Genomic DNA, 40,559 nt, shown 5'->3' with positions numbered 1-40,559 from the left:
AAGTACTCCCCGACAGAGATTCAACAGTAGAGGGTGGGTCCCGGTATACCGGGACCCACCCTCTACTGTTGAATCTCTGTCGGGGAGTACTTCTACCCGAGGACTGAGGGGCGGAGCGCCGTGATCTGGTCCAGCAGCTCCTGCTCGTCATTCTGGTTCTGTCTCAGGTTCTTCCCGGTCAAAATGCGTTGCCGGATAGCGGCGAGGGTGGTGGAGGACCGGATGAAGTTCTTCATACTATGGCCGCGCCCTACACTGCGAGCCCAGGACATGGCGCTGCGGCGGCCCTGAGGAGTGGCGAGCATGGTGACTTCTTCCGGGGTGAACCAGCCTTGTTCCGCATACTCGGCCAGGCGACGATGCGTCAGCTTGGCCTCGGAACGGATCAGGAAGACCAGACCGACCACCCAGAGGATGATCAGCGGCATCTGGTACATCACGCATTGCAGGAAGAGCACACCCAGCTGGGCGGTGATGTCCGAGGTCGTGCTGAGCAGCCAGTCCAGATTGGCGCTGTTCCAGACCATGTGCAGGTACATGGCGGGAATCATGCCCAGGAAGAATGAACCGATGATGTAGCCGTTGCGACCACGTCTGGCAGCGAAGCCGATCATCAAACCGGTACAGGCGGTATAAAGTGCGTGACCGAAGGGGCTCAGAACGCCGCGGATCAGAAACAGGATGCCCACCAACATCGCGCCCTGGCCTTGTTCCTGCGATGCGGCAAATGCCTTGCCGAAGTACTGAATGTTTTCCGTGAAAGCGAAACCTGCGGCGATCACCGTCGCGTACACCACACCGTCCAGCGGCCCGTCCAGGTACTTCTTGGCGAACAGAGCGATCAGGAGTACACCCAGCCCCTTGGAGAACTCTTCGACCGGCGGTGCCTCAAAGGTGGCCAACCACTGACTGGCCTGGGCGCTGGTCAGCGTCTTGGGCATAAAGATGAAGATGTACACCGGCTGGATGAGCAAGGTGGTGCCAATGGAGCCCGCGATGCCCCAGAAGAGGGCAAAGCCCAGCATCCACTTGGGTTTCGGGTCCCATCGATCGATGATCCAGACCGAGGTCAGCACGGCGCAGAGCGGGAAGAGCGAGAGAATGAACCCGACCGTAATGCCGCCGACGCCGCCCGCCCGGTAGAGGTTCGGAAGGATGTAGAAGACGCCCAGCAGCGCAGCGACTGTTCCGGCGATACTCAGGAGCAGCACGATGTTGAGGCTGACCTTGGTCCGCTTGGCTTGTTGCTGCTGAGTCCAGATCGGTTGAATCGGCTGCTGGGCGTAACCATAGTTCGGGGCTGGCGTATAGCTCGTGGGGTCTACCCGGCCAAACATTGAGGGCGTGTGGGGATCCAGATACGGCTGTTCCGAGTACGCCCGAGCGTAGGGATCCTGAGCGTAGGGATTCTGAGCGTAGGGATTCTGTGCTGGATAAGTCTCCGCTGGCGCGTAACCGGGTGACGTTGCAAACTGTGCTCCTGGAGCTGGCTGCTGATAACCCTGGGTTGTGTAACCGTCATGCTGCCATTGGCCGTTCTGCCCCTGATTGTTCTGCCATTGGCCCTGCTGATCAGGAGCCGGCTCGTAGGCCTGCCCGGCGTAGTGCCCCGGGGAGGCCGCGTGGCTGCCGTAAGGCTGCGGATTCTGCCCAGGGGGATTCTGATCGGGGGCCGCCGAGGGGTTCTGCCAGTTCGGGGTACTCATGGCCCATACTTTACGCGAGAATGGCCCCGAAGGAAGAGTGTTGAGCCATGCTGTGGATAAACTGCTGTGGTAGTTTTGAACCCGGCATTGATCCGCTTTAATTCCGTCCTGTGAGGCGGGGAAGGGGGCAGGGCTGATGACTGACAACACAGCTGGGCTCACGCCTGTTGGTTCGGGTCGGGAAGTACTCTCGGCTGCGGATATCGATCGTGCGCTCACTCGCATCGCCCATGAAATTCTTGAGTCCGCTAAGGGCTCCACCGAGCTGCTTCTTCTGGGCATTCCTCGGAGAGGTTATCCGCTCGCGCAACGTCTGGCGCGCAAACTCGCTCAGGCTGAACCAGCCTTCGACCCGGCAAGCATGGTCGGGCAACTCGATGTCACGATGTTCCGGGACGACCTGTCCCGACAACCCACCCGGGCGCCACAACCCACGTACCTGCCGACGTCCGGCATCGACGGAAAAATCGTGGTGCTGGTGGATGACGTGCTGTATTCCGGTCGCACCATCCGGGCTGCGCTGGATGCCCTGGTGGATCTGGGCAGGCCCCGCGCCGTCCGACTGGCGGTACTGGTGGACCGGGGCCACCGTGAACTGCCCATTCGCGCAGACCACGTGGGGAAAAACCTTCCGACCTCCTCCAGTGAGCGGGTTCGCGTCCGGCTGAGTGAAACCGATCAGGTGGCCGATCAGGTCGTCATCGACAGTGAGCCCAGCGCCAGCAACACCATCGACGGCACTGGCCGGGGGCAGGCATGAGACACCTTCTCTCTACCGCGGATCTGAGCCTTGCCGATGCGCTGCAGATCCTGGATACCACCGAAGAGATGTCCAGCGTCGGCCAACGGGAGGTTAAAAAACTTCCCGCACTGCGCGGGCGGACCGTGGTCAATCTGTTCTTCGAGGACTCCACCCGCACCCGGATCTCTTTTGAGGCTGCCGCCAAGCGGTTGAGCGCCGACGTGATCAACTTCGCTGCTAGAGGTTCCTCGGTGTCCAAGGGCGAGTCGCTCAAGGACACCGCGCAGACCCTCGAAGCGATGGGCGCCGATGCCGTGGTCATCCGGCACCCGGCCTCTGGCGCACCCAAACGGCTGGCCTCCTCAGACTGGATCAACGCCGGTGTGGTGAATGCGGGGGACGGCACCCACGAGCATCCCACCCAGGCGCTGCTGGACGCCTTCACGATGCGGCGGCATCGGGCGCATAGTCTGGGAATCGAACCCGCCGGTACCTCTCTTGAGGGTTTCCGGGTCGTTATCGTCGGGGACATTCTGCATTCACGGGTTGCCCGCTCCAATGTCTGGCTGCTGCGCACCCTGGGTGCCCAGGTGACCCTGGTGGCGCCGCCCACGCTGTTGCCCGTCGGCGTCGAGCACTGGCCCTGCGAGATTGACTACGATCTGGACCGGGCGCTGGCCACCGAGCCAGATGCCGTCATGATGCTGCGGGTTCAGGCCGAGCGGATGCATGCCTCGTTCTTCCCCTCGGTGCGGGAGTATTCACGTCGCTGGGGGTTTGATGATCGTCGCCTGGCCACCCTCGACGCCCTGGGCGGCCCGGGTGCCATCGTGATGCACCCCGGCCCGATGAACCGCGGCCTGGAAATTTCCGCCGCCGCCGCTGATTCGGCCCGCTCCACAGTGCTGGATCAGGTGCGCAACGGGGTGTCAGTGCGCATGGCTGTGCTCTATCTGCTGCTCAGCGGCGGGGCGAAAACCGCAGAAACCTCATCCATCCCAGCAGCAATGCAGGCCAACCGAGCGGAGAACCAATCATGAGCACGACGGCGACCTATCTGATCCGCGGCGCACGGGTTCTGGGCGGCCCGGCACGGGACCTGCTGGTCCATGATGGGTATCTGGTGGCTCCCGACGAAGACCTTCTGAGCCGCGCCGAGGTCATCGAGGCCGAGGGACTCGTGGCCCTGCCAGGCATGGTGGACCTGCACACCCATCTGCGTGAGCCTGGCCGTGAAGACTCGGAGACGGTGCTGACCGGTTCGCAGGCTGCGGCACTGGGTGGCTTCACCGCTGTACACGCGATGGCCAACAGCTCGCCGGTAGCGGACACCGCCGGTGTGGTGGAGCAGGTGTACAGCCTGGGCCAGGAGGCTGGCTGGACCGAGGTTCGTCCGGTGGGAGCTGTGACTGTGGGGCTGGCGGGCGAGCGGCTGGCCGAGCTGGGCGCGATGGCGGATTCGCGGGCCCGGGTGCGCGTCTTCTCCGATGACGGCGTGTGCGTCAGCGACCCGGAACTGATGCGTCGCGCCCTGGAATACGTCAAGGCCTTCGACGGGGTGATTGCCCAGCACGCCCAGGAGCCCCGACTGACCGTTGGTGCCCAGATGAACGAGGGCGTGGTGTCGTCCGAGCTGGGGCTGGCCGGCTGGCCGGCTGTTGCGGAGGAAAGCATCATTGCCCGCGACATCCTGCTCGCCGATCACGTGGGCTCCCGGCTGCATATCTGCCACCTGTCCACCGCTGGCAGCGTCGAGATTCTGCGCTGGGCCAAATCCCGGGGCATCCAGGTCACCGCTGAAGTGACCCCGCATCACCTTCTGCTCACCGACGAACTGGTTCGCAGCTACGATCCGGTCTACAAGGTCAACCCGCCATTGCGTACGGCGGAGGACGTCCATGCCCTGCGCCAGGCTCTGGCCGACGGGACCATCGACGTCGTCGGCACCGACCATGCACCGCACCCGCGGGAGGCCAAGGAGTGTGAGTGGGCCCAGGCCGCCATGGGCATGACGGGCCTGGAAACGGCGCTCTCCGTGGTCCAGCACACCATGGTGGACACCGGGCTGCTCGACTGGGCAGGCTTTGCCCGGGTCACCTCACAGACCCCGGCACGCATCGGCCAGCTGCCTTGGCAAGGGGGCAACCTCGAGGTGGGCGAGAGCGCCAACCTGATCCTGGTCGACCCGCAGGCCCGCCGCACGGTCAATCCGGAGGCGATGGCCACCAAGGGACGCAATTCGCCGTTCGCCGGGCTGGAACTGCCCGGAGCGGTCGTGGCGACCTTCCTGGGCGGTCACCCGGTGGTGCTCGATGGCGCTCTGGCCACCGCGCGGGTCCCATCCTCAGGGCAGGTGTGATGGATCGGCTGGGAGGCATCCTCCTTGCGGTGGCGATCATCGTGGTCCTCTGTGGCCTGATGGCGCTGGGCTGGCGGCATCGGCGATCACGTCAGGGTGCCGCGCCGGAACTGCCGGCCGTCCCCGAGCTGGGTGAGGCTGAGCTCGGCGCCGCCGGGCAGTACATCTGCACCACGACGGCGGGGGACTGGCTCGACCGGATCGTCGCGCACCGGCTGGGCTTCCGTGGCCCGGTTCAGGCTGAAATCCATCCCGAGGGACTGCTCCTGCTCCGAGGGTCCGCCCCGACGCTGTTCATCAATACCACCTCGATCACCGAGGTACGCTCCGAGCCCGGAATGGCGGGCAAGTTCGTCGGTCAGGAGGGGATTCTGGTGGTGAGCTGGCTCTGGGGAGAACGAGCAGTGGATACGGGGCTGAGGCTGAGGTACGCCGCAGAACGCGAACCTTTCCTGCAGGCCCTGGCCGCCGCGATCCCGGAACCTCCGGAAACTCCGACCCCCCATCGTTTTGTTGTCTCCACCAAAGATCAGAAGTAGCAGAGGACACGCCATGATCCACGAATTGACTCCAGCCGTCCTGATACTGGAGGACGGAACAGTCTTCCATGGCTCCGCCTACGGCGCTGTGGGAAGCACCCTGGGTGAAGCGGTCTTCGCCACCGGCATGACCGGGTACCAGGAAACCATCACCGACCCTTCCTACGCCCGGCAGCTGGTCGTCCAGACCGCCCCGCATATCGGCAATACCGGGGTCAATGACGAGGATGCCGAGTCCCGGAAGATCTGGGTCGCCGGGTACATTGTGCGCGATGCCGCCCGACGCCCCTCTAACTGGCGCTCCCAGCGGAGCCTGGACGAGGAGCTGGAAACCCAGGGCATTGTCGGCATCCAGGGCGTGGACACTCGCGCCATCACCCGTCACCTGCGCGAGCGAGGCGCGATGAAGGCCGGAATCTTCTCCGGCGAGGCGATCACCAGCCCCCCCGAGATGCTCGAGGTGGTGCGCCAGAGTGCGTCCATGGAAGGATCGGCGCTGGCCGAGGAAGTCAGCGTGGATCAGGCATATGTGGTGGAGCCCGCCGACCACGGCTGGGCGGGCCCGGTCCGGCACACCATCGCCGCCATCGACCTGGGCATCAAAGCCATGACACCGACCCGTTTTGCCGAGCGCGGGGTCCGGGTGCATGTACTGCCGGCCACCGCCACCCTGGAGGACGTCAAAGCCGTCAGCCCGGACGGCTTCTTCATGTCCAACGGCCCGGGGGACCCGGCCACTGCGGATGCGCAGGTCGCCCTGCTGCGGTCGGTGCTGGATGAGCGGCTGCCCTACTTCGGCATCTGCTTCGGCAACCAGATCCTGGGCCGCGCCCTGGGTTTTGGTACCTACAAGCTCAAATACGGCCATCGTGGCATCAACCAGCCGGTGATGGACCGGAAGACCGGCAAGGTGGAAATCACCTCGCAGAACCACGGGTTCGCCGTGGATGCCCCCATGGATGGCGCCAGCCAGGCACCGGAGCAGCGCTTCGGCCGGGTGGAGGTCAGCCATGTGAGCCTCAACGACCAGGTGGTCGAGGGACTGGCATGTCTGGATATTCCGGCCTTCTCCGTCCAGTACCACCCGGAGGCGGCAGCCGGCCCGCACGATGCAGCCTACCTCTTTGACCGCTTCATCGAGCTGATGGATCAGCAGAGTTCGATCGAACAGAACACCGCACAGAATCAGGACGCCAAGTAATGCCCAAACGTACCGATCTCACCAGTGTCCTCGTCATCGGTTCCGGCCCGATCGTCATCGGTCAGGCTGCGGAGTTCGACTACTCCGGCACCCAGGCCCTGCGCGTTCTGAAGGAGGAGGGGCTGCGCGTCATCCTGGTCAATTCAAACCCTGCGACCATCATGACCGATCCCGAATTCGCCGATGCCACCTATGTGGAGCCGATCACCCCTGAGGTGGTCGAGAAAATCATCGCCAAGGAGCGCCCGGACGCGATTCTGCCGACACTGGGTGGCCAGACCGCGCTGAACACCGCGATCGCGCTGGACAAGAACGGCGTGCTGGCGAAGTACGACGTCGAGCTGATCGGAGCGAATATCGCCGCCATCGAGCTCGGTGAGGACCGCGAGAAGTTCAAGGGCGTGGTGGAGCGCTGCGGTGCCGAATCCGCCCGCTCGCATATCATCCACACCCTGGATGAGGCCTTCGTTGCGGCGGAGGATCTTGGCTATCCGATGGTCGTCCGCCCCTCCTTCACCATGGGAGGGCTCGGATCTGGTCTGGCCTACAACGAGGACGATCTGCGCCGCATCGTCGGCCAGGGTCTCCAGTACAGCCCCACCACCGAGGTGCTGCTCGAAGAGAGCATTCTGGGCTGGAAAGAGTACGAACTCGAAATGATGCGGGACAAGAACGACAACGTCGTGGTGGTCTGTTCGATCGAGAACTTCGACCCGGTCGGCGTTCACACCGGCGATTCGATCACGGTGGCGCCCGCACTGACGCTGACCGACCGTGAGTTCCAGAAGCTGCGCGACGTCGCCATCGCTGTGATCCGTGAAGTCGGTGTGGACACCGGTGGCTGTAACATCCAGTTCGCCATCGACCCGAAGACCGGCCGGGTGGTGGTGATCGAGATGAACCCCCGGGTCTCCCGGTCCTCAGCGCTGGCGTCCAAGGCCACCGGCTTCGCCATCGCCAAAATCGCCACCAAACTCTCCCTCGGCTACACCCTGGATGAGATCCCCAACGACATCACCCAGAAGACACCGGCCTCCTTCGAGCCGACTCTGGACTATGTGGTGGTCAAGGTTCCACGGTTCGCCTTCGAGAAGTTCCCGGCTGCGGACCCGACGCTGACCACCACCATGAAGAGCGTGGGCGAGGCCATGGCAATGGGCCGTAACTTCACCGAGGCGCTCCAGAAGGCCCTGCGCTCCCTGGAGCAGAAGGGCTCACAGCTGGACTTCAGCCCGGTCCCGGAATGGGAAGTAGCGGAGCTGGTGGAGAAGGCCAAGCGCCCGACGACGGAACGACTCCACCAGGTGCAGCGGGGACTGTTGGGTGGGGCGACCGTGGAGGATCTGTACGAGGCCACGAAGATCGACCCGTGGTTCCTGGACCAGCTGCAGCTCTTGAACGAGATCTCGGCCGCCATCCGCACGAGCGCCAATCTGACTCCGGAGATCCTGCAGCTGGCCAAGCGCCATGGCTTCTCCGATGAGCAGATCGGAGCCCTGACCCACCACAGCGAGGCCGTGGTGCGCGGGGTGCGGCATGCCCTGGGGATCCGTCCGGTCTACAAAACGGTGGACACCTGCGCTGCTGAGTTTGCCGCGTACACGCCCTACCACTACTCCAGCTACGACCTGGAGGACGAGGTCGGCCTGCACGCCAAGCCCTCTGTCATCATCCTCGGCTCGGGACCGAATCGCATCGGACAGGGCATTGAGTTCGACTACTCCTGCGTGCACGCCTCGATGGCGCTCCGCAAGGCCGGCTACGAGACCGTGATGGTCAACTGCAACCCCGAAACCGTCTCCACCGACTACGACGTCTCCACGCGGCTCTACTTTGAGCCGCTGACTCTGGAGGACGTGCTGGAAGTCATCGCGGCGGAGGAGCGCACCGGTGGTGTGATGGGCGTGTTCGTCCAGCTTGGTGGTCAGACCCCGCTCAAATTGGCGCAGCAGCTGGCCGATGCCGGCGTGCCGATCCTCGGCACCTCACCTGAAGCGATCGATCTGGCTGAGCACCGGGGTGCTTTTGCCCGGGTACTGGACCAGGCTGGCCTGATCTCCCCGAAGAATGGCACCGCCGTCTCCTTTGAGGATGCCAAGAAGATCGCCGACGAGATCGGCTACCCCGTGCTGGTGCGGCCCTCCTACGTTCTGGGCGGGCGGGGGATGGAGATCGTCTATGACGAGCCCAATCTGTCCCGCTACATTGCCAATGCGACCGAAATCACCCCGGATCACCCGGTGCTGATCGACCGCTTCCTGGAGGATGCGGTGGAGATCGACGTCGATGCGCTCTTCGACGGCACCGACATGTACCTGGGTGGAATCATGGAGCACATCGAGGAGGCCGGCATTCACTCCGGTGACTCGGCGTGTGTGCTGCCGCCGGTGACCCTGGGCTCCACCGTGATTGAGCGGGTCCGGACCGCAACCCGGGCCATCGCCGAAGGTGTGGGGGTGCGCGGGCTGATCAACATCCAGTTCGCTCTGGCCTCAGATGTGCTGTACGTTCTGGAGGCGAACCCACGAGCCTCGCGGACCGTGCCCTTCGTCTCCAAGGCGACCGGCGTGCAGATGGCCAAGGCCGCGGCGCTGATCGGCACCGGCGTCACCATCCATCAGCTGCGCACTGCCTACAAGATGCTGCCGGAAACCGGCGATGGCGCCAGCCTGCCTCCCGAGGCACCGTTCGCCGTCAAGGAGGCCGTGCTGCCCTTCAGCCGGTTCCGGACCCCGGAAGGAGCGGTCGTGGACTCGCTTCTGGGCCCGGAAATGCGCTCCACGGGCGAGGTCATGGGCATCGACAAGCACTTCGACACCGCTTTCGCCAAGAGCCAGGCTGCGGCCAATAACGCTTTGCCCACCGGCGGGAAGATCTTCATCTCGGTCGCCAATCGGGACAAGCGCGCCGTCATCATGGGGGTCAAACGGCTCTCCGATCTGGGCTTTGAGATCGTCTCCACGGGCGGTACGGCGGAGGTGCTGCGCCGTAACGGCATTGCGGCCACCCCGGTGCGGAAGGTCGCCCAAGGCAGCAGCGCCGAGGGGGAGGGCACCATCGTCGACCTGATCGTCGCGGGGGAGATCGACATGGTCTTCAACACTCCCTCCGGCGGTGAGGCGCGCGGCGACGGCTACGAGATCCGCGCCGCCGCCACCTCGATCGGCATTCCGTGCATCACCACGGTGGCCGAATTCAACGTCGCGGTGCTCGCCATCGAGGCCCTGCGAAGCTTCGACTGGTCGGTGACCAGTCTGCAGGAACACGAATCAGCCCTGCGTGCTGCCATGGACGCCCGGAATGTCTGAGCAGCTCAGTTTCGGGGCGCGCCTGGCGGCCGTGATGGCCTCCCGTGGCCAGCTGTGTGTGGGTATCGACCCCCATCCGGGCACGTTGGCCATTTGGGGACTGGAGGACTCGGTCACCGGGCTGAAGGAGTTCTCGTTACGGATGCTGGAGGCTGCCGCCGATCGGGCTGCCGCCATCAAGCCTCAGGTGGCCCTGTATGAGCGGCACGGCTCGGCCGGCATCGCCGTTCTGGAAGGTTTGCTGGCCGATGCCGCCTCGGCAGGTGTGCTGACGATTGCCGACGCCAAGCGCGGTGACATCGGCTCCACGATGGCGGCCTATGCGGACGCCTGGCTCTCACCGGATTCAGCGCTGGCGGCTGATGCCGTGACCCTGAGCCCCTACCTCGGTTTCGAATCGCTCCGGCCGGCCCTCGATCTGGCGCAGGCGCAGGCACGCGGCGTCTTTGTGCTGGCCCTGACCTCCAACCCGGAAGGGGCCAGCGTCCAGCATGTGGGTGCCGATGAGGATGAGGGCGCGGTGGCGCGGAGGATCACCGAGGCTGCGGCCGCGGAGAATGCTGTCGAAAGGGCACGTACGTTGGCGCAGCTGGGGTCCACCGGCCTGGTGATCGGCGCCACGGTCGGCGCAGCGGTGGAGCGCCTGGGACTGGATCTGCGCGGCATGGGCGGGCCTATCCTGGCACCGGGACTGGGAGCCCAGGGGGCCAGCGGGGCGGATCTGCGGAGCGTCTTCGGTGCCGCCTACCCCCAGGTTCTGGCCACCTCCAGCCGTGGCATTGCCGATGCCGGTCCAGACCATGAGGCGCTGGCCGGGGCCGTCGAGGCAACCCTGGCTGATTTGACGAGCGACTGAGCGCCAGCTGAATCAGCCGTGACAGGTGCCCACCGAGCTTGGTCTCAGGGGGCACCTGTTGCTGTTTGACGGCAAGTGCTCGGCGGTCAGTGTCCGCCCGCCGGGGCGCCATCGGGGGATCCTTCAGGAGCCGCTGGTTTGTGAATGAAGAAGGCCACTCCGATGGTCAGGGTGAAGAGGATCGCCCCGAGCAGGAAGGCCGTGTGCACCCCGTTGGCGGTGGCTACTTCGCTGCTGGCACCCAGATCACGCTGGGATACTGCCTGGGCACTCATGACGGCCACGAAGAGGGACGTTCCGGCAGCACCGGCCACCTGCTGCACCGTTCCGACGATAGCCGAGGCGTGGGAGTACAGCTGGGGGCTGACCGAGCCCATACCGGCCGTGAACAGCGGGGTGAACGTCAGGCCGAGACCCAGGCTCAGCAGGATATGCATGGCCATCACGAAATACGGTGAGGTGTCCACCGAGACCAGGGTCAGCAGCCAGAGCACCACGGTGACCAGGGTGGTTCCGGGAACGAGCAGCCAGCGGGGCCCGTAGCGGTCGTAGATTCGCCCGACCAGCGGTGCGCTCAGACCCATGAGGAGCCCGCCCGGCAGAAGCATCAGCCCGATGGTCACGCCCTCGAGGTGGAGTGCCTTCTGCAGGTAGATCGGCAGGAGAATGACGGTGCCGAACAGTGCCATCATGGCCAGCGCCATCATGATCACGGTGGCAGTGAAGTTTGCGCTACGGAAGGTTCGCAGGTCGAGCAGGGCATCATTGACCTTCTGCAGGAAGCGTTGCCGCACCACGAAGACGGTCAGCGCCACGACACCTACCGCAAGAGCAATGATCATGATCCCGGTCTCGGCGCCCAGATGGCTCAGCTGACTGAGTCCGTAGACCAGCGAACTGAATCCGATGGCCGAGAGAATCACCGACACCAGATCCAGCGGGGCCCTGCCGGGCTCATTGACATTACGCACATAGCGGGCTCCGATGAGCAGCATCAGCAGGGCAATCGGCAGCACCGCCCCAAACATCCAGCGCCAGGATCCCAGGGAAAGCAGCAGACCGGCGACGGTCGGGCCGATCGCGGGAGCCACTGCGATGACAATGCTGATATTGCCCATGGTGGTGCCGCGGGATTCCTCCGGAACCAGCTGCATGATGGTGGTCATCAGCAGCGGCATCATGATGGCGGTTCCGGTGGCCTGGATGACGCGCGCGAGGAGAAGCACAGGGAATCCCGGCGCCAGAAGCGCCAACAGTGTGCCGAGACAGAACAGGGTCATAGCCAGAAGGAAGACCTGACGGGTGGTCAGTCGCTGCAGAAGGAATCCGGTCATCGGAATCACCACGGCCATGGTCAGCATGAACGCGGTAGAGAGCCACTGGATGGTGGGTTCATCCACGCCGAGGTCGTTCATCAGGGGAACGAGGGCGACACTCATGATGGTTTCATTGAGGAACACCACGAAGGTGGCCGCAAGCAGCAGGCTGATCACCACAAAGTTCCGTCGCCTGAGGTTCTCTGCGACCGATGGCACGGGGGCTCCTACGGCAGAGGCCATGCTGGGCTCGGACATGATTCTCCAGTCCTGTGGACGAGGTGCGGCGGATGATGCGATGAAGAGTTGTGGTGAAGATAAGTGCAGTGTGAGGGAGCTTATTCCAGGGCGCCGACACTTTGCGAAGGCCGGACGGAACGGACGATGGGTGGCGCAGCAGAACTTCTGCCTCTGGCTCGGGAACTGCGGATACCCCTGATGAGCGGCCAAGGATTGATTTTGCCGTGTGTAAACCGATAAGTTCGATCTTATTCTCTGACTACATGTCCGCGCCCCCGGACATCCCTTTGGACATCATCGAGTGAGGTTCTGTGAGTTTGCGACCGCTGACCAGCGAAGAAAGATCCTCGGCGCTTGCTAAAGCGGCTCAGGCGCGCACCATACGAGCCGAAGCAAAGGGCCGGGTCAAATCGGGTCTGGTGACGCTCAGCGAGCTTTTCGATCAGGCGGACACTGTGGAAGCCCTGAGTCGGCTGCGAGTGACCGAGCTGCTGGAGGCCCTGCCCGGCATCGGACCGGTCCGTGCAGAATCCATCATGGCCCGGGTCGGTATTTCCGCGACCCGGCGCATACGCGGACTCGGCATTCACCAACGCCGAGCACTGATCGACCTCCTCGAGAACGTTCCGAGCAATTGAGCGGTTTGCGTTCTGCTGCCGAGCAGCTCTCCGTGCCCGCCTTCCCGGTGCCCAGGGCACGGACGACAGCTGCGAAAACAGGACACGGGCTGACCGTTTTGGCTGGCCCGACGGCGGTCGGCAAGGGCACAGTGTCGACCTTTGTGCGGGACAACTATCCCGAGGTATGGCTCTCCGTCTCCGCCACGACCCGTGTGCCCAGGCCCGGGGAACGGGAGGGTGTTCACTATTTCTTCAAAACCCCCGAGGAGTTCGATCAGTTGATCGAGGACGGGGCATTTCTCGAATGGGCTGTGGTCCATGGACAGAACCGCTACGGCACCCTGCGTTCCACCGTGGAGACCGCGGTCGCCGAGGGGCGCTCCGTGCTGTTGGAGATTGATCTTCAGGGGGCACGCCAGGTCAAGGAGGCGATGCCGGAAGCAACTTTCGTCTTTTTGAGCCCGCCGAGCTGGGAGGAGCTGGTGCGTCGACTGATCGGACGCGGCACCGAATCCGCCCAGGAACAGCAGAGACGCCTCGATACCGCTAAAATAGAACTTGCTGCCGAGCCTGAGTTCGATCACACCATCGTCAATGACCGTGTGGACCGGGCGGCGGCCGAACTTGTTTCCCTGATGGGAATCGCTGGAACGACCGTCTCAGCGCAAGCCTGAACCTTGATGGAGCCGGTGGTGCACCGCCGATTCCTGACGAAAATTTGGAGTATTTGTGTCACATCCCGAAGGCATCATCAACCCGCCGATCGATTCCCTGCTGGAGGCAGCGGACTCGAAGTATGGCCTGGTCATCTTTGGTGCCAAGCGGGCCCGGCAGATCAACGCGTACTACGCACAGCTGCACGAGGGCCTCTTTGAGTACGTCGGGCCGCTGGTTGACACCACGCTGAACGAGAAGTCGCTCTCGATCGCTCTGCGCGAGATCAACGAAGGGCTGCTCGTTGCCAAGCCCATCGCCGAGACTGAGGTGCTGAGCGAGTCCATCTCCGGGCAGATCGGACTGGACAGCGATCTGGGCGATATCGCTGACCTGGCCGACGACGCCGACTGACCAGCGGCAGAAGCGGCTTCCTGAGCCATGCGGATCGTCCTCGGCGTGACCGGAGGGATCGCTGCCTATAAGGCGGCGACCCTGCTACGGCTGTTTACGGAGCACGGCCATGAGGTGACGGTGGTTCCCACCGATAATGCGCTGAACTTTGTGGGCGCTGCCACTTGGGAGGCCCTGTCCGGCCGCCCGGTGAACACCTCGGTCTTCGAGAGGGTTGACCAGGTCAATCACGTCCGACTGGGCCATCAGGCCGAGCTGGTCGTGGTGGCGCCGGCCACCGCGGATTTGCTTGCGAAGGCCGCCCATGGTCTGGCGGACGACCTGCTCACCACGACCTTGCTCACGGCGACCTGCCCGGTGCTCTTTGCCCCGGCGATGCACACCCAGATGTGGGAGCATCCGGCAACAGTGAGCAATGTTGCATTGTTGCGGTCGCGGGGCAGCCAGGTGCTGGATCCGGCGAGTGGCCGACTGACGGGCAGCGATTCTGGGCCAGGACGGCTGCCCGAGGCGGAAGATATATACGCCGCGGCTATGAACCTGATGGATCCTGCACCGACGGAGAGGCCCTTATCCGGTAAGCGCCTGGTGGTGACGGCCGGAGGCACCCTGGAACCACTGGACCCGGTGCGCTATCTGGGGAACCGTTCATCCGGTAAACAGGGCTTGGCCGTGGCGCAAGCAGCCCTGACCGCTGGCGCAGAGGTTGAACTCCTGGCAGCTCATGTAGAGGTTTCCCTGGCGGAGTTCGCCAGCCACCCGCGGGCCACGCTGAGGCGAGTCGAAACTGCGGCGGAGCTTCAGGAGGCCCTCGGCACGGCCCTTGACCGTGCGGACGCGATTGTGATGGCCGCAGCGGTCGCGGATTTTCGACCTGCCGTCATCGCGGGTTCCAAGATCAAGAAGCGCGATGACGGAAGTTCGCCCAGTCTTGAACTGGTCCGCAACCCGGACATCCTGGCGGAACTGGCCCGGGACCGTGCGCGTCGCGGGACCGAGCGTCCGCTGATCATCGGATTTGCCGCAGAGACGGGCGATGACCAAGGTAGTGTGCTGGACTATGCCCGCGCCAAGCTGGAGCGCAAGGGGTGCGATCTCCTAGTGGTCAACCCGGTGGGTCACGGTCGGGTCTTCGGGCAGGAGACGACTGAGGTGACCATCCTGCGTCGCGAAGGACTGCGGGGGGCCCATAGCGAGCAGGGCGCACCACAGGCACTGCTGGGTACGAAGACCGAGGTTGCCAAGGCACTCACGGCGGAGATTGCGCGGCTTTTGGCCGTGACGACTACTGGATGAACCTTGCGTTCTGCGGTCTGAGAGACGGGTCGATCGGATCAGTCTCCCGCCGGACAAACTGAGTATGACCATGAATAACTGTGACAGTGCGCATCTGGGGGCTCCGGCCCACGGAAGCGAGGGAAGTAGAGTAACCACGTGAAATCAACACCGGATGAGCAGCAGTCGCTGAGGCTTTTCACCTCGGAATCGGTCACCGAGGGGCATCCGGACAAGATTTGTGACCAGATCAGTGATGCGATTCTGGATGCCCTGCTCGCTGAGGACCCCAATTCCCGCGTCGCAGTGGAGACGATGGCCACCACCGGACTGGTGCACGTGGCGGGCGAGGTCACCACCGAGGCCTATGTGGAGATCCCGCAGATCGTCCGCAACACCATCCTGAACATCGGCTACGACTCCTCGGCCAATGGCTTCGATGGCGCCCGGTGCGGGGTATCGGTCTCGATCGGGCAGCAGTCCCCGGACATCTTTGAGGGCGTCTTCCATTCGCTGGAGGCCCGCGAGGGAAGCACCGATCTCTACGATCTACAGGGCGCCGGAGACCAGGGTCTGATGTTCGGCTATGCCTCGGATGAGACTGCCACCCTGATGCCGACGCCTATTTTCCTGGCGCACCGCCTCTCCGAGCGGCTGTCCGAGGTGCGCAAGAGCGGCGAACTGGCCTATCTTCGCCCCGATGGCAAGACCCAGGTCACCATCGGCTACGATGGCGACCGGCCGGTCAGCGTTGAGACGGTCGTCATCTCCAGCCAGCACGCCGAAGGTGCCTCGCTCGATCAGCTGCGAGCCGATCTGGCCGAGGTGGTGATTGCCCCGGTACTCGCCGAATCCGGTCTGGACCTGTCCAGCACCCGCAACATCCTCAACCCGGCCGGCCCGTTCGTCGTGGGCGGACCGGTGGGCGATGCCGGGCTGACCGGACGCAAGATCATCGTGGACACCTATGGTGGAATGGCCCGGCACGGTGGCGGAGCCTTCTCCGGCAAGGATCCGTCGAAGGTTGACCGCTCGGCAGCCTACGCGATGCGCTGGGTGGCCAAGAACGTGGTCGCCGCGGGTCTGGCCAAACGAGCGGAGATCCAGGTGGCCTACGCCATCGGCCAAGCACGCCCGGTGGGGACCTACGTGGAAACCTTCGGCACCGAAACCGTGGATCCACAACAGATCAGCAATGCCATCCGCGAGATCTTCGATCTGCGTCCCCAGGCGATCATTCGCGACCTCGATCTGCTACGGCCGATCTATGCCAAAACGGCAGCCCACGGCCACTTCGGCCGCGAAGAGCCTGACTTCACCTGGGAGCGTCTGGACCGGGTAGAAGCACTCCGCAGCTACTTCGGGGCCTGAGCGCCCAGCTGCTGACGCCTGTGGACGAGCGCCGGTGAGGCGCTCCGGGAAAACTGTCGGTGCCCGGATCTACGCTGGAGGCCCTCAGGATGAGCGCAGAAGGAGGCGATGATGAGCAGGATCGCCGAGCAGGATGCCCTGATTGACCTCGGTCCGTCTCCATCGGCTGCCGGGCCTGAGAAGCCTGAGATCGCCAACAGCGTCGCCCAGGTGCTGATCGAATCTCCCCTGCCTCATCTTGACCGACTGTTCGACTATCGGGTCACCGCTGATCTGGATGCCGAGGCACAACCCGGTGTGCGGGTCAAGGTGTGGTTTGCCGGGCGCGAACTTCCTGGTTTTCTGGTGTCCCGTTCGGAGAGGTCCAGTACGAGCCGCACCTTGAGTCCGTTGCGCAAGGTGGTCAGTGCGGTGCCTGTGCTTCAGCCGGAGATTCTGGCTTTGGTGCAGGCGGTGGCGGAACGTTATGCCGGTGTGCGAGCCGACATCCTGCGCAGTGCCATACCGCCGAGAGTGGCCAAGCTGGACAAGGATTTTCTCTCCCGGGATGAAGCGCCGGACGCCGCTGAGACCCCCGTGGCCCTGGAGCCTGCAGTTTTTGAAGGATACGAACGGGCCGGAGCCTTCCTGGACCATCTGGCGGGCGGCGGCTCTCCTCGTGCGGCGCTGAGCTCCCTGCAGGGATACGGCGCACGCTCCTGGGCACACCAGCTGACTCAGGCGGTGGCGGCCACCGCTCTGAGTGGGCGGGGCGCCATCGTGGTCCTGCCGAACCAGCGCGACCTCGATCAGCTCTCGACCGTGATGGCGGAGGCGTTGGGGCCGGAGAGCTTCGCGGTCCTCAGCGCCGATGACGGACCCACCGCCCGCTACCGGAGCTTTCTGAGCCTGCTGTCCGGGCGGCGGAGAATCGCTCTGGGCACCCGGTCAGCAGCGTTTGCGCCGGTACGGGATCTGGGACTGGTCTGCTGCTGGGATGATGGCGACGACGTCCTGATTGAACGCCGCGCCCCCTACCAGCATGCCCGGGAGGTCCTGCTGCTCCGGGCCAGGTTGCAAGGCACAGCGGTACTACTGGCTGGCTTCACCCGCAGCACGGAGACTCAGCGGCTGGTGGAATCGGGGTGGCTGCAGGCGTTGACTCCGGCCCGGAGTATCGCGCGGATCGTGACCCCGCGAGTGGTCAGCAGCCGGGACAGCTTTGAACTCTCCAGGGACCCTCTGGCGGCCAGCGCACGGCTGCCTGAACGCGCCTGGCGTGCTGCCCAGGACGGCTTGCGTGAAGGGCCGGTGCTGGTTCAGGTGGCTAGGGGCGGCTATCTGGCCAGCTTGCTCTGCCAACAGTGTCGAGAACCGGCCAGGTGCAGAGCCTGCCAGGGGCCGCTGTACCAGCCGGGACGCCATGATGCGCTGCGATGCCGGTGGTGCGCGCGGGTGGAGCCATCGTTCTGCTGCCCCCACTGCGGTGGCACGGTATTGCGCCGGGGGGTGCCCGGCGTCGCACGCACAGCCGAGGAGATCGGCCGCGCCTTCCCGCAGGTCCCGGTGGTTTCCTCAGCGGGTGACCACGTGAAAGCGACTGTTCCTGCCTCACCAGCACTGGTGGTGGCGACAGTGGGTGCCGAACCGGTGGCCGAGGGCGGTTACGCGGCGGCTCTGCTGCTGGACGGGGATTCGCTGCTGCGGCGGGAGAACCTGCGTGCTGGCGAGGAGACACTGCGCCGCTGGTTTGGTGCCGCTGCCCTGGTGCGTCCCGCCCGCGATGGCGGAGTGGTCGTCTTGACGGCAAGCCCCTCGCCGGCGGTAACAGCACTGGTGGGTTGGCAGCCTGAAGCCTGGGCAGAACGGGAACTGGCCCAGCGGGCCGAGGTGGGATTGCCCCCTGCCGTGCGTCTGGTGGCGCTGAGCGGAAGCCGTGAGGCTGTGAAGGCGTTCAGCACTCGTCTGGAGCTGCCCGCGGGCATCCGGCGGACCGGTCCGGTTCCGGTCGAATCATCCTGGCGCACGGAACAACAGCAGGGTGGCCAGCCGGAAGCCAGCAGCCGGATGCAGGAGAGTGAAGCGGCGGAATCCCTTATTGGCGAGCATTACCGTGATTTGCTCTTCGTTCCCTACGCCCAGGCTCAGCAGGTTCTGGAGCATATCCGGGCGCTGAAGGCGTCAATTTCGGCGGGAGGCCAGGGAGCTCCGGTGCAGGTGCGCTGCGATGGTGTGGATCTTCTGTAGCAGGAGGGCTCCGGTCGATCTGTCGAGGTGCTCAGCGACCGGATGTCTGAGCCAGCTCAGCGGCCTCCTGCGCAGCGGCCACCAGCTCCCGCGCTGAGGACTCCCAGCTGTACGTGGCAGCCTGCTCCAACGAGGCGGCCGAACGTTTACGCCAGACACCCGGCTCGCTGAGCGTACGTACGGCGGCAGCAAAGGCCTGTGGACTGTCCGGGTCAGCGTAGAGCGCGGCCTCGCCGCCCACTTCCCGGAAGATCTCGGTATCCGCCACCACGACCGGGGTGCCGAGCGTCATCGATTCGACCAGTGGCAGCCCGTACCCTTCGGCCTTGGACAGCGTGACCAGAGCCGTCGCCCGGCGGACCAGATTGTCGTATTCGTCATCGGTGACGCCGTTATGGAACACCACCGTGGCCCCGGCAGGTATGAGCGGCTCCAGTTCTGCGCGGCGCTCCGGTGTGATGCGGGAGAGCAGATGCAGGCTCAGACCCGGCAACTCTGCCATCGCGCGGATCATGGTCTCGACATTTTTGTAGGGCATGAAGGAACCCATGTAGACCAGCATCGGCTCCGGGGCACGCTCAGGTTCCCGCGGCTGTTTGCCCGGCTGCGGTGCGTTTCCCACTATCCGCAGCGGACGGCGGGTCAGCCGGAATTCTTCGATCAGACGCTTGGAGGTGCGGGAGATCGTCGCCACGATGTCCGCGCGGTTGAGCAGCACCCGCTGCGGCCAGTAGGCGCGGTGGTAGAGCCGCCAGAGGATCCGAACCGGCAGCGGCAGGAATCCCGGCGGTTGCGGGTGCTGGTAGTAGATCAGGTCCTGCAGGGTCAGGATCAGCCCGTACTTCCGACCCCAGGACCCCATGGTCTGCAGGGGAGTGAAGACGGCATCGGGGGCCAGGGGATTGATTTTGCGAGCCACAAAGATTTCGAGTGGGGACAGCGGCGAATTGACCTTGACCCAGGGGAGGTCCGGTAACAGCGCAAGTTGCCGCTCATCGTTGATCAGCATGGTGACGTCGGCGAGCTTGGCGGTCGCCTCGATGAGGCTGGAGCCGTAGCGACTGATCCCGTCGTGGAAGTCGGTGCGAGTGAATCTGGCATCCATCACGATCTTCATGCGGCAGGCCCTTTCTGAACCAGCACCTCGCGCAGGAATCCACTGATCGCTGCGGCGGCGACTTCTGGCGTCTCGTAGTGGATCAGATGCCCGACGCCGTCAATGACCTCCAGCCGGGCGTCCGGCAGCTGAGGGAGCATCCTGCGCTGTGCGGAGGGCGGAGCGATTTCATCGCGCGAACCCGCGATCAGGAGCGTCGGCAGCTCCAGCTGGCTGGCCACCTGAGCGACGGTGCCGGCAATGGAGGCTCGGAAGGATTCCAGCAGCATGTCCCGGCTGGCGAAATCGCTGAAGTAGGCCTGATGCTGGCCGTGGATAAAGCGCAGGAGTTCAGGGTCCCGGGTCTTGGCCATGCTGACACTCATGATCTGGACGATGGCGGGACTGCGCAGCAGAGCCTGACCCGCTCGTTCCGGGAGCCTGGCACAGGCCCAGTAGTAGAACTGGGCCAGTTTGGTCAGCACGCCTTTAGGCCCTTCCAGCGCCGGGACTGCGATCGGGTTGACCAGGATCAGCGCGGCGAAGCGGTCCGGCAGCCCGGCTGCCAGGTGGCTGGCCACAATCGAGCCGAAAGAATGGCCCAGCAACACCTGGTGGTGATCCAGGCCCATCGCATCGCAGAAGGCTGCAATGGTCTGGGCGTAGGCTGCCACGGTGTGCTCGCGGTCCGGGTAGGCGGGGCTCGACCCAAACCCGGGAAGATCGGGGGCCAGGAACCGGTACTGTGGCATGGCCTCCACCACCCGGGCCAGGCCGTGGTGTTCACCCCGGAAACCATGAACCAGCACGATGGTGGTGGGCTCGACCCGATCGGCCCCAGCGGCTCCGGCGGATGCCGAGTACTCCCAGTAGTGCAGCGTTGTTCCGTCCACGTCCAGGGCATGGGTGCTTTCCCGCGTGCCGAACTGCGGCAGATACTGGTGAGGCCCCGGTGTTTTCTGTGCTGTGCTCATGCGACGTTCCGGGGGTCGGAGCCGACGCGCTTGCCTTGGTCCAGGGATGCCATCGCCTCCATGATTTCGGCGCTGAGCGATGCCGGTGGCAGATCAAAGTTTTCTCTCATCCGGGCTGTGCTGGAGGCCTTGGGAACGGCTGATATACCGCTGTCCCGCAGCCAGCAGAGCACGAGTTGCGCCGGGGTCAGCGCGCAGCTTTCGGCCAGAGCCATGACGGCCGGGTCCTGGAGTACCTGGCCGCGTGCCAGCGGGCTCCAGGCCTGGCTGGTCACGCCGTGTTCCTGATGGTAAGCACGCAATTCCTGCTGCTGCAGCCAGGGGTGGACCTCCACCTGGTTTACCGCAGGGAAGACCCCGGTAGCGTCGGCAAGTCGGTCCAGATGCTCAGGCAGAAAGTTACTGACACCGACCTGACGAACCTGGCCGGTCTCCGGCAGTGTCAGAAGAGCTTCCCAGGTCTGTACGTACTCATCGCGACCGGGGCACGGCCAGTGGATGAGGTAGAGGTCCAGGTAGTCCAGGCCCAGCTTCTCCCGGCTCTCCTGAAAGGCCCGGAGGGCGGAGTCATACCCCTGCCGGTCATTCCACAGCTTGCTGGTGATGAACAGATCCTCTCTGCGCACCAGGCCGTCCGTGACCGCGCGGCGGACGGCGGCACCTACGCCTTCCTCGTTGCCGTACATAGCCGCAGTGTCCAGCAGCCTGTATCCCGTGACGATCGCTTGATACGCCAGTTCCTCGGCATCCTGGGGCGGAACTTTGTACAGGCCAAAACCCTGCAGTGGCAACTGGGGAGAGGGAGGGGTGACACTCATGCCTTCGACTTTACCGACTCAGGCGTCCAGTTCCACCAGACGCCGCGCTGTCGCCTGGTCCACGATCAGTTCGGTGACCAGACCGGCGGCCAGCGCACCCAGCAGGCCCTTGATTTTGGACGGACCGGAGACCACACAGATCCGTCGCCGGACTCGGCGCAGGAGGTCGAGTGGCGGGCCAGAGGTTCTACGGTTGAGCGGAATATCAGCGTCCGTCCCATCGGCGCGGAAAAACACGGTGGCGACATCGCCGGCCACCTGGTGTTCCTCAAGGCTCCGCAGATCGTCCTCGTCGAGATAGCCTCCGGCGTAGACATGACTGGGCACCTCGGCGTTGACCGAGCCGACGCTGAAGATGGCGATCGTCATTTTTGCCTGAAGCTCCAAGATGCGTCGGACGCTCCGCTCCTCCCACATGGCCTCCCGCGTCGTCTCCCGGTCAAAGAAGGTCGGTACCGGAAACTGCACGACCCGGGCTCCGTACGCATGACCGAAGCGGGAGAGGATCTCAGAGGCGTAGGCGATGCCGCTGGTACGGGTATTGCCGGCACCGTTGAGTTGCACAATGGTGCAGTCGTGGGTGGGTTTGGGCTGCAGATGCCGGCTCACCGCACTCAGGGTGGATCCCCAGGCGACGCCGACGACGGCATCGGAGTCGATCACCGGGCCGATGGTGCGCGCGGCCTGAAGGGCGACCCGGTCCAGGACCTCGCCCTCATTGAGAATGTCAGGGACCGGTACCACGTGGACTTCCACCCGGTAGCGGCTGCGGATGGCGCGCTCCAGCCCGGCCGCTCCCTCATGAGGGGTACGGATCTGAATCTGAACCAGGCCGGTGTCCCGGGCGGTGGCGAGCAGTCGGGAGACGGTCGAACGGGAGGTGTTCAACTCGCGGGCGATGGCGTCCATCGTCAGGTCCTGCAGGTAATACATTTGTGCAGCGCGGAGGGCTTCCGCAGCGGCAAACGAGCTGGTTCGCATAGAAGTTCCACTCCATTCTGCACGTATGTGCATTTATCTTGACTGTATTTTCATTTTCTTCCCAGAATAGTCCTAACGGTTGCCCTGAGAGACGGGCCGCCTGTTTTTCATGTTTTGTGAAGACCACCCCATCAACGGCGCAGGAAGGTTCTTTTCATGTCCAGCCACTCGGAGCACACCACCACTTCTGACTCTGCAGCCTCATCAGCTGTTCCGGTTCAGGGAGAGGTTCGGACAAGCGTTGAAGCGTTGAAGGACCGGCCCCGGGCTCAGGTGTTGATCATCGGAGGCGGGATCAATGGTGTGGGTACTTTCCGTGACCTGGCGCTGCAGGGAATCGACGTGGCGCTGGTGGAACGCGGCGACTACTGCCAGGGTGCCTCAGGCGCCTCCTCGCATATGATCCACGGCGGTATCCGGTACCTGGAGAATGGCGAGTTCCGTCTGGTGAAGGAATCCGTTGAGGAGCGCAATCGCCTGCTGAAGATCGCGCCGCACTATGTCAAGCCGCTGAAGACCACCATCCCGATCTTTTCCACCGTTTCCGGCGTGCTCTCGGCACCGATGCGCTTCCTGACCCACAAACAGGGCAAGCCGCAGGAGCGCGGTGCCCTCCTGATCAAACTGGGCCTGAGCCTCTATGACTCCTTCTCCCGTGATGGCGGTACTGTGCCCCGTCACCAGTTCGTCGGCCACAAGAAGGCGCTCGAGGAGCTGCCCCGGCTGCGCTCCGATGTGAAGTACGCGGCCACGTACTTTGATGCCTCGGTGCACAACCCGGAACGGCTGACCCTGGACGTGCTGCGCGATGGTGTGGCAGCAGGCACTGGCGAGGGTGCCGACCACACGGCCCGCCCCGCTAACTATGTTGCCGCCACGGCGTTCACCGATCACGGAGTGGAGCTGACCGACCAGCTCTCCGGTGAGACCTTCACCTTCGATGCCGAGGTGGTGGTCAACACCAGCGGCGCCTGGGTGGACCTGACCAATGAGGCGCTGGGCGCACCGACCTCCTTCATGGGCGGGACCAAGGGATCGCACATTGTGCTTGATTCCCCGGAGCTGTTGGCAGCCTGCGCGGGCCGTGAGATCTTCTTTGAGCACACCGACGGCCGGATCGTGCTGATCTACCCACTGGCCGACCGGGTCCTGGTGGGTACCACAGACATCAACGCGGATCCGCGTGTCTCCCCGGTCTGCACCGAAGAGGAAATCGAGTACTTCTTCGAGCTGGTCAACCATGTCTTCCCGGACGTATCCCTTGATCGTGAGCAGATCATCTACACCTTCTCCGGCATCCGGCCGCTGCCCAAGCACGATGACACCCAGCCTGGCTTCGTCTCCCGCGACTACCGGATCGAGCAGGCACAGCACCGCCAGGGGGAGCGGGATGTTCCCGTTCTGAGTCTGGTGGGCGGAAAGTGGACTACCTTCCGTGCGCTGAGCGAGCATCTCAGCAATGAGGTTTTGGCGTTGTTGGGTGCCTCACGCACCATTTCGACAGCAGAGCTGGCCATTGGCGGCGGCGTCGGATTCCCCCGGACCGATGCCGGGGTGGAGGAATGGATTACAGCGCACCAGACCAGCACGGTCGATGCCGCCCGGGCAGCAACTCTGCTGACTCGCTACGGAACCCGTGCCGACGACGTCATCGCTTTCCTGCAGACCGGCCCCGACGCGGTGCTGCATTCCACGCACGAGCTGAGCAGCCGGGAACTTCTTTACCTGGCGGAGCAGGAACAGATCGGCCACCTGATCGATGTCTTCATCCGGAGGACGTCCCTGGCGTTCCGCGGCCTGGTCAGTCGCGAACTGCTTGCGGAGACGGCGGAGATCCTTGCTGAGCCCCTGGGCTGGGATGCCGAGCGGGTTCGGTTCGAGCTCGAACACGCACAAAACGTCCTGGAACGGGATCACCTGGTCCAGGTACAGAACTTGATCGCCTGAACGGTCACGACCGCACGGGCCTGAGGGGAAGTCCCCTCATCAAGACACCGGGCCCACACCTGAGCCCGGTTCTCACTACATACTGAGGAGTCAATGACGATGAATCTTTGGGAGATTTTCCTCTCGGAGCTATTCGGCACTGCCATGCTGATCCTTCTGGGCACCGGCGTCGTCGCCAATGTTGCGCTCAAGGGCACTAAGGGCAATAACGGCGGTTTCCTGATGGTGACCTTCGGCTGGGGTATCGCCGTGTTTGCCGGCGTCTACGTTGCGTTCAAATCGGGTGCACACCTGAACCCTGCCGTCACGATCGGCGTGGCCATCAGCAATTCCATCAAGGGCAGCCATGAGTTCGTCAAGGGTGTTGACATCAACGCCGGAACCATCGCCCTGTACATTGGCGCACAGCTGCTAGGCGCGATCATCGGTGCGGTGCTGACCTGGCTCGCCTACAAGCAACACTTCGACGCGGAGCCGGTCGCCGCCAATAAGCTGGGCGTATTCTCCACCGGTCCGGCCATTCGCAGCTACGGCTGGAACCTCGTCACCGAGATCATCGGCACCTTCGTGCTGGTGTTCGTCATCATCATGTTCGGCAACACACCCAGTGGACTGGGCCCGCTGGCCGTCGCTCTGTTGGTCGTCGGCATCGGCGCTTCCCTGGGTGGACCTACCGGCTACGCCATCAACCCGGCCCGTGACCTCGGGCCGCGCATCGCCCATGCCCTGCTGCCCATCAAGGGCAAGGGCTCCAGTGACTGGGGCTACTCCTGGGTTCCCGTGGTGGGCCCGATCGTCGGTGGCGTTCTCGCTGCCGTCATCGCACCCGCAGTGAGCCTCTGGACCAAGTAGCAGCGACAGCATCACGTTCAGGCACCGACAATTCAGGCACAGACAAGGGAGTTTTTCATGCCGCAGTACATCATCGCCATTGACCAGGGGACCACGAGCAGCCGTGCGATCGTTTTCGACCACAGCGGCAACATCGTCTCCACCGGTCAGAAGGAACACGAGCAGATCTTTCCGAAGGCCGGCTGGGTTGAGCACAATCCGGTGGAGATCTGGGACAACACGCGTGAGGTCATCGGCGCGGCGCTGTCCAAGGCGAATCTGACCCGTCACGACATCGCCGCGGTCGGCATCACCAACCAGCGCGAAACCGCGGTGGTCTGGGACAAGACGACCGGCGAGCCGGTGTACAACGCCATTGTCTGGCAGGACACCCGCACGCAGGACATCGTGGACCAGCTCGCTGCCGATGGTGGCGTGGAGCGTTTCAAGGAGGTGGTTGGCCTGCCGCTGGCCACCTACTTCTCCGGCACCAAGATCAAGTGGATCCTGGACAATGTCGAGGGCGCACGCGCCAAAGCCGAGGCTGGCGACCTGATCTTCGGCAACACCGATTCCTGGATCACCTGGAACCTGACCGGCGGCGTCGACGGCGGCGTGCACATCACCGATGTCACGAATGCTTCCCGCACCCTGTTCATGGATCTGAAGACCCTCAGCTGGGACCAGTCGATCCTGGATGCCTTTGGTGTTCCAGCCTCGATGCTGCCCGAGATCAAGTCCTCCTCCGAGGTCTACGGCACAGTGCACACCTCGCAGTTGCTCCGTGAAGTTCCGGTGGCCGGCATCCTGGGCGACCAGCAGGCGGCCACCTTCGGTCAGGCGGCGTTCGAGGCTGGCGAGGCGAAGAACACCTACGGCACCGGTTGCTTCCTGATCTTCAATACCGGGGAGGAGATGGTTCATTCGCAGAATGGCCTGCTCACCACGGTGGGCTACAAACTGGGCACCGCACCGGCCCACTACGCGCTGGAAGGTTCCATCGCTGTAGCCGGTTCGCTGATTCAGTGGCTCCGCGACAACCTGGGCCTGATCTCTACCGCCCCGGAGGTTGAGGAACTGGCGGCTCAGGTGGAGGACAACGGTGGCGTGTATATCGTCCCCGCGTTCTCCGGTCTGTTCGCTCCCTACTGGCGCTCGGATGCCCGCGGCGCCATCGTCGGCATGACCCGGTATGTCAACCGCAACCACATCGCCCGTGCGGCGCTGGAGGCCACCGCCTTCCAGACCCGCGAGGTGCTCGATGCCGTCAACGCGGATTCCGGTGTTCCGCTGACCGAACTCAAGGTCGACGGCGGCATGGTGGCCAACGATGCGCTCATGCAGTTCCAGGCGGACATCCTGGGCGTTCCGGTCATCCGGCCGAAGGTCACCGAGACCACCGCGCTCGGTGCGGCTTATGCAGCCGGTCTGGCTGTTGGCTACTGGAACGATCTGGGGGAGCTTTCGGCCAACTGGGCCGAGGACAAGCGCTGGGAACCGCGGATGGATGAGGCTGAGCGTGCCCGTCAGCTGCGGCTCTGGAAGAAGGCCGTCACCAAGTCGATGGACTGGGTGGATGAGGACGTTCTCTAAGCAGACCGTTTGATCGCACGACCACTTCGCCACGAAGGGAGGGGTGGACCGCACCAGGTCCACCCCTCCCTTCGTCATAGGCGCGCTGACACGTAACAGCCGAATGACTTCAGGACCTGCGAGCGAGACGGCCAGGGTCCAGGAAGGCGATGTCGGTGTAGGTGGCCTCGCCGAGTGCGATTTGAGCGAGAAGCCCGCCGATTCCTGCAGCATGTTTAAAGCCGTGACCATGGTCACCGCCCGCTATCACGAGTCGGGAATCATCCCCTGAGCGGCCAACCAGGAACTGTCCGTCGGGGGAATTTGTCACCATACAGGTGGTGACCTTCGAGGGCTGAGGGTTGACCCTGGGGAAAGCGGTCGCAACCCACCGCGAGAGCTCCGCGATGTCCTTTTCCGGATGAATATACTGGTCGACTGTTTCCGGGTTGGTGTCTGTGAAATTCGTGCCGTCGTCTTCCATCCCGATCTTGATCGCGAAATCCTCGTCGAAGCCGTGTCCCCAGAGCGTCATGCCTTCGGGAAGCGTTCGGATGAACGACGGGAAGTTCTTGAGTGCATAGTTCGATCACGAAGGGTCCTTGGGTTCAAACCAGTAAAGGGGAGTGCATCGAGGGGTGAGCGGAAGATCAGGCAGGAGGCTGCCGCGCCTCAAAGGTGACCGTCGGCGTCCGGAGCCGCACGCCGTCTTCGGTGAAGACGATCTCGGTCACGCGTGTGAAGGGATAGACGTCCGCGCCGAGCGCTTGTGCGGCAGCTGTCTGCGCGCGGACGTTCCGCTCCGGATAACGGATGCCAGCCCCTGGGTCGAACACAGCAACGTCGTGCTTCCCGATATCGGAATACATCGGGAAGCGGGCCGTGAACTCTTCGTGGTTCAGCCGCTCCAGGGCCAGGTCGGCGGATCAGGGTCTGGCCGGTTTCGTTGCCTAGCGCCGTCCAGAGTTCGAGTGATTTCTTCGCGATCCGAGAAAGTCCGACGTGTTCCTGGCAGGCAATCCGGAAGAGGCGGGTGGCACCATGGGATGAGCCCTGATCATGACCGATGCCAAAACGCTCGATGCCGGCGACGTCGGCCCCGCGTGCGGCGAGCCTCCAGAGGGCGGCGGAGCCGAACGCGCCACGTCCGATGACGAGGATGTCTTTGCGAATGATGGAGGTCGTGGACGTCATGCTGCTGTCTCCTTGCGGGCTTTGAGCCTGTCGGCTTCGGTGATGTTGGTACGGAATCTGCCGGGAGCACCCGCTACGTACCTGGCCCTTGGGACAGTGGCCAGTCGGACAACCCATCAGGAACAGGCAGCCCAGGACGGTGCGGCGAGGAACGTCTGGCTACCATGGGTGGATGCCTGAAGCCGCCTGGATCCAGCAGACCCGCCAGTCCTACGATCGGGTTGCCGCGGATTATGCCGAGCTGCTGGCCGATGAGCTGGACAGCAAACCCTTCGACCGGGCCATACTCACCACCTTTGCGCAGATGTTGCCAGCCCCGGTGGCCGAGGTTCCCTCGGTGGTGGTCGACATCGGGTGCGGACCGGGCCGGATCGTCGGCTTTCTGGGCACTCTGGGTCTGGACCCACTCGGCATAGACCTCTCGCCCGCGATGATTGATCAGGCCAGGGCCCGTCATCCACAGTTTCGCTTTGAGGTCGGCTCGATGCTCAACCTGGAGTTGCCGGATTCATCGGTGGACGGGCTCCTCGCCTGGTATTCGATCATTCACCTCCCGCCTGCGGAATTGCCTGGCGCGATCGAGGAGTTTGCCCGGGTTCTGGCCCCAGGAGGCCTTGCCCTGCTGGCGTTCCAGGCGCGGGAACGTGATGTGCGTCTGGAACACGGTTATGGCCATTCCCTCCAATTGGACAACTTTGAGCGGCGCCCCGATCGAGTGGTGGAGTTGCTGGAGGCGGCAGGGCTGAGCCCTGAGATTCAGGCGCTCCGTGCTCCGGAAGGATGGGAAAAGACCCCACAGTCCTACCTGCTGGCGCGAAAAGGCCGGGGCCCGATATCGGACCCCGGCCTGGGTTGACGCCTTGAACTCAGAAGACGGTGAACTCAGAAGACGGTCATCGAGATATTATCCGGATTGCCAAAGCGGTGTGCGGTGATGGTCACGGCCTGTTCGCGTAGGAACGGTAGCATCTCCAGCCGACCGGCACCGGTCACCGTGCCGGAATACAGCGCGATATCCGGATTGCCCTCGCTTGCAGCCAGCAGCTGAGCTTCCGCCTGAGCGCGCCCTGCACCGATGAGCCGGACGCGGGCGGGAAGTTCCTCGGCGCAGCGTGCGGCCCAGTCCTGAGTGGACTCCACCCGCACCTGGGCACCCAGGCTGCTCAGAGCCTGTCTGAGAACCTCAGAGACGGCAGCGCTCAGTGAGACCCGGACGTCGGTTCCGGTCCGGTAGGCTGCTGCCGCCAGGCGGAAGACCTCCAGTTCAGAGGCGTCTTCGGCGCGAATTTCCGCCCGCATAGCTGCCGGCAAGGGCAGGTAGCGGAAGATGTTCCGTTCCACGCCGACCTGGCTCACGTCGACGGCCGCACCGAAGGTCGCTGCCCAGTACCTGGCGTCATCGGCGAGCGCCTTCCGAAGCTCCGCCAGTCCTTCTGTGGGCACCGACGACGCCAGCAGATCCAGCCCCTGTGCGATCTCCGGCAGCAACGCGAGCTCTGCGGAGTCGGGGTTCGCCTGATGCGGGACCGGTTCCCAGGAACCGAGGTGCAGCAGGTAGTTGGGGCCACCGGCTTTGGCCCCCGGACCCACCGCGGAGCGCTTCCAGCCACCGAAGGGCTGACGCTGCACAATCGCACCGGTGATACCGCGGTTGACATACAGGTTCCCTGCCTGGACCCGCTCCAGCCAGTACGCCAACTCCTGCGGATCCTGCGTGTGCAGGCCAGCAGTGAGTCCATAGGAGGGGGTGTTCTGCAGCTCAACGGCCTCTTCGAGGGTCCGCGCGGTCATGATGCCCAGCACCGGACCGAAAAATTCGGTGAGGTGGAAGTAGCTTCCCGGGAGAACACCGGTGCGGATACCGGGGGAGTAGAGACGCCCGGTCTCGTCCAGCGGCTGCGGGGCGAGCAGCCAGGATTCGCCTTCGCCCAGGGTGGTGAGCGCCGTCCTGAGTTTGCCGGACACCGATTCGATGAGCGGGCCCATATCGGTGCGGGCATCGTCGGGGAAGCCGACGATCAGCGAGGAGGCAGCATCGAGCAGCTGACGCCGGAAGCGCTCTGAGTCTGCCACCGAACCGACCAGGATGACCAGCGACGCCGCCGAGCACTTCTGCCCGGCATGGCCGAAGGCGGAGCGCACCACATCACGCGCCGCCAGATCCGGATCAGCGCTGGGCGTGATGATGATGGCGTTCTTCCCGCTGGTCTCGGCCAGCAGCGGCAGGTCTGCCCGCCAGCTACGGAAGAGCCGGGCCGTTTCATAGGCTCCGGTGAGAATGACCCGGTCCACCTGGGGATGGGCGATCAGCGACTGCCCCAGAGGCCCTTCCGGAGCGTCCGCCAGCTGGAGCACCTCGCGCGGCACCCCCGCCGCCCAGAGTGCCTCGACCACGACGGCGGCACAACGCCTGGCCTGCGGCGCCGGTTTGACCACCACGGAGCTTCCGGTGGCCAACGGCGCCAGAATGGACCCGGCAGTGATCGCGATCGGGAAGTTCCACGGCGGCGTGACCACGGTCAGCTGCACGGGTACGAAGCGCGCTCCATCGACCTTTTCCAGCTCTTCGGCCTGCAGTGCGTAGTAGTTGGCGAAGTCGACGGCCTCGCTGATCTCGACATCGCCCTCGGCCAGGGTCTTGCCGGTTTCTGAAGCTGCCACTTCGATCAGCTGGCCGCGGCGCTCCGAGAGCTCCCGGGCGGCCGCACGCAGGATCGCTGCCCGCTCACTGCCGCCACGCGCGGCCCAGTCCGGTGCAGCCGCGACCGCCGTGCGGACCAGTTCCTCCACCTGTTCCGGAGTGCTGATCTCACTCTGAGCAACCAGTTCCTCACCCAGACGGGAGCCGGGAACCTGCTCCAGCACTACGGCTGCCCAGTCCCTGATGGTGGGCAGGGAGGAATCGGAATCGGTGGCGTTGACGAATTCCCCGGGACCCGCGGCCGGGCTGCGGTCAATGCGCTGGACGCGATTGGCCTGCGGGACGTTCAAGTCCAGATCGGCTACCGAGGCCAGGAACCTGTCGGTTTCACGCTGCAGCAATTCCGGATTACTGCTGAGCTCGAACACTGCGGACATGAAGTTCTCCTGGCTCGCATTCTCCTCCAGCCGACGGATCAGGTAACTGATCGCGACATCGAACTGTTGCGGGTGCACCACCGGGGTGTAGAGCAGCAGCGAACCGACGTCGGCCCGGATGGCGTCCGCCTGTTCCGTGGCCATGCCGAGCAACATTTCGAACTCCACCCGGTCGCTGACTCCACGGGCCTGCGCCAGCAGATGAGCCAGCGCGATGTCGAAAAGATTGTGACCGGCAACGCCCAGGCGCACGGCGGCGGCATGCTCCGGGCGCAGCGCCCAGTCCAGGCAACGGAGGTAGTTCGTATCCGCCTCCTGCTTGGAGCCCACCGTGGCCAGCTCCCAGCCGTGCAGGGCGGCATCGACCTTCTCCATGGCCAGGTTTGCGCCTTTGACCAGCCGTACCTTGATCGGGGCACCTCCTTCCGCGAGCCGGGCGCTGGCCCAGGCGGTCAGATCCTGGAGCGCGCCGAGAGCGTCGGGAAGATAGGCCTGGAGCACGATGCCGGCCTCGAAGCCGTGAAGCTCCGGCCGTTCCAGCAGGCGTTTGAACACGGCGATGGTGAGATCGAGATCGTGGTACTCCTCCATATCCAGGTTGATGAACTTGGGGGTGGCTGAGGTGGCAGCCAACTCGTAGAGCGGATACAGCCGATCGACGATCTGGGTCACCGATTCCTCGAAGGCCCAGAGGTTGATCTGGGGCACCACCGAGGAGACCTTGATGGAGACATAGTCGACGTCATCGCGGGCGAGTAGATCGGTGGTGCCCTCCAGCCGGGCATCCGCCTCATGCTGGCCCAGCACCGCCTCGCCGAGCAGGTTGATGTTCAGCCGGGTGTGCGCCGAGCGAAGGCTGGCGATGGCGGCACCGAGCTGCGCCGGACGGGCGTCGACGATGAGGTGTGCGACCATGCTGCGCAGCACGGCCTGCGCCATCGGGACCACCACTTGGGGGAGGACCGGCGCTACCACACCGCCCAGCCGGGATGCGATTTTCAGATACCAGGGCAGGAAGGCCGGAGTGTCCCGGGCCAGTAGGGCCAGGTTATGTGCTGCGACGCTTCGGTCTTCGGGCCGGACGACCCGGTCGACGAAGCCCAGCGTGAAGTCCAGTCCCGATTGGTGCTTGAGCACCTGGGCGAGCAGCGCCGCTGATCGGGCGCCTGCGGCACGGGCACGTTGCTCAGAGCGGCTGCCCACCTCGCGCGAGTGCGAGGTGCGGGCGGCATCGGATTCTTTCAACCAGCGATGCACCAGATCGACTGCATTCCGGGCCAGATCCGCGGGCGGCGGATTTCCGGCGGAAAAGGTGTGGTTGTGTGGTTCAGTGATCATCGTGTTGACCTATTCACCTGATGGGCCAGATCCGCGCACTCGATGGCTGCGGATAGCCGATCGGCCGTGGGAGCATTCCTCCTCGGCATGAGCGTCGCGTGATACGCCCACCCTTAGGGTAACGCCTCGGCGCAGACCCGGAAGAATGACTCCGGATGCGCTAGAGTTGGTGAGATGCAGACCGTGCTTTTGCTTAGCTAGCCGCGCGTCACCTCCTTCAGGAGAACGTGCGGTGTACCCCTTGGATGGCGTTGTGACGCTGGCGAGGGGTTTTTGTTTGCGTACAGGATCGTCAGATGTCAAGGGAAGTGAGCCCAGCGGTGAGTCAGCAGGTCAACGAGAGCGCGATGACGGCTAGCGATGAGTCGTACGACGAGGGTGCTCCTCGCGGCTACGACCCGGCAGCGCTGGAAGCCAAGTGGCTGCCCCGCTGGGAGGCAGCCAGGCTCTTCGCTCCGCTCGACGACGGCTCCAAAGAGCGTCGCTTCGTCTGCGATATGTTCCCGTACCCCTCGGGCGACCTGCACATGGGCCATGCCGAGGCGTTCGCCATGGGCGACGTCGTCGCCCGCTACTGGAAGCTCAAGGGCTTCGATGTGCTGCACCCGATTGGCTGGGACTCCTTCGGTCTGCCGGCGGAGAACGCCGCCATCAAGCGCAATGCCCACCCCGCTGAGTGGACTTACACCAATATCGATACCCAGGCTGCCTCCTTCAAGCGCTACGCGATCAGCGTGGACTGGGATCGCCGCCTGCAGACTTCGGACCCGGACTACTACCGCTGGACGCAGTGGCTCTTCCTGCGCTTCTATGAGCGCGGGCTGGCGTACCGGAAGAATTCACCGGTCAACTGGTGCCCCAAGGACCAGACCGTGCTGGCCAATGAGCAGGTGGTCAACGGAGCCTGCGAGCGTTGCGGGACCGCGGTCACCAAGAAGAGCCTGAATCAGTGGTACTTCAAGATCACCGACTATGCGGACCGCCTGCTGGACGATATGGCACCGCTCAAGGGCCACTGGCCCGAGCGGGTGCTGGCCATGCAGCGGAACTGGATCGGTCGCTCCGAGGGCGCTCATATCGATTTCGAGATCGAGCCGGTGGCGGGCCAGGACGGTGGCGATCAGACCATCACCGTGTTCTCCACCCGCCCTGACACCCTGTTCGGCGCGACCTTCTTTGTCGTCGCTGCCGATGCCGCTCTGGCGGGTCAGCTGGTGACCGATGACCACCGGGTGGAACTGGAGGTGTACCAGGAGCAGGTCAGGCACCTCTCCGACATCGAACGCCAGACCACCGAGCGGGAGAAGACCGGCGTCTTCCTGGGCCGCTATGCGATCAACCCGATCAACGGCGAACGCCTGCCGATCTGGGCCGCCGACTATGTGCTGGCCGATTACGGCACCGGCGCAGTGATGGCCGTTCCAGCGCATGATCAGCGCGACCTCGACTTTGCGCGGGCCTTCGACCTGCCGGTGCGCGTGGTGGTGGCCAGTGAGGCCGACGACCCGGCTGAGACGGGAATCGCCATCGTCGGTGAGGGCGTCCTGGTGAATTCCGGGCCGCTCGACGGGCTGAGCAAGAGTGAGGCCATTCCGGCCGCCATCGCGCTGCTGACCGAGAGCGGCAGTGGCGAAAAGACCGTCAACTACCGGCTGCGCGACTGGCTGCTGAGTCGTCAGCGCTTCTGGGGCGCGCCGATTCCGATCATTCACTGCGCCGACTGTGGCGAGGTCCCGGTGCCGGATGATCAGCTCCCGGTGCGGTTGCCTGAGGATCTGCGCGGCGAGGAACTGGCGCCCAAGGGCACCTCCCCTCTGGCCTCAGTGCAGAACTGGGTCAATGTGACCTGCCCGCGGTGTGGTGGTCCGGCTCAGCGCGACACGGACACCATGGACACCTTCGTCGACTCCTCCTGGTACTTCCTGCGCTACACCTCGCCCGGTTTCACCGACGGTCCTTTCGATCCGGCCCGCGCCAACCAGTGGATGCCGGTGGGCCAGTATGTGGGCGGAGTGGAGCATGCCATTCTGCACCTGCTGTACAGCCGGTTCTTCGTCAAGGTGCTCCATGACATGGGCCTGCTGGAGACCGAGGAGCCGTTCAGCGCCCTGCTCAACCAGGGGCAGGTACTCAACGGTGGCAAGGCCATGAGCAAGTCCCTGGGTAATGGTGTGGATCTCTCACAGCAGCTGGATACCTTCGGCGTGGACGCCGTCCGGCTCACCATGATTTTCGCCTCACCGCCGGAGGACGACGTCGACTGGGCGGATGTTTCGCCCTCTGGTTCGGCCAAGTTCCTGGCGCGGGCCTGGCGGGTAGCGCAGGATGCCGCTGTGGAACCGAACACGGACCCGGCAGACCCCGCCTTGCGAGCACTGGTCCACCGCGCAGTGGCGGATTCCGCGGAGCTGCTCGACGCGCACAAGTTCAATGTGGTGATCGCCAAGCTCATGGAGCTGGTCAACGCGACCCGTAAGGTGATCGACAGCGGCGCCGGGGCGGCTAATCCTGCGGTGCATGAGGCTGCGGAGGCGCTGGCCATCATTCTCAGCCTCTTTGCCCCGTATATCGCGGACGAGATGTGGGAGGTCCTGGGACATGAGGACTTCGTGGCTCGTGCCAGCTGGCCGACAGTCGACGAGGCTCTGCTGGTCCAGTCGAGTGTGACCGCCGTCGTCCAGGTGCAGGGCAAGGTTCGCGAGCGCCTGGAGGTCCCGGCGGACATCACCGAGGAGGCGCTGCAGGAATTGGCGCTCGCCTCGGAGAACGTCCAGCGTGCGCTGGATGGCCGGGCCATTCGCACCGTGATTGTGCGGGCTCCCAAGCTGGTCAACATCGTCCCGGCCTGACCGTGAGCTGAACTGAGCTGAGCCTTCGTGGATACTCGTGCCTGGCTGCATCGCCTTCGGGAACGGCTGCGTGCTGTTCCCGAAGGCCACGGTCCGGCACGCCCGGCGACGGTTGTCCGGGTGGCAGTGGTGACGGATTCGGCCGCTTCGCTGTCCGTCGAAGTGCTTCATCGATATCCGGAAGGGCTGCTGACGGTGGTGCCCATGTCGGTGGTCGTCAACGGCACGGTTTACCGCGAGGGCGACGACGACCTGATGGAGCAGCTCAGTCTGGGACTGGCCGCGGGAATGCCTGTTACCACCTCGCGGCCGTCTCCGGGTCAGTTTGAGCGCGCCTACCGGGTTTTGGAGGAAGCAGGTTTTGCCGCCGTTCTCTCGATCCACCTCTCTGCGGAATTATCCGGCACAGTGGAGGCCGCGCGGCTGGCCGCTCAGCGCGTATCCATTCCCGTCTCAGTGTTGGACAGCCGCTCGGTGGGACCAGCACAAAGCCTGGCCGTCGAGGCCGCTCTTGAGGCAGCAGCGCGGGGCCTCGGGGTGGAGGAGATGGCTCTGCTGGCTGAGGAACGCCTGGCCGGTAGTAGCGTCCTGTTTTACGTCCCTTCGCTCGAGCAGTTGCGCCGTGGTGGTCGCCTGGGTGCCGCTGCATCCTGGCTGGGCACCGTGCTGGCCATCAAGCCTCTGCTGGCAATTGCGGACGGCAAAGTCGTCCCCTATGAACGGGTGCGCTCGGCTCCGCGCGCAATCGCCCGCCTGGAGGACATCATCAGCCAGCGGGTGGTTGCCGCCCGCACACCGGTCCGGGTGATCGTCCTGGGCTTCGGCAATGAGACTCAACGCGAAGAGTTCACTGCCAGGCTGGGGCGGAGGCTCGCTGCCGGAATCGAGTGTGAACACAGTACCGTTCCCGCCGTCATTGCTGCGCACGTCGGCCTCGGGGTTCTCGGGGTGGTTGTTGCCACTGCTCCTGCACAGCAGGGTATTTCCCGGGACTTCCTCACAACCGACGGCTAAGACAGCCCCGGCCCGAGGGCGTCCTGGCGCCTCGTCCTAGGCTCACTTCATGGCAGCTCGCAGGAAGCACCGCAGCGCAGAAGATCGCCTGGCGGCGTTGTTTCCTGAGATGCTGGCCCCCGCTGTCTCCGACCGTGAGGCCGCTGAAGAGGCTGATTCCGGGATGCGCGCTGCGGCCGACGACGCCCAGAGCGCACCTCCTGCTCCGTCCACAGGGCGCACCCGGTGGCGGTTGGGCCGATGGACGGTGATGGCGCTGGTGCTTGCTCTGCTACTGGGCGTCGGGGTCATCTGGTGGATGCGCGTGGCGGGGAGTTCTGCTGCCACGCCCGGTGGCCCCCGCGATGTCGCCGTCGGGGTACCGGCTCCGGGCAGCTCCGGGGCAAGCACCCCCGGGCCCGGTGACACCAGTCCTGGGGCTACGGAGGGGCAGGCCACAGTAGTGGTTCATGTGGCAGGTGCCGTGACCAACCCGGGAGTGGTCACCCTGCCCGAGCATTCACGGGTCTACCAGGCGATAGCGGCTGCGGGAGGGGCGACGCCTGAGGCTGCTCCTGGGACACTGAACCTTGCCGCAGTACTGACCGATGGTGAACAGATTCTGGTGCCGACCCAGGACCAGGTGGCTCGGGGCGAGGTCCCGTCAACCATGTCTCCCGGCGGCACGGGCGGCACTCCCGGTGCGGGAGGCTCCGGGAACTCTGGGAGCTCGGGGAATTCGGGGAAGAAGGTCAATCTGAACACCGCTGCGGTGGAGGAACTGGCCACGCTGCCGCGAGTTGGACCGGTGCTGGCGCAACGAATCGTCGACTGGCGCCAGCAGCATGGCAAGTTCCGCTCCGTGCAGGATCTCGACGCGGTTCCCGGCATCGGACCGAAGCTTCTTGAATCACTGACTCCGCTGGTCACCGTATGAGCGGGCCACGGCGTGGAGTTCCCTGGGAGACCTATCGACTCGCTGCGCTAAGGGGTGTTGTCGCCGAGCGAGTCACCAGGACCGCAGTCACCGGTGTGAAGGGCGACGACCGAGGCATCCTGCGGGCCCGGATCCCGCGGCCTCACGATCCGCTGGGTCGGTTACGGCGGCTCTGGGACCGGTCTACGGAGTCGCAGCGGGTGGAGCCGACGATGCGCTGGTCGGATGTCCGATTGGTACCTGCGGCGCTGTGCCTCTGGGCCGCCACGTGGTGTGGAACCCAGGGGCCTGACACCCTGGTGGTGGCAACAGTAGTGACCGCTGCCCTGGTGCTGGTCCTGACCGGGATCTGGGTGGCTGCCGCCCGGGCAAGCCGGTCCCGTCGGAGAAGACGTCGCACCGGCTGGAAGCCTCATCTGGTGGTGTGCTGCATCGCGGCTGCGGCAGCTCTGGGTTCCTCCGCCATCTGGCTTCAGGTCGGACGTCCCGCCGCGCTGGTGAACGCCATCGACGCTCAGGAGACCGTGACGGTTGACCTGGTCGTGGACCGGGATCCCGGACCGGCCAGCGGTACCGATCACTCCCTGAGCTTCTCCGCGACGGTGGTGGGCGGGAGGTTCGGCGCTGCGTCGTTGCCTGCGAATCTGCCCGTCCAGGTCCGTGCGGCGTCCGCCAGCGAGGTATGGCATTCTCTGACCCAGGGTTCGGTGGTTCAGGTGATTGCGAGGCTGAAACCTGCAGATCCGGGCCAGGAATATGCCGCCCGGCTCAGTCCTCAGTCGGCGCCGAGACTGCTATCCCCAGCACCCGTGCCATTGGCTTTTCTGAGCCAGGCCAGGCAAGCCTTCCGCGAGGGCGCCAGCGCCATCTGGGGGCAGAATTCCGCGGATGCCGCGGCGCTGTTGCCGGGCATGGTGCTGGGCGACCGGTCTGCTCAGGAGCCCACTCTGGACCAGGCCATGAAGCTGACCGGGCTGACGCATCTGACGGCGGTCTCCGGGAGCAACTGCACCCTGGTGGTCTTCTCGGTGCTCCTGCTGTTCCGGACGATGAGGGCCCAGCGGAAAGTCGCCGCTACCCTGGCGCTACTGGCACTCGGTGGTTTTGTTCTGGTGGTGGGGCCGGATCCGAGTGTGCTGCGCGCGGCGGTCATGGGTGCCCTAGGACTCCTTGCCCTGGGTTCCGGACGAGCTGGTCAGGGCCTGCCGCTGCTCAGTGCAGCGGTGATGCTGCTCCTGTTGAGTCAGCCCTGGCTCTCGCACAGCCTGGGTTTCATCCTGTCGGTGGCAGCCACCGCCGGATTGATGACCCTGGGCGTTCCGCTGCATCGGGCGTTGGCCCGCAGGCTTCCCGACTGGTTGGCTGCTGCCCTGGCTGTTCCGATTGCTGCCCAGTTGGCCTGTGCGCCACTGGTGGTGTTCGTTCAGCCCGCGCTGATGCCGTACTCACTCATCAGCAATGTGCTGGCAGATCCGGTGGTTGCCGCCTGCACCTTAGTAGGCATGCTCGGGCTGCTGGTCTGTTGCATTGCGCCTGTGCTTGGCGTTCCGCTGATCTGGCTCGCCGGCTGGGCTTCGGCCTGGGTGGGCATGGTGGCGCGATTTTTTGCAGGGCTGCCCGGTGCCGGAATTCCCTGGCCCGAGGGCTGGGCAGGCTTCGGGCTGATGACCGCCGTCAGTGCGCTCAGTGCAGCCCTGCTGCTGATCTGGTGCCGGAGCGCGGAGCTCCGTTTCTGGGTGGACCGGAATGCAGCGCCGTCAGCTCACCGCCATCGTCTGGCAGTCATCGCGCGCCTGCTCCAGGCAGCCGACCAGGCACCCGCGGTACTCTGGGCCCGATCCATGGTGCCCTGGACCATGATCACCGGACTCGCCGTTGGCCTGGGGTGCTTCTGTGGGGCGGCGATGGCCAGTCTCTGGTACGGACTGCCGCCCTGATCGGTGGCCATGGCGCGGGTTTCAGATTGTCTTACCACCATGACACAGTGGTGAGATGAGCAGTTCCGCCACGTCGTCCCGCAAAAGTCCGGCATCGGCAGCCGGCAAGTCGGCCCTCAAAGGGGCTGCGGCTGTGCCCGCTCAGCAGGCCTGGAGAGATCTTCCTCAGGGCCCCGTCATCCTGCTCCAGGGGTCGGAGGACTATTTGGCGCAGCGGACCTGGCAGCTCATCCGTGAGGCCGAGCGTCTGCGTAGCCCGGAGGGGGAGGTCCTGACCCTCGACGCCGCCACCCTGGGCCCCGGCGAGCTCATTGCTGCGACGAGCCCCTCGCTGTTCAGCGCTGAGAAGTTGATCCGGGTGCAGTCACTGGCTACGATGAGCGACGCCTTCCTGGCCGATGCCCTCGAGTACCTCAGCAGCCCGGCTCCTGAATGCATCCTGGTGCTGCAGCACAGCGGGGGAGTACGGGGGAAGAAGCTGCTCGATGCGCTCAAATCCGGTGGCGCTCCCGTGATTGACTGCCAGCCGCTCAAGAAGGATGCGGACAAGCTGGCTTTTGTCAGCGGAGAGTTTGCCCGGGCCCGCCGCCGAATTGACCCGGATGCGGCGCGTGCGCTGGTTGCTGCGGTGGGCGCCCAGCTGACCGAGCTGGCGGCTGCCTGCTCTCAGCTGCTCAGCGATGTCGAGGGCACCATCGAGCTGGGCACCGTGGAAAAGTATTACGGCGGCCGCGTGGAAGCCACAGCGTTCCGGGTGGCCGATGCCGCAGTGGCCGGCAATATTGCCGGAGCGCTCGGCAGCCTCCGGCATGCACTGTCCACCGGCATCGATCCGGTACCGCTCCTTGCAGCCTTGGCGATGAAGGTACGCTCGGTGGCCAAGGTCTACGGCGCGCGTGGTTCCTCCGCAGGACTGGCCAAGGAACTGGGCATGGCACCCTGGCAGATCGACCAGGCCCGCCGCGAAGCGGACCGCTGGTCGGAAGAGGGGCTCGCACGAGCGGTGGAAGCCATGGCGAGAGCAGATGCAGAGGTCAAAGGTGCGGCCCGTGATCCGATCTACGCGCTGGAACGTGCCGTCACCGTGGTGGCCCAGGCCGCACGCTGAGCACCCTTGCGCAGCGGTGCGCTTCTGGGTTCAGAACCCGTTAAACCAGCGTGGGCCGGGTCAAAAGACCCGGCCCTCG

30 protein-coding genes and 2 pseudogenes are annotated in these 40,559 nt (G+C 64.6%); 22 read left to right on the top strand and 10 right to left on the bottom strand.

Annotated elements, in window-relative coordinates; genetic code table 11:
- Positions 1-92 precede the first annotated feature (92 nt).
- Complete coding sequence (locus QQM37_RS02365) at positions 93-1,706, bottom strand: PrsW family intramembrane metalloprotease (RefSeq protein ID WP_285724633.1); 1,614 nt, start codon at positions 1,704-1,706, stop codon at positions 93-95.
- 136 nt (positions 1,707-1,842) lie between these two features.
- Here QQM37_RS02365 and pyrR point away from each other — a divergent pair, with 136 nt between their 5' ends.
- The 7 genes from pyrR to pyrF are packed head-to-tail and all read left to right on the top strand — an operon-like array spanning position 1,843 to position 10,711.
- Positions 1,843-2,466: a bifunctional pyr operon transcriptional regulator/uracil phosphoribosyltransferase PyrR gene (pyrR, locus tag QQM37_RS02360; protein WP_285724632.1), complete on the top strand. Its 624-nt coding sequence runs from the start codon at positions 1,843-1,845 to the stop codon at positions 2,464-2,466.
- Entirely contained in the window at positions 2,463-3,488 is a 1,026-nt protein-coding gene (locus QQM37_RS02355) for an aspartate carbamoyltransferase catalytic subunit (protein ID WP_285724630.1), read from the top strand. Before pyrR ends, QQM37_RS02355 begins: the two co-directional genes overlap by 4 nt.
- The gene (locus QQM37_RS02350) at positions 3,485-4,807 is read left to right on the top strand and encodes a dihydroorotase (RefSeq protein WP_285724628.1); all 1,323 of its coding nucleotides are present in this window, start codon (positions 3,485-3,487) and stop codon (positions 4,805-4,807) included. The genes QQM37_RS02355 and QQM37_RS02350 overlap by 4 nt, the downstream gene beginning before the upstream one ends.
- A complete protein-coding gene (locus tag QQM37_RS02345; RefSeq protein ID WP_285724626.1) occupies positions 4,807-5,346 on the top strand; it encodes a PH-like domain-containing protein in 540 nt (179 codons plus the stop codon). Before QQM37_RS02350 ends, QQM37_RS02345 begins: the two co-directional genes overlap by 1 nt.
- A gap of 13 nt (positions 5,347-5,359) precedes the next feature.
- A complete protein-coding gene (gene carA, locus QQM37_RS02340; RefSeq protein ID WP_285724624.1) occupies positions 5,360-6,547 on the top strand; it encodes a glutamine-hydrolyzing carbamoyl-phosphate synthase small subunit in 1,188 nt (395 codons plus the stop codon).
- Positions 6,547-9,855, top strand: coding sequence for a carbamoyl-phosphate synthase large subunit (gene carB / locus QQM37_RS02335; RefSeq protein WP_285724622.1), 3,309 nt, complete (start codon positions 6,547-6,549; stop codon positions 9,853-9,855). The genes carA and carB overlap by 1 nt, the downstream gene beginning before the upstream one ends.
- Positions 9,848-10,711 (top strand): orotidine-5'-phosphate decarboxylase, encoded by an 864-nt coding sequence (pyrF, locus tag QQM37_RS02330; RefSeq protein ID WP_285724621.1) that lies wholly within the window; start codon positions 9,848-9,850, stop codon positions 10,709-10,711. The genes carB and pyrF overlap by 8 nt, the downstream gene beginning before the upstream one ends.
- Positions 10,712-10,797: 86 nt before the next feature.
- On the opposite strand, the gene QQM37_RS02325 is transcribed toward pyrF, so the two are convergent.
- Positions 10,798-12,285, bottom strand: coding sequence for an MDR family MFS transporter (locus QQM37_RS02325; protein WP_285724619.1), 1,488 nt, complete (start codon positions 12,283-12,285; stop codon positions 10,798-10,800).
- A gap of 293 nt (positions 12,286-12,578) precedes the next feature.
- Here QQM37_RS02325 and mihF point away from each other — a divergent pair, with 293 nt between their 5' ends.
- The 6 genes and pseudogenes from mihF (at position 12,579) to QQM37_RS02295 (ending at position 18,827) form a co-directional block, all read left to right on the top strand.
- Positions 12,579-12,905, top strand: coding sequence for an integration host factor, actinobacterial type (gene mihF, locus QQM37_RS02320; RefSeq protein WP_285724617.1), 327 nt, complete (start codon positions 12,579-12,581; stop codon positions 12,903-12,905).
- A gap of 47 nt (positions 12,906-12,952) precedes the next feature.
- The gene (gene gmk / locus QQM37_RS02315) at positions 12,953-13,561 is read left to right on the top strand and encodes a guanylate kinase (protein ID WP_285724640.1); all 609 of its coding nucleotides are present in this window, start codon (positions 12,953-12,955) and stop codon (positions 13,559-13,561) included.
- 55 nt (positions 13,562-13,616) lie between these two features.
- Positions 13,617-13,871 (top strand): annotated as a pseudogene (rpoZ, locus tag QQM37_RS02310) (DNA-directed RNA polymerase subunit omega); the annotation flags it as partial.
- 111 nt (positions 13,872-13,982) lie between these two features.
- Complete coding sequence (gene coaBC / locus QQM37_RS02305) at positions 13,983-15,251, top strand: bifunctional phosphopantothenoylcysteine decarboxylase/phosphopantothenate--cysteine ligase CoaBC (protein WP_285724615.1); 1,269 nt, start codon at positions 13,983-13,985, stop codon at positions 15,249-15,251.
- 138 nt (positions 15,252-15,389) lie between these two features.
- Positions 15,390-16,601 carry a methionine adenosyltransferase gene (metK, locus tag QQM37_RS02300; protein WP_285724613.1) on the top strand — a complete coding sequence of 404 codons (1,212 nt, stop codon included), beginning with the start codon at positions 15,390-15,392 and terminating at the stop codon, positions 16,599-16,601.
- A gap of 111 nt (positions 16,602-16,712) precedes the next feature.
- Positions 16,713-18,827: a primosomal protein N' gene (locus QQM37_RS02295; RefSeq protein WP_285724611.1), complete on the top strand. Its 2,115-nt coding sequence runs from the start codon at positions 16,713-16,715 to the stop codon at positions 18,825-18,827.
- A gap of 31 nt (positions 18,828-18,858) precedes the next feature.
- Here the strand turns inward: QQM37_RS02295 and QQM37_RS02290 are convergent, their stop codons facing one another.
- From QQM37_RS02290 to QQM37_RS02275, 4 genes are read right to left on the bottom strand one after another with little or no spacing between them, the layout of a single operon-like run.
- On the bottom strand, positions 18,859-19,944 hold the full coding sequence (locus tag QQM37_RS02290) for a glycosyltransferase family 4 protein (protein WP_285724609.1): 1,086 nt from the start codon (positions 19,942-19,944) through the stop codon (positions 18,859-18,861).
- Positions 19,941-20,897 (bottom strand): alpha/beta fold hydrolase, encoded by a 957-nt coding sequence (locus tag QQM37_RS02285; protein ID WP_285724607.1) that lies wholly within the window; start codon positions 20,895-20,897, stop codon positions 19,941-19,943. The genes QQM37_RS02290 and QQM37_RS02285 overlap by 4 nt, the downstream gene beginning before the upstream one ends.
- Positions 20,894-21,715: an aldo/keto reductase gene (locus tag QQM37_RS02280; RefSeq protein ID WP_285724605.1), complete on the bottom strand. Its 822-nt coding sequence runs from the start codon at positions 21,713-21,715 to the stop codon at positions 20,894-20,896. Before QQM37_RS02280 ends, QQM37_RS02285 begins: the two co-directional genes overlap by 4 nt.
- Before the next feature lie 18 nt (positions 21,716-21,733).
- Positions 21,734-22,696: a sugar-binding transcriptional regulator gene (locus tag QQM37_RS02275; RefSeq protein WP_285724603.1), complete on the bottom strand. Its 963-nt coding sequence runs from the start codon at positions 22,694-22,696 to the stop codon at positions 21,734-21,736.
- A 156-nt stretch (positions 22,697-22,852) separates the two neighbouring features.
- Between QQM37_RS02275 and QQM37_RS02270 the strand changes: the two genes are divergently transcribed.
- The 3 genes from QQM37_RS02270 (at position 22,853) to glpK (ending at position 27,067) form a co-directional block, all read left to right on the top strand.
- On the top strand, positions 22,853-24,643 hold the full coding sequence (locus QQM37_RS02270) for a glycerol-3-phosphate dehydrogenase/oxidase (RefSeq protein WP_285724602.1): 1,791 nt from the start codon (positions 22,853-22,855) through the stop codon (positions 24,641-24,643).
- Between the two features lie 99 nt (positions 24,644-24,742).
- Entirely contained in the window at positions 24,743-25,495 is a 753-nt protein-coding gene (locus QQM37_RS02265; RefSeq protein ID WP_285724638.1) for an MIP/aquaporin family protein, read from the top strand.
- Between the two features lie 57 nt (positions 25,496-25,552).
- Positions 25,553-27,067 (top strand): glycerol kinase GlpK, encoded by a 1,515-nt coding sequence (gene glpK / locus QQM37_RS02260; RefSeq protein WP_285724601.1) that lies wholly within the window; start codon positions 25,553-25,555, stop codon positions 27,065-27,067.
- 109 nt (positions 27,068-27,176) lie between these two features.
- Here glpK and QQM37_RS02255 read toward each other — a convergent pair whose 3' ends face one another.
- The 3 genes and pseudogenes from QQM37_RS02255 to QQM37_RS14405 all read right to left on the bottom strand — a co-directional run.
- On the bottom strand, positions 27,177-27,581 hold the full coding sequence (locus tag QQM37_RS02255; RefSeq protein WP_285724599.1) for an FAD-dependent oxidoreductase: 405 nt from the start codon (positions 27,579-27,581) through the stop codon (positions 27,177-27,179).
- A 115-nt stretch (positions 27,582-27,696) separates the two neighbouring features.
- A complete protein-coding gene (locus QQM37_RS14410; protein ID WP_337250230.1) occupies positions 27,697-27,915 on the bottom strand; it encodes a hypothetical protein in 219 nt (72 codons plus the stop codon).
- Positions 27,916-28,021: 106 nt separating this feature from the next.
- Positions 28,022-28,240, bottom strand: a pseudogene (locus QQM37_RS14405) (FAD-dependent oxidoreductase); the annotation flags it as partial.
- Positions 28,241-28,412: 172 nt separating this feature from the next.
- Here QQM37_RS14405 and QQM37_RS02240 point away from each other — a divergent pair.
- Positions 28,413-29,096 (top strand): class I SAM-dependent DNA methyltransferase, encoded by a 684-nt coding sequence (locus tag QQM37_RS02240; RefSeq protein WP_285724597.1) that lies wholly within the window; start codon positions 28,413-28,415, stop codon positions 29,094-29,096.
- Positions 29,097-29,122: 26 nt separating this feature from the next.
- On the opposite strand, the gene QQM37_RS02235 is transcribed toward QQM37_RS02240, so the two are convergent.
- Entirely contained in the window at positions 29,123-32,656 is a 3,534-nt protein-coding gene (locus tag QQM37_RS02235) for a bifunctional proline dehydrogenase/L-glutamate gamma-semialdehyde dehydrogenase (protein ID WP_285724595.1), read from the bottom strand.
- Between the two features lie 347 nt (positions 32,657-33,003).
- Between QQM37_RS02235 and leuS the strand changes: the two genes are divergently transcribed.
- Genes leuS through holA form a run of 5 tightly spaced genes read left to right on the top strand, consistent with a single transcriptional unit; the run spans position 33,004 to position 40,480 of the window.
- Positions 33,004-35,505, top strand: coding sequence for a leucine--tRNA ligase (gene leuS, locus QQM37_RS02230; RefSeq protein ID WP_285724634.1), 2,502 nt, complete (start codon positions 33,004-33,006; stop codon positions 35,503-35,505).
- 27 nt (positions 35,506-35,532) lie between these two features.
- Positions 35,533-36,519, top strand: coding sequence for a DegV family protein (locus QQM37_RS02225; RefSeq protein ID WP_285724594.1), 987 nt, complete (start codon positions 35,533-35,535; stop codon positions 36,517-36,519).
- A gap of 49 nt (positions 36,520-36,568) precedes the next feature.
- A complete protein-coding gene (locus tag QQM37_RS02220; RefSeq protein WP_285724592.1) occupies positions 36,569-37,435 on the top strand; it encodes a ComEA family DNA-binding protein in 867 nt (288 codons plus the stop codon).
- On the top strand, positions 37,432-39,372 hold the full coding sequence (locus QQM37_RS02215; protein ID WP_285724590.1) for a ComEC/Rec2 family competence protein: 1,941 nt from the start codon (positions 37,432-37,434) through the stop codon (positions 39,370-39,372). The genes QQM37_RS02220 and QQM37_RS02215 overlap by 4 nt, the downstream gene beginning before the upstream one ends.
- 55 nt (positions 39,373-39,427) lie before the next feature.
- Positions 39,428-40,480, top strand: a complete 1,053-nt coding sequence (gene holA, locus QQM37_RS02210) for a DNA polymerase III subunit delta (RefSeq protein ID WP_285724588.1) — start codon at positions 39,428-39,430, stop codon at positions 40,478-40,480.
- The last annotated feature ends 79 nt before the right edge of the window (positions 40,481-40,559 follow it).

Source organism: Psychromicrobium xiongbiense, from assembly GCF_030271165.1.
GTDB classification, from domain to species: Bacteria; Actinomycetota; Actinomycetes; order Actinomycetales; family Micrococcaceae; genus Renibacterium; species Renibacterium xiongbiense.
The sequence above is the reverse complement of the archived record's forward strand: the minus strand, read 5'-3'. Positions and strand labels throughout refer to the sequence as shown.

What these genes read in the sequence shown, in the direction of transcription:
- QQM37_RS02355 (WP_285724630.1), top strand. Translation starts at nt 2,463, where the DNA reads ATGAGACACCTTCTCTCTACCGCGGATCTGAGCCTTGCCGATGCGCTG.
- QQM37_RS02265 (WP_285724638.1), top strand. Translation starts at nt 24,743, where the DNA reads ATGAATCTTTGGGAGATTTTCCTCTCGGAGCTATTCGGCACTGCCATG.
- QQM37_RS02350 (WP_285724628.1), top strand. Translation starts at nt 3,485, where the DNA reads ATGAGCACGACGGCGACCTATCTGATCCGCGGCGCACGGGTTCTGGGC.
- pyrF (WP_285724621.1), top strand. Translation starts at nt 9,848, where the DNA reads ATGTCTGAGCAGCTCAGTTTCGGGGCGCGCCTGGCGGCCGTGATGGCC.
- glpK (WP_285724601.1), top strand. Translation starts at nt 25,553, where the DNA reads ATGCCGCAGTACATCATCGCCATTGACCAGGGGACCACGAGCAGCCGT.
- coaBC (WP_285724615.1), top strand. Translation starts at nt 13,983, where the DNA reads ATGCGGATCGTCCTCGGCGTGACCGGAGGGATCGCTGCCTATAAGGCG.
- QQM37_RS02280 (WP_285724605.1), bottom strand. Translation starts at nt 21,715, where the DNA reads ATGAGTGTCACCCCTCCCTCTCCCCAGTTGCCACTGCAGGGTTTTGGC.
- QQM37_RS02345 (WP_285724626.1), top strand. Translation starts at nt 4,807, where the DNA reads ATGGATCGGCTGGGAGGCATCCTCCTTGCGGTGGCGATCATCGTGGTC.
- QQM37_RS02215 (WP_285724590.1), top strand. Translation starts at nt 37,432, where the DNA reads ATGAGCGGGCCACGGCGTGGAGTTCCCTGGGAGACCTATCGACTCGCT.
- QQM37_RS02270 (WP_285724602.1), top strand. Translation starts at nt 22,853, where the DNA reads ATGTCCAGCCACTCGGAGCACACCACCACTTCTGACTCTGCAGCCTCA.
- QQM37_RS14410 (WP_337250230.1), bottom strand. Translation starts at nt 27,915, where the DNA reads ATGTATTCCGATATCGGGAAGCACGACGTTGCTGTGTTCGACCCAGGG.
- pyrR (WP_285724632.1), top strand. Translation starts at nt 1,843, where the DNA reads ATGACTGACAACACAGCTGGGCTCACGCCTGTTGGTTCGGGTCGGGAA.
- QQM37_RS02220 (WP_285724592.1), top strand. Translation starts at nt 36,569, where the DNA reads ATGGCAGCTCGCAGGAAGCACCGCAGCGCAGAAGATCGCCTGGCGGCG.
- carB (WP_285724622.1), top strand. Translation starts at nt 6,547, where the DNA reads ATGCCCAAACGTACCGATCTCACCAGTGTCCTCGTCATCGGTTCCGGC.
- QQM37_RS02290 (WP_285724609.1), bottom strand. Translation starts at nt 19,944, where the DNA reads ATGAAGATCGTGATGGATGCCAGATTCACTCGCACCGACTTCCACGAC.
- holA (WP_285724588.1), top strand. Translation starts at nt 39,428, where the DNA reads ATGAGCAGTTCCGCCACGTCGTCCCGCAAAAGTCCGGCATCGGCAGCC.
- QQM37_RS02240 (WP_285724597.1), top strand. Translation starts at nt 28,413, where the DNA reads ATGCCTGAAGCCGCCTGGATCCAGCAGACCCGCCAGTCCTACGATCGG.
- QQM37_RS02275 (WP_285724603.1), bottom strand. Translation starts at nt 22,696, where the DNA reads ATGCGAACCAGCTCGTTTGCCGCTGCGGAAGCCCTCCGCGCTGCACAA.
- QQM37_RS02235 (WP_285724595.1), bottom strand. Translation starts at nt 32,656, where the DNA reads ATGATCACTGAACCACACAACCACACCTTTTCCGCCGGAAATCCGCCG.
- QQM37_RS02255 (WP_285724599.1), bottom strand. Translation starts at nt 27,581, where the DNA reads ATGACGCTCTGGGGACACGGCTTCGACGAGGATTTCGCGATCAAGATC.
- QQM37_RS02295 (WP_285724611.1), top strand. Translation starts at nt 16,713, where the DNA reads ATGAGCAGGATCGCCGAGCAGGATGCCCTGATTGACCTCGGTCCGTCT.
- QQM37_RS02285 (WP_285724607.1), bottom strand. Translation starts at nt 20,897, where the DNA reads ATGAGCACAGCACAGAAAACACCGGGGCCTCACCAGTATCTGCCGCAG.
- leuS (WP_285724634.1), top strand. Translation starts at nt 33,004, where the DNA reads ATGACGGCTAGCGATGAGTCGTACGACGAGGGTGCTCCTCGCGGCTAC.
- QQM37_RS02325 (WP_285724619.1), bottom strand. Translation starts at nt 12,285, where the DNA reads ATGTCCGAGCCCAGCATGGCCTCTGCCGTAGGAGCCCCCGTGCCATCG.
- QQM37_RS02365 (WP_285724633.1), bottom strand. Translation starts at nt 1,706, where the DNA reads ATGAGTACCCCGAACTGGCAGAACCCCTCGGCGGCCCCCGATCAGAAT.
- carA (WP_285724624.1), top strand. Translation starts at nt 5,360, where the DNA reads ATGATCCACGAATTGACTCCAGCCGTCCTGATACTGGAGGACGGAACA.